General features: G+C 64.5%; 55 protein-coding genes and 1 pseudogene (1 of these 56 cut by a window edge). 30 read left to right on the forward strand and 26 right to left on the reverse strand.

Annotation, left to right across the window (positions count from 1 at the left end; translation table 11 throughout):
• A protein-coding gene (gene mgtA, locus HYH08_RS17685; RefSeq protein WP_220011077.1) for a magnesium-translocating P-type ATPase crosses the window boundary here: on the forward strand, positions 1-359 show its 3' portion. 2,131 nt of this gene lie to the left of the window's left edge; the window shows 359 of its 2,490 coding nt (coding positions 2,132-2,490); its start codon lies off the left edge, out of view; its stop codon occupies positions 357-359.
• Positions 360-517: 158 nt separating this feature from the next.
• Complete coding sequence (locus tag HYH08_RS17690) at positions 518-1,450, forward strand: DMT family transporter (RefSeq protein WP_220011078.1); 933 nt, start codon at positions 518-520, stop codon at positions 1,448-1,450.
• Positions 1,451-1,616: 166 nt separating this feature from the next.
• Here HYH08_RS17690 and HYH08_RS17695 read toward each other — a convergent pair whose 3' ends face one another.
• Entirely contained in the window at positions 1,617-2,006 is a 390-nt protein-coding gene (locus tag HYH08_RS17695) for a DUF1330 domain-containing protein (RefSeq protein ID WP_220011156.1), read from the reverse strand.
• A gap of 105 nt (positions 2,007-2,111) precedes the next feature.
• Here HYH08_RS17695 and HYH08_RS17700 point away from each other — a divergent pair, with 105 nt between their 5' ends.
• Complete coding sequence (locus HYH08_RS17700) at positions 2,112-3,047, forward strand: DMT family transporter (RefSeq protein WP_220011079.1); 936 nt, start codon at positions 2,112-2,114, stop codon at positions 3,045-3,047.
• Positions 3,048-3,277: 230 nt separating this feature from the next.
• A complete protein-coding gene (locus HYH08_RS17705) occupies positions 3,278-4,255 on the forward strand; it encodes a Bug family tripartite tricarboxylate transporter substrate binding protein (protein WP_220011080.1) in 978 nt (325 codons plus the stop codon).
• Between the two features lie 216 nt (positions 4,256-4,471).
• On the opposite strand, the gene HYH08_RS17710 is transcribed toward HYH08_RS17705, so the two are convergent.
• Positions 4,472-6,157 (reverse strand): methyl-accepting chemotaxis protein, encoded by a 1,686-nt coding sequence (locus HYH08_RS17710; RefSeq protein ID WP_220011081.1) that lies wholly within the window; start codon positions 6,155-6,157, stop codon positions 4,472-4,474.
• A gap of 260 nt (positions 6,158-6,417) precedes the next feature.
• On the opposite strand from HYH08_RS17710, the gene HYH08_RS17715 reads away from it, so the two are divergent.
• The 5 genes from HYH08_RS17715 (at position 6,418) to HYH08_RS17735 (ending at position 12,011) form a co-directional block, all read left to right on the forward strand.
• The gene (locus HYH08_RS17715; protein WP_220011082.1) at positions 6,418-7,461 is read left to right on the forward strand and encodes a C-terminal binding protein; all 1,044 of its coding nucleotides are present in this window, start codon (positions 6,418-6,420) and stop codon (positions 7,459-7,461) included.
• Positions 7,462-7,553: 92 nt separating this feature from the next.
• Positions 7,554-8,894 (forward strand): ABC transporter substrate-binding protein, encoded by a 1,341-nt coding sequence (locus tag HYH08_RS17720; RefSeq protein ID WP_220011083.1) that lies wholly within the window; start codon positions 7,554-7,556, stop codon positions 8,892-8,894.
• A 161-nt stretch (positions 8,895-9,055) separates the two neighbouring features.
• Positions 9,056-10,012, forward strand: coding sequence for a carbohydrate ABC transporter permease (locus HYH08_RS17725; RefSeq protein ID WP_220011084.1), 957 nt, complete (start codon positions 9,056-9,058; stop codon positions 10,010-10,012).
• Positions 10,005-10,907, forward strand: a complete 903-nt coding sequence (locus tag HYH08_RS17730) for a carbohydrate ABC transporter permease (RefSeq protein WP_220011085.1) — start codon at positions 10,005-10,007, stop codon at positions 10,905-10,907. The genes HYH08_RS17725 and HYH08_RS17730 overlap by 8 nt, the downstream gene beginning before the upstream one ends.
• A 132-nt stretch (positions 10,908-11,039) precedes the next feature.
• Positions 11,040-12,011 carry an MBL fold metallo-hydrolase gene (locus HYH08_RS17735; RefSeq protein WP_220011086.1) on the forward strand — a complete coding sequence of 324 codons (972 nt, stop codon included), beginning with the start codon at positions 11,040-11,042 and terminating at the stop codon, positions 12,009-12,011.
• Here HYH08_RS17735 and HYH08_RS17740 read toward each other — a convergent pair.
• Positions 11,983-12,171: a hypothetical protein gene (locus HYH08_RS17740; protein WP_220011087.1), complete on the reverse strand. Its 189-nt coding sequence runs from the start codon at positions 12,169-12,171 to the stop codon at positions 11,983-11,985. The genes HYH08_RS17735 and HYH08_RS17740 overlap by 29 nt on opposite strands.
• Here HYH08_RS17740 and HYH08_RS17745 point away from each other — a divergent pair.
• Together HYH08_RS17745 and HYH08_RS17750 are read left to right on the forward strand one after the other, a co-directional pair.
• Positions 12,152-12,357, forward strand: a pseudogene (locus HYH08_RS17745) (carbohydrate ABC transporter permease); the annotation flags it as partial. The gene HYH08_RS17740 and the pseudogene HYH08_RS17745 overlap by 20 nt on opposite strands.
• 130 nt (positions 12,358-12,487) lie before the next feature.
• Complete coding sequence (locus HYH08_RS17750) at positions 12,488-13,456, forward strand: MBL fold metallo-hydrolase (protein ID WP_220011088.1); 969 nt, start codon at positions 12,488-12,490, stop codon at positions 13,454-13,456.
• A gap of 71 nt (positions 13,457-13,527) precedes the next feature.
• Here the strand turns inward: HYH08_RS17750 and HYH08_RS17755 are convergent, their stop codons facing one another.
• Complete coding sequence (locus HYH08_RS17755) at positions 13,528-14,421, reverse strand: LysR family transcriptional regulator (RefSeq protein WP_220011089.1); 894 nt, start codon at positions 14,419-14,421, stop codon at positions 13,528-13,530.
• Positions 14,422-14,553: 132 nt separating this feature from the next.
• On the opposite strand from HYH08_RS17755, the gene HYH08_RS17760 reads away from it, so the two are divergent.
• Both HYH08_RS17760 and HYH08_RS17765 read left to right on the forward strand, forming a co-directional pair.
• Complete coding sequence (locus HYH08_RS17760) at positions 14,554-15,558, forward strand: alpha/beta fold hydrolase (protein ID WP_220011090.1); 1,005 nt, start codon at positions 14,554-14,556, stop codon at positions 15,556-15,558.
• A gap of 150 nt (positions 15,559-15,708) precedes the next feature.
• Positions 15,709-17,064: an esterase-like activity of phytase family protein gene (locus HYH08_RS17765; RefSeq protein ID WP_220011091.1), complete on the forward strand. Its 1,356-nt coding sequence runs from the start codon at positions 15,709-15,711 to the stop codon at positions 17,062-17,064.
• Positions 17,065-17,308: 244 nt separating this feature from the next.
• Here the strand turns inward: HYH08_RS17765 and HYH08_RS17770 are convergent, their stop codons facing one another.
• The 6 genes from HYH08_RS17770 to HYH08_RS17795 form a co-directional block, all read right to left on the reverse strand.
• The gene (locus HYH08_RS17770; protein WP_220011092.1) at positions 17,309-18,142 is read right to left on the reverse strand and encodes a TonB family protein; all 834 of its coding nucleotides are present in this window, start codon (positions 18,140-18,142) and stop codon (positions 17,309-17,311) included.
• Complete coding sequence (gene exbD, locus HYH08_RS17775; RefSeq protein ID WP_220011093.1) at positions 18,142-18,588, reverse strand: TonB system transport protein ExbD; 447 nt, start codon at positions 18,586-18,588, stop codon at positions 18,142-18,144. The genes HYH08_RS17770 and exbD overlap by 1 nt, the downstream gene beginning before the upstream one ends.
• A gap of 3 nt (positions 18,589-18,591) precedes the next feature.
• Positions 18,592-19,368: a tonB-system energizer ExbB gene (gene exbB / locus HYH08_RS17780; protein ID WP_220011094.1), complete on the reverse strand. Its 777-nt coding sequence runs from the start codon at positions 19,366-19,368 to the stop codon at positions 18,592-18,594.
• Between the two features lie 26 nt (positions 19,369-19,394).
• On the reverse strand, positions 19,395-19,910 hold the full coding sequence (gene hutX / locus HYH08_RS17785; protein ID WP_220011095.1) for a heme utilization cystosolic carrier protein HutX: 516 nt from the start codon (positions 19,908-19,910) through the stop codon (positions 19,395-19,397).
• Positions 19,911-19,935: 25 nt separating this feature from the next.
• Positions 19,936-20,271, reverse strand: a complete 336-nt coding sequence (hmuQ, locus tag HYH08_RS17790; RefSeq protein WP_220011096.1) for a heme-degrading protein HmuQ — start codon at positions 20,269-20,271, stop codon at positions 19,936-19,938.
• A 99-nt stretch (positions 20,272-20,370) separates the two neighbouring features.
• Entirely contained in the window at positions 20,371-22,719 is a 2,349-nt protein-coding gene (locus tag HYH08_RS17795; RefSeq protein WP_220011097.1) for a TonB-dependent hemoglobin/transferrin/lactoferrin family receptor, read from the reverse strand.
• Positions 22,720-22,968: 249 nt separating this feature from the next.
• On the opposite strand from HYH08_RS17795, the gene HYH08_RS37490 reads away from it, so the two are divergent.
• Genes HYH08_RS37490 through HYH08_RS17815 form a run of 4 tightly spaced genes read left to right on the forward strand, consistent with a single transcriptional unit; the run spans position 22,969 to position 26,020 of the window.
• Entirely contained in the window at positions 22,969-23,175 is a 207-nt protein-coding gene (locus HYH08_RS37490; protein WP_092034653.1) for a hemin uptake protein HemP, read from the forward strand.
• A 6-nt stretch (positions 23,176-23,181) separates the two neighbouring features.
• The gene (locus HYH08_RS17805) at positions 23,182-24,132 is read left to right on the forward strand and encodes a heme/hemin ABC transporter substrate-binding protein (RefSeq protein ID WP_220011098.1); all 951 of its coding nucleotides are present in this window, start codon (positions 23,182-23,184) and stop codon (positions 24,130-24,132) included.
• Positions 24,129-25,223 (forward strand): FecCD family ABC transporter permease, encoded by a 1,095-nt coding sequence (locus HYH08_RS17810; RefSeq protein WP_220011099.1) that lies wholly within the window; start codon positions 24,129-24,131, stop codon positions 25,221-25,223. Before HYH08_RS17805 ends, HYH08_RS17810 begins: the two co-directional genes overlap by 4 nt.
• A complete protein-coding gene (locus HYH08_RS17815; protein WP_220011100.1) occupies positions 25,220-26,020 on the forward strand; it encodes a heme ABC transporter ATP-binding protein in 801 nt (266 codons plus the stop codon). The genes HYH08_RS17810 and HYH08_RS17815 overlap by 4 nt, the downstream gene beginning before the upstream one ends.
• Positions 26,021-26,175: 155 nt before the next feature.
• On the opposite strand, the gene HYH08_RS17820 is transcribed toward HYH08_RS17815, so the two are convergent.
• A complete protein-coding gene (locus tag HYH08_RS17820) occupies positions 26,176-27,861 on the reverse strand; it encodes a mucoidy inhibitor MuiA family protein (protein ID WP_220011101.1) in 1,686 nt (561 codons plus the stop codon).
• 166 nt (positions 27,862-28,027) lie between these two features.
• Positions 28,028-28,648, reverse strand: coding sequence for a response regulator transcription factor (locus HYH08_RS17825; protein ID WP_220011102.1), 621 nt, complete (start codon positions 28,646-28,648; stop codon positions 28,028-28,030).
• Positions 28,649-28,848: 200 nt separating this feature from the next.
• Between HYH08_RS17825 and HYH08_RS17830 the strand changes: the two genes are divergently transcribed.
• Entirely contained in the window at positions 28,849-29,886 is a 1,038-nt protein-coding gene (locus tag HYH08_RS17830; RefSeq protein WP_220011103.1) for an AraC family transcriptional regulator, read from the forward strand.
• Between the two features lie 43 nt (positions 29,887-29,929).
• Here HYH08_RS17830 and hemN read toward each other — a convergent pair whose 3' ends face one another.
• Positions 29,930-31,282 (reverse strand): oxygen-independent coproporphyrinogen III oxidase, encoded by a 1,353-nt coding sequence (gene hemN / locus HYH08_RS17835; protein WP_220011104.1) that lies wholly within the window; start codon positions 31,280-31,282, stop codon positions 29,930-29,932.
• A gap of 159 nt (positions 31,283-31,441) precedes the next feature.
• On the opposite strand from hemN, the gene HYH08_RS17840 reads away from it, so the two are divergent.
• Entirely contained in the window at positions 31,442-31,648 is a 207-nt protein-coding gene (locus tag HYH08_RS17840) for a hypothetical protein (RefSeq protein ID WP_220011105.1), read from the forward strand.
• A gap of 128 nt (positions 31,649-31,776) precedes the next feature.
• Here HYH08_RS17840 and HYH08_RS17845 read toward each other — a convergent pair whose 3' ends face one another.
• The 5 genes from HYH08_RS17845 to HYH08_RS17865 all read right to left on the reverse strand — a co-directional run bounded on the left by HYH08_RS17845 (position 31,777) and on the right by HYH08_RS17865 (position 35,692).
• On the reverse strand, positions 31,777-32,328 hold the full coding sequence (locus HYH08_RS17845; protein WP_220011106.1) for a tautomerase family protein: 552 nt from the start codon (positions 32,326-32,328) through the stop codon (positions 31,777-31,779).
• Between the two features lie 121 nt (positions 32,329-32,449).
• Positions 32,450-33,556: a GlxA family transcriptional regulator gene (locus tag HYH08_RS17850; protein ID WP_228747895.1), complete on the reverse strand. Its 1,107-nt coding sequence runs from the start codon at positions 33,554-33,556 to the stop codon at positions 32,450-32,452.
• Positions 33,557-33,608: 52 nt separating this feature from the next.
• Complete coding sequence (locus HYH08_RS17855; protein ID WP_220011107.1) at positions 33,609-34,181, reverse strand: GNAT family N-acetyltransferase; 573 nt, start codon at positions 34,179-34,181, stop codon at positions 33,609-33,611.
• An 84-nt stretch (positions 34,182-34,265) separates the two neighbouring features.
• A complete protein-coding gene (locus HYH08_RS17860; RefSeq protein WP_100176475.1) occupies positions 34,266-34,916 on the reverse strand; it encodes a CoA transferase subunit B in 651 nt (216 codons plus the stop codon).
• Between the two features lie 68 nt (positions 34,917-34,984).
• On the reverse strand, positions 34,985-35,692 hold the full coding sequence (locus HYH08_RS17865; RefSeq protein ID WP_028178645.1) for a CoA transferase subunit A: 708 nt from the start codon (positions 35,690-35,692) through the stop codon (positions 34,985-34,987).
• 300 nt (positions 35,693-35,992) lie between these two features.
• On the opposite strand from HYH08_RS17865, the gene HYH08_RS17870 reads away from it, so the two are divergent.
• From HYH08_RS17870 to HYH08_RS17890, 5 genes are all read left to right on the forward strand, one after another.
• Positions 35,993-37,933, forward strand: a complete 1,941-nt coding sequence (locus HYH08_RS17870) for an AsmA family protein (RefSeq protein ID WP_220011158.1) — start codon at positions 35,993-35,995, stop codon at positions 37,931-37,933.
• 207 nt (positions 37,934-38,140) lie between these two features.
• On the forward strand, positions 38,141-39,526 hold the full coding sequence (locus HYH08_RS17875) for an ABC transporter substrate-binding protein (RefSeq protein WP_220011108.1): 1,386 nt from the start codon (positions 38,141-38,143) through the stop codon (positions 39,524-39,526).
• A 98-nt stretch (positions 39,527-39,624) separates the two neighbouring features.
• A complete protein-coding gene (locus HYH08_RS17880; RefSeq protein ID WP_220011109.1) occupies positions 39,625-40,497 on the forward strand; it encodes a carbohydrate ABC transporter permease in 873 nt (290 codons plus the stop codon).
• On the forward strand, positions 40,494-41,345 hold the full coding sequence (locus tag HYH08_RS17885; protein ID WP_220011110.1) for a carbohydrate ABC transporter permease: 852 nt from the start codon (positions 40,494-40,496) through the stop codon (positions 41,343-41,345). The genes HYH08_RS17880 and HYH08_RS17885 overlap by 4 nt, the downstream gene beginning before the upstream one ends.
• 111 nt (positions 41,346-41,456) lie before the next feature.
• Positions 41,457-42,449 carry a hypothetical protein gene (locus tag HYH08_RS17890; RefSeq protein WP_220011111.1) on the forward strand — a complete coding sequence of 331 codons (993 nt, stop codon included), beginning with the start codon at positions 41,457-41,459 and terminating at the stop codon, positions 42,447-42,449.
• Here the strand turns inward: HYH08_RS17890 and HYH08_RS17895 are convergent.
• The 5 genes from HYH08_RS17895 to HYH08_RS17915 all read right to left on the reverse strand — a co-directional run bounded on the left by HYH08_RS17895 (position 42,382) and on the right by HYH08_RS17915 (position 49,527).
• A complete protein-coding gene (locus HYH08_RS17895) occupies positions 42,382-43,194 on the reverse strand; it encodes an ABC transporter permease (protein ID WP_220011112.1) in 813 nt (270 codons plus the stop codon). The genes HYH08_RS17890 and HYH08_RS17895 overlap by 68 nt on opposite strands.
• A gap of 4 nt (positions 43,195-43,198) precedes the next feature.
• Complete coding sequence (locus HYH08_RS17900; protein ID WP_220011113.1) at positions 43,199-44,113, reverse strand: ABC transporter permease; 915 nt, start codon at positions 44,111-44,113, stop codon at positions 43,199-43,201.
• Positions 44,110-45,267, reverse strand: coding sequence for an ABC transporter ATP-binding protein (locus HYH08_RS17905; protein ID WP_220011114.1), 1,158 nt, complete (start codon positions 45,265-45,267; stop codon positions 44,110-44,112). The genes HYH08_RS17900 and HYH08_RS17905 overlap by 4 nt, the downstream gene beginning before the upstream one ends.
• 75 nt (positions 45,268-45,342) lie before the next feature.
• Positions 45,343-46,803, reverse strand: coding sequence for a glycerol-3-phosphate dehydrogenase (locus HYH08_RS17910; RefSeq protein ID WP_220011115.1), 1,461 nt, complete (start codon positions 46,801-46,803; stop codon positions 45,343-45,345).
• A 36-nt stretch (positions 46,804-46,839) separates the two neighbouring features.
• On the reverse strand, positions 46,840-49,527 hold the full coding sequence (locus tag HYH08_RS17915) for a sensor domain-containing protein (protein WP_220011116.1): 2,688 nt from the start codon (positions 49,525-49,527) through the stop codon (positions 46,840-46,842).
• Between the two features lie 202 nt (positions 49,528-49,729).
• Here HYH08_RS17915 and HYH08_RS17920 point away from each other — a divergent pair, with 202 nt between their 5' ends.
• A complete protein-coding gene (locus tag HYH08_RS17920; protein ID WP_220011117.1) occupies positions 49,730-50,833 on the forward strand; it encodes an NAD(P)/FAD-dependent oxidoreductase in 1,104 nt (367 codons plus the stop codon).
• 112 nt (positions 50,834-50,945) lie between these two features.
• Here the strand turns inward: HYH08_RS17920 and HYH08_RS17925 are convergent, their stop codons facing one another.
• Positions 50,946-51,125 (reverse strand): YdcH family protein, encoded by a 180-nt coding sequence (locus tag HYH08_RS17925; protein ID WP_220011118.1) that lies wholly within the window; start codon positions 51,123-51,125, stop codon positions 50,946-50,948.
• A 330-nt stretch (positions 51,126-51,455) separates the two neighbouring features.
• On the opposite strand from HYH08_RS17925, the gene HYH08_RS17930 reads away from it, so the two are divergent.
• The 3 genes from HYH08_RS17930 to HYH08_RS17940 all read left to right on the forward strand — a co-directional run bounded on the left by HYH08_RS17930 (position 51,456) and on the right by HYH08_RS17940 (position 52,284).
• Positions 51,456-51,662: a YdcH family protein gene (locus tag HYH08_RS17930; protein ID WP_008131174.1), complete on the forward strand. Its 207-nt coding sequence runs from the start codon at positions 51,456-51,458 to the stop codon at positions 51,660-51,662.
• A gap of 130 nt (positions 51,663-51,792) precedes the next feature.
• Entirely contained in the window at positions 51,793-52,011 is a 219-nt protein-coding gene (locus HYH08_RS17935) for a hypothetical protein (RefSeq protein ID WP_220011119.1), read from the forward strand.
• Positions 52,012-52,032: 21 nt separating this feature from the next.
• The gene (locus HYH08_RS17940) at positions 52,033-52,284 is read left to right on the forward strand and encodes a hypothetical protein (protein ID WP_220011120.1); all 252 of its coding nucleotides are present in this window, start codon (positions 52,033-52,035) and stop codon (positions 52,282-52,284) included.
• Between the two features lie 2 nt (positions 52,285-52,286).
• Here HYH08_RS17940 and HYH08_RS17945 read toward each other — a convergent pair whose 3' ends face one another.
• Complete coding sequence (locus HYH08_RS17945) at positions 52,287-53,036, reverse strand: GGDEF domain-containing protein (protein ID WP_220011121.1); 750 nt, start codon at positions 53,034-53,036, stop codon at positions 52,287-52,289.
• Positions 53,037-53,178: 142 nt separating this feature from the next.
• Here HYH08_RS17945 and purE point away from each other — a divergent pair, with 142 nt between their 5' ends.
• Complete coding sequence (gene purE / locus HYH08_RS17950; RefSeq protein WP_220011122.1) at positions 53,179-53,667, forward strand: 5-(carboxyamino)imidazole ribonucleotide mutase; 489 nt, start codon at positions 53,179-53,181, stop codon at positions 53,665-53,667.
• Positions 53,664-54,770 carry a 5-(carboxyamino)imidazole ribonucleotide synthase gene (locus HYH08_RS17955; protein WP_220011123.1) on the forward strand — a complete coding sequence of 369 codons (1,107 nt, stop codon included), beginning with the start codon at positions 53,664-53,666 and terminating at the stop codon, positions 54,768-54,770. Before purE ends, HYH08_RS17955 begins: the two co-directional genes overlap by 4 nt.
• A 36-nt stretch (positions 54,771-54,806) precedes the next feature.
• Here HYH08_RS17955 and aqpZ read toward each other — a convergent pair whose 3' ends face one another.
• Positions 54,807-55,529, reverse strand: a complete 723-nt coding sequence (gene aqpZ / locus HYH08_RS17960) for an aquaporin Z (RefSeq protein ID WP_220011124.1) — start codon at positions 55,527-55,529, stop codon at positions 54,807-54,809.
• Positions 55,530-55,763 lie beyond the last annotated feature (234 nt).

The raw sequence follows: 55,763 nt of genomic DNA on the forward strand, positions 1-55,763 counted from the left end.
TGGGGCCGCTGTCGTCGGTGTTCGACGCGCTGACCTTCCTGGCGCTGCTGTATCTGTTCAAGGCTTCGCCGGAGGAATTCCGCACCGCCTGGTTCGTCGAATCCATGGCGACGCAGATCCTCGTCATCTTCATCATCCGCACCAACGGGCGGCCCTGGCGCGACCGGCCCGATCCGGCGCTCGCAATGTCCTCGCTGACCGCGCTGCTGGTCGCGATGGTGCTGCCGTTCACGCCGATCGGAGCCTGGTTCGGCTTCGTCGCGCCGCCGCCGGTCGTGATGGCGGCCATCGCGCTGCTGGTCGTCGTCTATCTCGCCTGCGCCGAACTGTTGAAGCCGTTTGCGATCCGCAAGGACTGAAGGTTCCCGCCGTATCGCGCGCGCATGGAGGCGTTGCGCCCCGCCCCATTGATATCAGGCGGATTTCCGTGTCTTTGGAACGCGCCGGGCTATGAGCCGGCCCTGATATCGCGGGGCCGGGGTCTCGGCGCTATGCACGCGGGACCATAACAATCACAATGACCGCCACCGGCCAGACCACGAGCACCGAGACACCCGGTGACAACTGGGTTGCCAACCAGCCTTATCTGCTGCTCAGCATCACCGCGCTGTGCTGGGCCGGCAACGCCGTCGTCGGGCGGCTCGCCGCCGGCCATATCCCGCCGGTGACGCTGTCGTTCCTGCGCTGGCTGCTCGCCTTCCTCATCGTGCTGCCGTTCGCCTGGAAACATCTCGTGCAGGACTGGCCCGCGATCCGCAGCAAGCTCGGCCTGATGATCACGCTCTCGATCATCGGCATCGGCGCCTTCAACACGCTGCAATACTGGGCGCTGGAGCATACCCAGGCGCTCAACACCCTGCTGCTGCAATCGGCAGCGCCCCTGCTGGTGGCGCTGTGGTCGCTGGTCATCCTCGGCATCCGCCTCACCGCGGCGCAAGGCTTCGGCGTGCTGCTGTCGATGTGCGGCGTGCTCACCATCCTCCTGCATGGCGACTTCACGACGCTGTCGAACATCGAGTTCAACAAGGGCGATCTCATCTTCATGGTCGCGCTGCTGATCTTCGCGCTCTATTCGGTGCTGAGCCTGAAGCGGCCGGCAATGCACGGCCTGTCGTTCCTCGCCTTCACCTTCGGCGCCGGCGCCGCCTGTCTCATTCCGCTCGAGATCTGGGAGCTCTATGCGCGCCCGGTGATGAAGCTGGACGCGCCGAACCTGCTCACCCTGCTCTATGTCGCGGTGTTCCCGTCGACGCTGGCCTATCTCTGCTTCAACCGCGGCGTCCGCCTGATCGGCGCCAACCGCGCCGCGCCGTTCTTCCACGTGGTGCCGGTGTTCGGCTCGGTCATGGCGATGGTGTTTCTGGGCGAACGCCCGCAGGCGTTCCATTTCATCGGCTTTGCGCTGGTGCTGTCGGGCGTGTTCGCGGCGTCAAGGAAGCAGGCGGCGTAGTCTATCCACAAACGCTGGTGTCGTAGGGTGGGCAAAGCGAAGCGTGCCCACCACCTTCATCCTACGGAAGGGAATCGTGGGCACGGCGCAAATGCGCCTTTGCCCACCCTACGATTCTGGTTTCGTGGAAAGATCCCTCACCCAACGCGCCGCATGACGGACATCGTTACTTCATCTTAAACTTGCTGTAGGCCTCTCTGGTTGCGATGATGACGTGTTCGGCGCAGCCGGCGACGCGATGCGGGTCGGCTTCGCGCTCGTAGGACTCCGACGTCATCATGTCCAGAAAAGCCGCGACAGTGGGGTAATAGACCAGCGCGACGAAATCCCACTTGCTGCTATCGTGCGGGCCGAGTGCGACGGCTTCCGCCTCGCCCGTCCAGAGCAGCGTGCCGCCGCGCGCCTTGATCATCGGCACGGTGATGGCGCTGTAGCGGAGATAGGCATCCCAGCCCGAGCCGTTGCCGTCCTGCGAGCGATCATGGAAGCGCATCAGGTTCAGCATCACCACCGGCGCTTGCCGGTCGAGCCGCTCCAGGCCTTCGATGTTCAACATATTGACCGCCAATGGCACCTCCTCTGGTCATGCCTGCATTGTAGCATTGCGGACATATGACTTGTGTCATGGCAACGATCGGGCGCAAGCTTGCATCAAACACCAATGACGATCGCTTCGCCCGCGCCAAAGGCCGCCAATCCGGCCAGCTGGCTCAACAACCAGCCTTATCTGCTACTCAGCCTGAGCTCGCTGTTCTGGGCGGCCAATATCGTGCTCGCGCGCCATGTCGGCGCGCATGTGCCGCCGCTGACGGTGACCACGATCCGCTGGTTCGGCGTGTTCCTGATCCTGCTGCCGTTCGCCTGGCCACATCTGAAGCGCGACTGGCCGGCGCTGCGCAACAGCCTGCCCTTGATGCTGTTCCTGTCGCTGGTCGGCTTCGCTTTCAACAACGCGATCTCGTATTGGGCGCTGCAATATACCGAGGCGCTGAACGCGCTGCTGATCCAGTCCGCAGGTCCGCTGTTCGTGGCACTGTGGTCGCTGGTGCTGTTCGGCGTTCGGCTGACGCGCGGACAGCTCGCCGGCATCGCGATCTCGCTCGCCGGCGTGCTGATCATCATCCTGCGCGGCGATCTCGCCGCGCTCGCGCGCATCAGCTTCAACAAAGGCGACCTCATGTTCGCCTCCTCGCTGCTGGCATTCGGCATCTATTCCGCCTTCATCCCGCGCCGGCCGAAGATTCATCAGCTCTCCTTCCTGTCCTTCACTACCTGCTGCGGGGCGATCATGCTGCTGCCCACGGCGATCTGGGAAGGGCTCAGCGGCCGCGTCCTGCAATTCGACACGGTGACGCTGGCGACGCTGGCCTATATCCTGATCTTCCCCTCGACGCTGGCCTATCTCTTCTTCAACCGTGGCGTGGCACTGATCGGCCCGAACCGGGCCGCGCCGTTCTTCCATCTGGTGCCGGTGTTCGGATCAGTGATGGCGATCATCCTGCTCGGCGAAAAGCTGCAGCCGTTTCACCTGATCGGCTACGCGCTGGTGCTCGCCGGCGTCGTGATCGCGTCACGGCAGGGCTCGGCAGCGAAGTAATTCCGCGAGGCGGACGCGGCTCTGCTGTGTCCCGGGCGCGGCGCAGCACGCAGTGATGCGCCGCTGAACCGGGACCCGGTCTGCCGAGGCATGGGCCCCGGCTCTGCAGCGCACCGCGTAAGTGCGCGCTGCGCTGCGTCCGGGGCACGGGACCGCGTTAATTCGCACCTTTAGATTTTTGCTTGGACAAGCTAGGTTCCCCGGCAACGAAGAAGAGGGAACGACCACACATGCTTTCAGGGCTGCTTCGAAACCTGCGCACGATCGGCGCCGCCGCGTTGTGCCTCGCCGCCGCATCCACCGCGCGGGCTGACACCTGGCCAAGCCGCAACATCACGCTGGTGCTGCCGTTTGCGGCCGGCAGCGGCACCGACACCACGACGCGGCTGATTTCGCAGCATCTGTCGCAGGCGCTCGGCGTCGGCATCGTGATCGAGAACAAGGCCGGCGCCAACGGCATGATCGCGGCGACCTATGTCGCGCGCGCCGCCCCCGACGGCTACACGCTGCTGGTGACGACCAACACCACGCATTCGGCCAATCCTTATTTGCTCAAGAGCCTGACTTACGATCCGGTCAAGGATTTCACCCCGATCGCGCGGACCGGCGACCTGCCTTTCATGCTGGTCGTCAATCCCGAGGTGCCGGCCAAGACCGTCGCCGAGCTCGTGGCCTACGGCAAGGCCAATCCGGGTAAGCTGAGCTATGCCTCGGGCTCGTCCTCGGCGATCGTGTCGGGCGCGACCTTCGCCCACAATGCGGGCCTCGACCTCCTGCACGTGCCCTACAAGAGCTCGCCGCCGGCGCTCAACGACGTCATGGGCGGCCGCGTCTCGATGATGTTCACCGACATCCTGACCGGCCTGCCGCACGTCCAGGGCAACGCGCTGCGCGCGCTCGCCGTCACCACCAAGGACCGCTCGCCGCTGGTACCGAACCTGCCCTCGATGCAGGAGGCCGGCGTGCCCGATTTCGACATCACCTCATGGCAAGGTTATTTCGGCCCCGCCGGCATGCCCAAGGAGATCGTGACGCGGCTCAACGCCGAGATCCGCAAGATCGTCGAGAAGCCCGAGATCAAGGCCCAGCTTGCGACACTCGGCATGGATGCGTTCTCGGGGACTCCGGAGGATCTCGGCAAGTTCGTGAACGAGCAGCTGGTGCTGTGGGAGCGGCTGATCCGCGACGCCGGGATCGAGAAGCAGTAGGGGCAACCCTCACGAATGCTGTCATCGTCCGCGAAGGCGGACGATCCAGTACTCCGAGACGGTCGTGATTGACCGGATGGGCCGCGGCGTACTGGATGCCCCGCCTTCGCGGGGCATGACAGATCGCCAAAAAAAGGTGGGCACGACGCTTCGCGTCTTTGCCCACCCTACGAATTCAGCGCAAGATCTCACGCCTGCGCAACTCAGCTCAAGCCCTTACGCCGCGCGCACCTTGGCGAGGAAGCCGTCGACCGCGTTGCGCAGCGCGCCGGACTGGCTGTCCAGCTCGCGGGCGTTGGTCAGCACTTCGCCGGCCGCATGGCCGGTCGCTTCCGCGGCCGAGGTTACGCTGCCGATATTGGCGTTGATCTCGCTCGAGCCGGCGGCGACCGACTGGATGTTGCGCGCGATCTCGCGCGTCGCCTCGCCCTGCTGCTCGATCGAGGCGGAAATGCCCGCGGTGATCTCGCTCATCTCGGCAATCGTCTGCGTGATGCCGCCGATCGCCGCGACCGCATCGCTGGTCGACGTCTGCATCGCCGCGACCTGCGCGGAGATTTCCTCGGTGGCCTTGGCGGTCTGGTTCGCCAGCGCCTTGACCTCGGAGGCGACGACCGCGAAGCCGCGGCCGGATTCACCGGCGCGCGCCGCCTCGATGGTGGCGTTGAGCGCGAGCAGATTGGTCTGTGCCGCGATCGAATGAATGAGCTTGACCACCTCGCCGATCTTCTCGGCACCGGTCGAGAGCTCCTGCACCGTGGCGTTGGTACGCTCGGCGTCGCTGACGGCCTTGCTGGCGACCTCGGTCGAGCGGGTCACCTGGCGGGAGATTTCCGCAACCGAGCTCGACAGCTCTTCGGCGGCGGCGGCGACGGTGCCGACATTGCCGGAAGCCTTCGACGAGGCCGCACCGACGGTCGCCGCACGCGCCGAGGCGTCGCTGGCGGTCGCGGTCATCGACTGCGCCGTGGTCTGCATGCCGGCCGCGGCCGAGGAGACCGAGCGGACGATGCCGGTGACGCTGCGTTCGAAATCGTTGGCGATCTCTTCCATCGCACGGCGACGTTCCGCCGCGGCGCGCTCCTTGGCGTCCGCCTCGCTCTTCTCGATCTCGCGGATGCGGACCGCATTGTCCTTGAAGATCTGGACGGTCGCGGCCATCGCGCCGACCTCGTCACCGCGGCCGACGCCGGGGATGTCACCCTCGAGCTTGCCGTCGGCGAGATCCTTCATGCGGGCGCCGAGCAGCGCCAGCGGGCGGCTGATGCTGCGGCCTATCATCCAGGCGACGCTGCCGGCGACGATGACGATGCCGAGCATGGCGAAACCGAGCATCCAATAGACCGGACCCATCTTGGCGTCGATGTCATCGAGATAGGCGCCGGTGCCGAGATACATCTCGAACTCGGGGACGGCCACCGCGTAACCCATCTTCCGGATCAGCCCTTCCTGGCCCGGCTTTGCGTATTCATAAGTCAAAAGAATTGAACCATTGGCCTTCGCGCCGTTCATCAACTCCCAGGACAGTTTGCGACCGTTGGTCACGACCTCCATGCGATTGGTGCCGATCTGCTTCGGATCTGGCGCGAGCTGCGTGATACCGTCGTAGGACGTTCCGAACAGATAGCCGGCGCCTTTGTCGTAGGTCATCGCGTTGCCATAGCGCCGGAGGTCGGCCATCGCGGCGTCCTTGGTCATCTCGCCGGCGTCGACCCGCTTCTTCAGCGCAACCGCATAATTGCGCCCCATGTCGACGATGGCCTTTGCCTGATCGATGCGCGCGTTCACCATCTCCTGCTTCATCAGATAGCCGGCGAGAACTCCGGAGATGCAGAGGCCGAACAGAGTGACGCCGACAAGGATGCCAAGCTTGGGCGCGATCTTCAGGTTGCTCAACTTCACGGGATGACTCCGGCAAGAAAGGGATAGGGGCACGCGACGAACTGATCGAAATTGAATCAACTTTTAGTGTGATACCCCTTAGCAAGTTACTTACGGACCTCCGTAGAAGCCCGGACGATGCCGCCAAAACCGGCAATAAAGATCAGGCCGGACAACCGGGAATTGTACGCGGTCGCGTCGATTTCGCGTAAAAGACGCAAAGGCCCGCCAAGAACGCCGGGCTCGCAACAAGAACCGACAAACCAAATCGGGAGCAGGAAATGCCGAAATACAGGGTGGTGACGCCGAAGGGCGCGAGCTTCACGGTCGCGGGCAGCGATTACTCCTACGAGCGCGAGGCGCTCGATCCGATCGATGCCGAGATCGTCGAGGCGCCGGCCAACGAGGCCGAATTCATCGCCGCCGCGAAGAATGCCGACGCCATCTACGCCAAGGGCATCCCGATCACCAAGTCGATCATCGACGCGCTCGAGAACTGCAAGGTCATCACGCTCGGCTCGGTCGGCGTCGACAGCGTCGACGTGAAGGCCGCGACCGCGCGCGGCATTCCCGTGACCAACATTCCCGACACCTTCATCGAGGAGGTTGCCGACCACGCCATGATGCTGCTGCTCGCGGGCTTCCGCCGCCTGATCGAGCAGGACCGGATGGTGCGCGACGGACGCTGGTCCGAGGGCCGGCCGGCGCTTTTGAAGATCCCGCGGCTGATGGGCCAGACGCTCGGCTTCATCTCGTTCGGCCGCGTCGCGCGCGCCGTTGCCAAGCGCGCAGCGCCTTTCGGCCTGCGCATGATGGCCTATGATCCGTTCATCCAGGAAACGCTGATGTACGACCACGGCGTGATCCCGGCGACGCTGAACGAGGTGCTGTCGCAATCCGACTTCGTCTCGATGCACGCGCCCGCAAGGCCCGAGGTGCATCACATGCTGACCGAGAAGCATTTCCGGCAGATGAAGAAGGGCTCGGTGTTCATCAACACCGGCCGCGGCGCCACGGTGGACGAGGAGAGCCTGATCAAGGCACTGCAGGAGGGCTGGATCGCGCACGCCGCCCTCGACGTGCTGGAGAAGGAGCCGCCCTCGCACAACAATCCCATCCTCCGCATGGAGAACGTGACCCTGACCGCCCATGTCGCCTCGGCCTCGGCACGGTTCGACGAAGCGCGCAAGCGCCGCGTGGGCTACGAATTGTCACTGGTGCTTCAGGGCATGTGGCCGGTAAGCTGCGTCAATCCGTCGGTGCTGCAGAACACCGCGCTCCGCCGCTGGCAGCCCGTCAGCATGGACCGCGGCCCGAACAGCTGAGGCGGTGCGGCGCAAAGCGCGCCGACAAACGACCGGAACGGCCCTTCACCGGCGATCAACGCCGGGAAGGGAGACATCATAGGGAGGTACTGATGAGGAACGACATCACACGTCGTGATGCCTTGGCGCTGGGCCTGTCCGCTGCGACGTTTGCCGCCACCGGTGCTGCAGCGCAAACATCCAATATCAAAGCGGCCGATGTTCCGGCGCCCAAGCGCGAGATCGAGAAAGGCGCGACCCTGCGCATGCTGCGACCGGTGCGCTTCGTCCAGGCCGACGAGGACGTGTTCCGCGCCAATGCGGCCAAGTTCACCAAGGACACCGGGGTCGAGGTCAAGGTCGACTTCGTCGGCTGGGAGGACATCAACCAGCAGACCGCGGTCACCGCCAATTCCGGCGCCGGTCCCGACATCATCATCGGCTTCTCCGACGCGCCGCACATCTATATCGACAAGCTGATCGAGCTGACCGACGTCGCCGAATATGTCGGCAAGAAGTATGGCGGCTGGCTGCCGCTGGCGCAGCGCTACGGCAAGAGGAACAAGAGCGATGCCTGGATCGGCCTGCCGTTCGGCGCCACCGCAGGTCCCCTGATCTACCGCAAATCGATCCTGCAATCGGTCGGCTTCGACAAGGTGCCGGAAGACCATGCCGGCATCGTCGACCTCTGCCAGAAGCTGCACAAGGCCGGCAAGCCGGCCGGCTTCGCGCTCGGCAACGCCAAGGGCGACGGCAACGGCTTTGCGAACTGGGCGCTGTGGTCGCACAACGCCGCCCTGCTCGATGAAGAGGGCAACGTCGTCATCAACAGCAAGGAAACCATCGCCGCGCTGAACTGGGTGAAGCAGCTCTATCCCACCTTCATTCCCGGCACGACGTCGTGGAACGATGTCAGCAACAACCGCGCCTACGCCTCGCAGGAAATCTCCCTGAGCGCCAACGGCGTCTCGCTGTATTTCTCCCTGAAGAACGATCCGGCGACCAAGGCGATCGCAGAGGATACCGAGCATCAATTGCTGCCGAAGGGCCTCGCCAAGGTCTCGCCGATGGCGGGCCTGACGCTGAACGCCATGGTGTTCAAGCACAGCCAGTATCCCAATGCCGCAAAGGCCTTCCTGCAATACATGCTGGAGAAGGACCAGTACGAGCCCTGGCTCAACGCCAATTCCGGCTATTGGGCCCAGCCGCTGGCGGCTTACGCCGAGGCCGCGGTGTGGTCGCAGGATCCCAAGGTGACGCTGTTCAGGGACACCATGAAGAGCACCTATTACGACGGCTATGCCGGCCCGATCTCGACCGCGACCGGCGCCGTCAGCGCCGACTACGTGCTGATCCAGATGTGCGCATCCGTTGCCACCGGCGCCGCCACGCCGGAAGCCGCGGCCGCGGAAGCCGAGCAGCGCTGCAAGCGGTATTTTCGGCGGCAGAAGTGACGGCCGACAGGCCGTCATTGCGAGCGAAGCGAAGCAATCCAGAATCCCTCCGCGGATGCAGTCTGGATTGCTTCGTCGCCAGCGCAAAATTGCTTCGCAATTTTGTCGCGAGCTCCTCGCAATGACGGTGTGGTGACTTTCAACGACAGGACGCCGACACGATGTCCGTAACGACGCTTTCTTCTCCGACCCTGATCCACCGGCAGCCGAACTGGCTCGTCCGCCTGTTCGACTACAAGCCGTTCCTGGTCGTGATGTGCCTTGCGCCCGCGCTCGGGCTGCTTGCGGTGTTCCTGACCTATCCGCTGGGCCTCGGCATCTGGCTCGCCTTCACCGACACCACGATCGGCCGCAAGGGCGTCTATGTCGGTCTCGAGAATTTCCAATACCTGCTGACGGACTCGCTGTGGTGGAACGCGGTGTTCTACAGCGTCGTCTACACCGGCATCGCGACCTTCGGGAAATTTGCGCTCGGCTTCTGGCTGGCGCTGCTGCTCAATAACCATTTTCCATTCAAGAGCCTCTTGCGCGCCATCATCCTGCTGCCGTGGATCGTGCCGACGGTGCTGTCGGCGCTGGCGTTCTGGTGGATCTACGACCCGCAATTCTCGATCATCTCTTATCTGCTGGTCGACGTGCTGCATTGGCGGACGAGCAATATCGACTTCCTCGGCTCGCCCTGGCCGGCGCGGTTCTCGCTGATCGCCGCCAACATCTGGCGCGGCATTCCCTTCGTCGCGATCTCCCTGCTAGCGGGCTTGCAGACCATCTCGCCCTCGCTCTACGAGGCCGCGATGCTCGACGGCGCCAGCGCCTGGCAGCGCTTCCGCTACATCACCTTCCCGATGATGATGCCGATCCTCGCCATCGTCATGACCTTCTCGATCATCTTCACCTTCACCGACTTCCAGCTGGTCTACGCCATCACCCGCGGCGGCCCCGGCAACTCGACGCATCTGCTCGCCACGCTCGCTTTCCAGCGCGGCATCGCCGGCGGCGAGCTTGGCGAAGGCGCGGCGATCGCCGTGTCGATGATCCCGTTCCTGGTGTTCGCGACGCTGTTTTCCTATTTCGGCCTGGCGCGCCGCAAATGGCAGCAGGGAGAGAGCAATGACTGATACCGTCGCGCAAGCCTCCACCGTCGCCGACGCGAAGGCGCCGCCCGACACCATGGCCTGGGATTCCGGGCTGCGGCGGCTGATGATGATCTATCTGCCGCTCGGCTGCTTCGTGCTGATCCTGCTGTTTCCGTTCCACTGGATGGCGATCACCTCGTTCAAGCCGAACGCGGAGCTGATGAATTACAAGGAGCATAATCCGTTCTGGATCACCTCGCCGACGCTGGCGCACATCAAGCATCTCCTGTTCAACACGTCCTATCCACACTGGCTGTGGACGACGATGATGGTCGCGATCGGCTCGACCACGCTGTCGCTGATCGCGAGCACGCTGGCCGCCTATGCGATCGAGCGCCTGCGCTTCCGCGGCAGCCCCTATGTCGGCCTCGGCATCTATCTCGCCTATCTCGTGCCGCCGTCGATCCTGTTCATTCCGCTCGCGACCGTCGTAGTGCAGTTCGGCCTGTTCGATTCGCCGCTGGCGCTGATCCTGGTCTATCCGACCTTCCTGGTGCCGTTCTGCACCTGGCTCCTGATCGGCTATTTCAAGTCAATCCCCTATGAGCTCGAGGAATGCGCGCTGGTCGACGGCGCGACGCGGCTGCAGATCCTGCGCCGGATCACGCTGCCGCTGGCGGTGCCCGGCTTGATCTCGGCCGGCATCTTCTCCTTCACGCTGTCCTGGAACGAGTTCATCTACGCGCTCGCCTTCATCCAGAGCGGCGCCAACAAGACCGTGCCGGTCGCGATCCTGACCGAGCTCGTCACCGGCGACGTCTATCAGTGGGGTGCGCTGATGGCGGGCTCGCTGCTGGGATCGCTGCCGGTCGCGATCTTCTACTCGCTGTTCGTGGATTACTACGTGTCCTCGCTGACCGGCGCGGTGAAGGAGTAGCCGCGCTCAACCGCAAGCGCAATCCGTCGTGCTATCGTGATAGACCCCCTGCTGCATCGGCCCCACGCTGCATCCCGACAGCGGAGCCGACCATTGGCGCCGCCGATTGTCGTTGCAGAAAGCGAGCATTGCATGCGCCCGCCGGAACTCCCACCCTTGTCCCGACGCGGTTTCTGTCTGTGCTGCCTCAGTGCGGCCGCATCCGCCGCGGCGACGGGATGGCTTTCACCGAGGCAAGCCTATGCAGAGGCACGCGGGCTCGTCAGCCTGGCCAAGGACAGCGCGGCAGCGTCGCCCATCACGACCACCAAGCTGCGCGGCAATATCAGCGTGCTGGAAGGCTCCGGCGGCAACATTGCCGTCCTCACCGGACCCGACGGCAAGCTGCTGATCGATTCGGGCATCCGTGTCTCGCGTCCCCAGCTCACCAAGGCGCTGGCCGATCTGGGCGCCGATCCCGTCACCCACCTCGTCAACACCCATTGGCATTTCGATCACGCCGACGGCAACGAATGGCTGCATTCGGCCGGCGCCAAAATCATCGCGCATGAAAACACCCGAAAGCATCTCCTCCGGGTCGAGCGCATCGAGGATTATGACTACAATTTCCTTCCGCTCGGCGCGGGCGGAATCCCCAGCGAGGTCTTTGCCGACAGCCACGTGCTCAAGCTCAACGGAACCTCGATCGGCCTGAAGCATTACGGGCCCGCGCACAGCGACAGCGACATCTCCGTCACCTTCGCGGACGCCAATGTCGTTCACGCGGCCGATACGTTCTGGAACGGCTTCTACCCGTTCATCGACTATTCGACCGGCGGCAGCATCGACGGGATGATCGCGGCGTCCGAAGCCAATCTCGCGGCGGCCGACAAGGACACGATCATCATCTCCGGTCACGGCAAGCCGGCCGGCAACAAGGCCGAGCTCCAGGCGTTTCGCGACATGCTCGTCGCGATCCGCGACAATGTCGCCCGGCTGAAAGCGCAGGGACGAACGCGCGACGAAGCCGTCGCGGCGAAGCCGACCGCGGCATTCGATGCGATATGGGGGCAGTTCGTGATCGATCCCGGCTTCTTCACCCGACTGGTCTACGAAGGCGTTTGAGAAACCCTGCCATCATCGGCAATCCCCATTTTTCCTGCTCGAGGACAGGTTCGACGAGGTCGCGCCCCTGATCCGCGATTTCCTCGCGCGCAAGATCGCCTGACCTTGTCGGATGCCGCGAGGTCGCCGCGCCGGCGGCGCTGTCCTGGAACGCGTTCATTTACGCGCTCGCCTTCATCCAGAGCGGCACTAACGAGACCGTACCGGTCGCGATCCTGACCGAACTCGTCACCGGGGACATCTATCAGTGGACGCGCTGATGGCGGGCTCGCTGCCGGTTGCGGTCTTCTACTCGCTGTTCGTGGATTATTACGTGTCCTCGCTGACCGGCGCGGTGAATGAATAGCGGCTTCCGTGCGATCGCGGTGGATCGTGCTATCGTGGTAGAACGCGCGCCTTCGTGATGCTACCTGCCGCACCTGCGGCGGGTGCAGGCATTGGTGCCATCGGTACTCGCTCCAGGAAGCGAGCATAGCATGGGATCGCCCAAACTCCCCTCTTTGTCCCGACGCGGCTTTTGCCTGTGCTGCGTCGGTGGCGCGTTCGCTGCGACAGCGGGTTGGCTTAGCCCGAGGCAGGCCTATGCGGAGGCACGTGGCCTCGTCAGCCTGATCAAGGACAGCGCCGCGACGTCGCCCATCAAGACCTACAAGCTGCGCGGCAATATCACCGTGCTGGAAGGCTCCGGCGGCACCATTGCCGTTCTGACCGGCCCCGACGGCAAGCTGATGATCGATGCGGGCATCCGTGTCTCGCGTCCCCAGCTCACCAAGGCGCTGGCCGATCTGGGCGCCGACCCCGTCACCCACCTCGTCAACACTCATTGGCATTTCGATCACGCCGACGGCAACGAATGGCTGCATTCAGCCGGCGCCAAGATCATCGCGCAGGAAAACACCCGAAAGCACCTTTCCGAAATCCAGCGGGTCGAAGACTGGGACTACAATTTTCTTCCGCTCGGCGCGGGCGGGATTCCCAGCGAGGTCTTTGCCCGCAGCCACGCGCTCAAACTCAACGGGACCTCGATCGACCTCAAATATTTCGGGCCTGCGCACACCGACAGCGACATCTCCGTCACCTTCGCGGACGCAAACATCGTTCACGTCGCCGATCTGTTCTGGAACGGCATCTATCCGTTCATCGACTATTCGACCGGCGGCAGCATCGACGGGATGATCGCGGCCTGCGATGCCAACCTCCCGGCCATGGACAAGGACACGATCGTCATCGCCGGGCATGGCAAGCCGGTCGGCAACAAGACCGAATTCCAGGCCTTTCGCGACATGCTCGTCGGAATCCGCGACAACGTCGCCCGGCTGAAAGCGCAGGGACGAACGCGGGACGAGACCGTTGCGGCCAAGCCGACCGCGGCGTTCGATGCGATATGGGGGCAGTTCGTGATCGATCCCGGCTTCTTCACCCGACTTGTCTACGAAGGCGTTTGAGAAGAGACCGCATAAATCCCCTGGACTATTGCGTGTCGGAGCTGACGGGCGCAGTCAAGGAGTAACAAGAGCTAGGCGAGCTGCGCCTTGAGGCGCGGGACGACCCAGTCGATAAAGGCACGGAGCTTGAGCGGCATGGGCTTGCGCTCCTGATAGACGACGTGCACCGGCCACGGCGCCTGTTCGAATTGCTCGAGCATGAGGACGAGCTTTCCGGCCCGCCGCGCGGCCTCCATCTTGTAGGACATCACACGGGTGATGCCGGCACCCGCAATCGCCGCTTCGATCGCCGCCTCGGAGTCGCTGACGGTCAATCGCGACCGTATCGGGACCGCGACCTCACGGCCATCGATCACGAACTTCCAGGCGCGCTGAGCTGAAAGGCTATCTATGCCGATACAGTCATGAGCCGCCAGATCTCCGGGCATCTTCGGCTCTCCGCGTCTGGCAATATAGCCGGGGCTTGCACAGAGCACGAACCGGACCGAGCCGACCCGCGCCGCGATCATGTTGCTGTCCGGGAGATTGCCGATCCGAACCGAGACATCGATGTTCTCCTCGCCCGTGTCGACGATGCGGTCGGTCATCACGAGCCGCAGCGCGATCTCGGGAAAGGCGTCCATGAACCCGAGCGCGATCGGCAACAGGTGCATGTGCCCCAGCCCCCATGGCGAGGTGACTGCGAGATCGCCCTTCGGGATCCTGTACTCGCCGGAAACCTCCCGCTCAGCTTCTTCCACCTGCTCGACGATGCGCTTGCAAGCGTCGATATAGGAACGCCCGGCATCAGTCAGCGCCGTCCGGCGCGACGATCTCTGAAACAATTGGGCTGACAGCCGCGCCTCAAGTTCGGCCACAGTGCGGCTGACGGTGGCAACCGGAATATTGAGGCGCCGGGACGCGGCTGAAAAGCTACCGGTCTCGGTGACCGCGATGATCACCGACATGGCCTCCAACCGGTCCATACGTCCTGGCTTTCCACATCCTGAGAAGTTGCTTTCCGATCTTATCGGCTGCTCGGCACTGCAGCAATCGGCTAGTGCCGAGCTGCGCCGCCTCTCTGCGCGAACATGAGTATTTTGACTGGGGATAACGACATGACGACAGCAAAGGCCACGCCGACTGCCAACCTCGATCGCCGGCACCTCCTTCTTGGATTGTCAGGAATGGCGGTTGCTGCGGCGAGTTCGGAGGCATCGGCAAAGCCGCAACAGAGCAGCCAACGCGCCAGCACCGGATATCCCGTCACCTACCATCGAACCAAGACCGTCGACGGCATCAAGATCTTCTATCGTGAGGCCGGGCCGAAGGACGCTCCCGTGGTGCTGCTGTTGCACGGCTTCCCGACCTCCTCGCACATGTTTCGCAACCTGATCCCGGCTCTGGCCGATCGGTATCATGTGATCGCTCCCGATTATCCCGGCTACGGCCAGAGCGACATGCCGCCCCGGGCTTCATTCAAGTACACCTTCGATCGCTTTGGTGAGCTCGTCGGCGGCCTGCTGGACCAGCTCGGCGTCAAGCGCTACGCGATGTACGTGATGGATTACGGTGCTCCCGTAGGTTGGCGGCTGGCGCTCAAGAATCCCGAGCGCATCAGCGGCCTCATCGTTCAGAACGGCAACGCTTATGATGAGGGACTGAAGGAGTTCTGGAATCCGATCAAGCAATACTGGGCTGACGGCTCCGACGCGAGCCGTCAGGCGCTGATGAAGCTGCTGACGCTGGAGACGACCAAATTCCAATACACCGACGGCATGTCGGATGTGAGCCGGATCTCGCCTGACAACTGGGTCCACGACCAGGCACTGCTGGACCGGCCGGGTAACAACGACATCCAGCTCGACATGTTCTACGACTACCGAACCAATCTGCCGCTGTATCCGGCGGTGCAGGCCTACTTCCGCAAGCACAAGCCGCCGACAATCATCGTCTGGGGCAAGAATGACTACATCTTTCCTGCCGATGGCGCCCATCCCTACAAGCGCGACCTTCCGGAGGTCGAGTTTCATCTCATCAACTCCGGGCATTTCCTGCTCGAGGACAGGTTCGACGAGGTCACGCCGCTGATCCGCGACTTCCTTGCCCGCAAGATTGCCTGACCTTTGACCGCGCGAGGTTGCCGCAGGCGCGGCGACCTCGCCGGATTCGACCGAAGCACGGGAATAGCCGCAGTGCGGCCTTTCGCCCAATTTCACAAAACTGCAACATGCTGACAGCATAAGGCGTGCGTCCGCCAACAGGAGACGCACATGCGCGCGACTTTTCTCATCACCGTCGCAACGACCATTCTCACCGCGAGCACGGCGCTCGCGCAGAGCGAAGGCGAATTTCCGGCCAAGCTCGCCGGCCACGTGGCGATGCCGGCCGCGACCTTCATCGACGCGCCGGCCGACGCGCCCGCCGATCTCAAGACATCAGGCAAATACACTACCGGCAAGCGCGTCGATGCGCTCGGCACCGTGATGGGCAAGTCGTACGAGCGTCCGACCGGCGTCTCGCTGCCGTTCAAGGGGCAGCCGCTGCAGGGCCATTCCGGCATCAAGCACATGGCGGACGGCAGCTACTGGGTGATCACCGACAACGGCATGGGCGCGCGCGCCAACTCGCCGGATTCGATGCTGTACCTCAACCGCTACAAGATGGATTGGGCCAGCGGCAAGATCGAGCGCCAGGAGACCATCTTCCTGCACGATCCCGACAGACGCGTCCCGTTCCGCATCGTCCATGAGGATACCCAGAAGCGCTACCTCACCGGCTCCGATTTCGACACCGAGGGCTTCCAGATCATCGGCGACACCTTCTGGATTGGCGACGAGTTCGGCCCCTATATCCTGAAGGCCGACAAATCAGGAAAAATTCTCGGCGTGTTCGAGACCGTTGCCGACGGCAAGCCGGTGCGCTCGCCGGACCATTGGGCGGCGGCGACGCCGGGTGCGCCGGGCGCGACCTATACCAACGTCAACCTCCGCCGCTCCAAGGGTTTTGAGGGCTTTGCGTCCTCGAGGGACGGCAAGTTCATCTACGGTCTGCTCGAGGGGCCGCTGTGGGATGCCGACAAGAAGGACTGGGAGAAGGTCGACGGCAAGGAAGCCTCCCGCATCCTCGAATTCGACGTCGCAGCCGAAAAATTCACCGGCCGCTACTGGCAATATGTGTTCGAGCAGAACGGCAACGCCATCGGCGACTTCAACATGATCGATCAGGCCTCCGGCCTCATCATCGAGCGCGACAATGGCGAAGGCACGGCCGACAAGGCCTGCCCGGCGGGGACCCGCGGCGAGAACTGCTTTCCTGACGTGGCCAAGTTCAAGCGCATCTACAAGATCGAGCTCTCCGACGCCAATGTCGGCAAGCCCGTGCGCAAGATCGGCTATATCGATCTGATGAAGATCCAGGACCCCGACAAGAAGGCGCGCAAAGCGCTCAACGACGGCGTCTACACCTTCCCGTTCTTCACTATCGAGAACGTCGACCGTGTCGACGACACCCACATCATCGTCGGCAACGATAACAATCTGCCGTTCTCGTCCAGCCGCGATCCCAACAAGGCCGACGACGACGAGTTCATGCTGCTGGAAGTCGCGGATTTCCTGAAGGCGAAGTAGGACGAGGCTCCCCCCTTGACCTCTCCCCGCTCTTTGCGGGGAGAGGTCGGATCGCCCCCGGCGATGCGAAGCATCGTCCGGTGCGATCCGGGTGAGGGGCGAAGCGGGATACCAACCCAAGAAAAAGGTCGATCCGACTCGTATTGCGCGCGTGTTTGACCTGCAATTCATGCCGAATTCGCGGAGACACCCCTCACCCCACCCTCTCCCCGTAAGAACGGGGCGAGGGAGTGAGAGAGCGTGGTCACCGCACCGTAAACTCCACCGGGATCGAAAAACTCATCGCGCCGCCTCTGATTTCGTCAGGGATCGGCGGAAACGGCGAGGCCTGGCGGATCATCGATAGGGCCTGGGCGTCGAAGGCGGCAACGCCGGACGAGCCGCCGAGACGGCTCGCTGTCACCTGCCCGCTACGGCCAAGGGTGAAGCTGAGCCTTGCGACGCCGCGCGCGCCGCCGCCGGCCGATGGATAGGAGTGGAAGCGCATCAGGTGCGCGCGAACCCGTTGATTGTAGGATGCGATGGCGGAGGCCATAGCGCCGGCGCTGACGGCGGATGCCATCGGCGCCTCGCGCTCGGCACGCGGCGGCGCGCTGGTGCGCGGCGCGGGGGTTGCGTCCGACGGCTTCCTGGCTTCGCGACGAACCACCTTTGGCTTCTCTGGCGCGGGCTTTGCGGCTGGCACGATCCTGGCCGGCTCGGGCCTGGCGGGTGTCGGTTCAAGCTTCTGCTCCGGCGGCGCGACCACATCAGGCTTTTCCTGCGGCGGTGTCGGCGCGATGGTCTCCTCGACCATCTGCCGCTGCGCGGGCTCCGGCGGCGAGGCATCGGCCTCCTGCATCACCGGCCCGGGCGCAACGTCCTCAGGCATCGACTGCGGCGCCGAGGTCACCGGCGACATGTCGATCATGATCGCCGGCAGGCTGACGCCCTGCTCCGGCTCCGATCTCAGCCAATGCATCGCCAGCCCAGCGGCAACAATATGCAACGCCACGATCACCGCACCTGAAACGCCCCAGCGCGCCGTCTCGCGCTCGCCAAGCGGCTCGTGCAGGGCAAAGGCGTTCGCAACGGCCATCAGCTGCGTCCGTCGAGGCCGACCAGGGCGACCTTGAGATAGCCGGCGTTACGCAAGGTGTTCATCACCTCCATCAGGTCGCCGTAGCTCACCGCCTTGTCGGCGCGCAGATAAATGCGCTCGTCCTTGCGGCCCTTGGTGACGACGTCGAGCGCGGCGGCGAGGCCGTCGCGCGTCATCGTGTCTTCGCCGACGGCAATTGTGAGATCCGGCTTCACCGTGACGAAAGTCGGCTTGTCCGGCCGCGGCGCCGGTTCGGCGGCCGTGGCCGGCAGCTCGACGCCGATGTCGACGGTGGCGAGCGGGGCGGCCACCATGAAGATGATCAGCAGCACCAGCATCACGTCGATGAAGGGCGTGACGTTGATCTCGTTGACGACGTCGAGATCGTCGGGAGCGCCGCGCGCTCCCCGCCGCAATGCCGAGCCTGCTAGCTTTGCACCCATGGCCTACTCCGCCGCCCGCGCCAGGCGGAAATCCCTGCTGTCACGCTGGCGGCTGATCAGCAGCATCAGCTGCGCCGAGGCATCGCCAAGCAGCGCGCGATAATTGGCGATGCCGCGGACGAGGTGGTTGTAGATCACCACCGCCGGGATCGCCGCGACGAGGCCGAGTGCGGTGGCGAGCAGCGCCTCGGCGATGCCGGGCGCAACCACGGCAAGGCTCGTGGTGTGACTCTCGGAGATGCCGATGAAGGAATTCATGATGCCCCAGACCGTGCCGAACAGACCGACGAAGGGCGCGGTGGCGCCGATCGTGGCAAGCACGCCGGTGCCGCGCGCGATCTCTCGGGACATCGCCGCCTCGACCCGCTCCAGCCGCAGCGCCACGCGCTCCTGAAGGCCGTCATCGACGATGCCGCGGGAGAGCTCGGCTTCCCTGGCGCAGGACTGGATGAGCTGGGCGACAGCATCATGCGCCTCGCCCGTCCGCTCCGCCGCCTCCGCCAGCTTCATCCGGCCCTCGAGCGCACGCGTCCGCTCGATGGCGAGCGCGCTCTTGCGGCGCAGCTCCATTGTCTTGGCGAGCCAGACCGTCCACGTCACCAGCGAAGCGGCGGCGAGCCCGACCATCACGGTCTTCACGATGATGTCGGCCCCGAGGAACATGCCCCAGGGCGACAGATTGCGCGGCAACAGCGCCTCGTCGATCGCGAAGGCCGGCCCCGGTGCGAAGACCAGCGCGATGGTTAGGATCATGTGCCGAAGCTTGGAAGCGTCCTGCATCCTGATCTCCCGAGAGAGTAAAGAACCTACGCCGCGGGCAAGGCCGCGATCCGCAGCGCCAGCTGCTGGAATCGCGCCAGCTGATCGCTGCGCAGCGCCCGGGTCTCGTCACGGCCGACGAACACCTTGAACATGATGCCGCCGCCGGCATTGACGAAGGCAACGAAGGCGGACGCCTTGCCCATGAAGGGACGCTCGACGAAGGCGACGGCCGCACAACGCTCGTGGCGGAGATGGCCGTGCAGGCCCTTCGGCTGCATCAGGTTGAAATAGCCGCGCCCGATCTCGCCCGCGGGAATGGCGCCCGTGAACTCGAATATCGCATCGTCGGTGTGGACGATCAGCGTGACCTCGCCCCATTGCGCGATGTCCTGCATGGCGGCGGCGAAATGCTCGCCGCCCGCCATCCGCACCATTGACGACGGCAGTGCCTCGATCACCGCGCGCGGCGTGACGTTGCGCTCGCGCGCGACGTCCTCGATCACAGCGCCGGGATTGTCGGCCATGTACGCCCTAAGATCGGCGAGATCCTTGCTTAGCATGTCATCTCCCTCCGCAGGCTGCGACTTAAGCTGCCGCGTTCGTCTTGCGCTCGGTCAGGATGACCTCGAACCCTTCGAACCTGGGATGGCCGAGATAGAGGCTCTCGCCGGTCTTGTTGTCGGCGCGGGCGTGGGCGCGGCGGAATTCCTCCGAGCGCGTCCAGGCCTCGAAGGCGGCCTTGTCGGCCCAGACCGTGTGCGAGGAATACAGCGTGTGATCCTCGGCGACCGGCCCCTTGAGCAGGTGGAATTCGACGAAGCCGGCCATGCTGCCGAGATAGGATTCGCGGGTGCGCCAGACGGTCTCGAACGCGGCTTCCGAGCCGAGCTTCACCTGGAAACGATTCATGGCGATGAACATCAAAGTCTCTCCTTGTGATCAAGACGACAACGCGCCGAAGCCGCGCTGGCGTGTCAGCGCAGCCCGGCTGAGATTGCTGGTGTGGCGATGCCTCCCGGCCTACGCACCTCCAAAGTGAATCTTCAGGCCGGCCTTGTAGACCCTGCCCGCTCCTGCGCTCGTCCACAGCACGTCGTTCTGCGTGGTGCCGTCGGTCGAACTGCCGGGAATGGCGTAAGGCCGATAGTACTGGTTCAGGAGGTTATCGATCGAGGCCGAGAACACGATGTCCTTGGTCGCGGCGTAGGTCATGTAGAGGTTGACCAGCTCGTAGCCGGTCGATGGGACATAGCCGGTAGGCACGTCGTTGTTCGCGCCATACGAGGCCCACTGCGCTGACAGGACGAGGCTGCGATCGAGCAGGCGGACGCCGCCGGTCGTGACGACCTTGCGCGGGGTGATGGTGGCGAGGCCAACATTGGTCTGGGTGTTCTTGCCCTTGATGTAGTGCCCGGCGACACCGATGAACCAGTTGCCGGCATCGTACATCGTCTCCGCCTCGAAGCCGTCGATGCGGGCATTGGCGATGTTCTGGTACTGATAGAACTGGCTGAACGAGCCGAACCCGGTGGGGACCGGCGTCGACGCCACGAGGTCGATGTAGTCGGAGACGTCGTTGCGGAACAAATTGATCTTGCCGCGGAACGAGTCCTGCGCGGTGAAGATGCTATCGTATTTCAGGTTGATGCCGACTTCCTTGTTCCGGCCGACTTCGGGACGAAGGTTCGCGTTGGGCAGGAAGCAGAACAGGCCGGACGTGCCGTCGGGGCAGACGAAGAAGGCCGGGCCGCCGCCGGTCGCATGCGCGCCTGAGATCACCGTCTCGGTGATCGAAGGTGCGCGGTAGCCTTCGGCATAGCTGACATAGGGCTGGAAGCCCGCCACCGGCGTCACGCCGAGGGTGATCTTCGGCGAGAAGCGGTCGCCGCCCGTATTGGTCGTGCCCGACTGCAGATTGTAGCGGTCATAACGGATCGCGCTGATGGCCTCGAACCAGGTGCCGTAGTTCTGCTTCAGCTGCAGGAAGCCGCCAGACACCGTGCGTATGCCGCTCGGCGTCGTGATGTTGGAATTGCCGCGGCTATCGGTCGTGATCACGTCGTCCTGGAACGCATCGACACCGTAGGTCACGGCATTGCGCCAGTCGCCGACGTTGAAACGCGTGGTGTTGTTGGCGTCGAAGCCGACAGTGTTGAGCGTATAACCGCGCTTGTCGCCGACGCAGCCGGAGATGTTGTTGCCGAAATTGCCGGCGCCGCAATAGGCCGCGCCGGAGGTCGAATAGTGATAGGTCTTGGTCTGGTCGTTGTCGGTGCGGTTGCCGTAGACCGAGACGTGCGAGTCGAACAGATTGTCGCTCGGCAGCGAATAGTTCCAGGTCAGCGTGCCCGTGTAGTTCTTGGCGTCGGAAGCATAGACCGACGAGCCCTGATAGAGCGCGCGCCGGGCCGCGGTCGTCACCGGGCCGGTGTTCATCTGGCCGATGCTGTACTGATAATCCTGGAAGGTGGCGCCGAACTTGACCTCGTGGCCGATGGCGGGGCGCACCGTCAGCTTCAGCAAGCCGGCCTCGACTTCGTTGTTGGTGTTGCCGATCTCGGTGCCGTTGCCGTCCTTGTAATTGCCCTGGGTGCGGTAGACTGCGCCGCCGAACACATCGACGTCGGGCGTCGCGCGCACGCCGCCGAACACCGAGCCGAGCCCGCGATTGTTGTTGGAACCGTAGGAGCCCGAGAGATCGACGCCCCAGCGCTCGCCGGGACGCAGCACGTCGTTGATGTCCTTGGTGCGGAACGAGACCAGGCCACCGATAGCGCCGGAGCCGTAGATGTTGGCGGTCGGACCCCGCACGACATCGACGCCGCCGATCAGTTCCGGATCGAGGAAGAACGAGCCGTTGGCGTTGTGGCCGGTGCGCTGATAGTTCTGCCGCGCGCCGTCGACGACGACCGCGACGCGGCCGAAATCCTGCAAGCCGCGGACGTTGATGACGGTCGCGGGATCATCGCCGCGCTCCTGGAACGACACGCCGGGCACCGCATAGAAAATGCCAGACAGCCGATTCGGCTGAATCCCCTGGATCTGGTCGAGCGAAATCGAGGAGACCGGCGCGAGCGCATCGATCGCACGCTCCTTGGTCTTGCTTGCGGCGACCGTGATGGTGTCGAGCACTTGAACGGATCCCGTGCCGGCGGCCTGCGCATTGGCGTTCAAGGCCGCGGGCGTCGCCTGCTGCGCGACTTGCGGCTTGGCCGGCTTACGCTTGGCCTGCTTCGGCCGATCCGAGGACGCATTTTCGGCCTGCGGCGATGCGCTCTGCGCAAAGCCGTTCTCCGTCATCACCGCCGCAATTGAAACAACCGACGCGCCCAAAATCAGGGCGCGCGAATACCTAGCCCCGTCAGCCATAAGCCCAACCCGATCATCATTGTCTTAGCTTGGCTGGCGTGCGCTGCTCGATGCGAGCGACTGGCTGGCTATGTGTGGTGCGGACTCCCCGGCCCGCATTGCCTTGATTGGTTACGTGGCAACACTCAGGCGGTCAATGTCGCAAGGTTGCAGTTTATATCAATTGTAAATCGCCGCCGTTGGAATGCGCCCGATGCCGCCTGTACATACAGGCAGCATCTGAATTTTCGAAAGCGCATCACACTCACTATGTCAGCAGCGTCCGGAGACAACCACGGCGACGCAGCAGGGCCGACGCAAAGCCCTTCTGCAACAACGCGAACTCTCACCATGCGCGGGAGCCGGATCGACAGCCGCGAGCTGTTTGCGGCCGAGCGCGAGATCATCATCGCGCATGGCGAGGACAGCTATCGCCTTCGCCTCACGTCGCAGAACAAGCTGATCCTGACGAAGTAGCTTGCAATGACATTTTGCCGCACCCTCGCAAAGCTGCTGCTATCAGGCACCATTGCGTTCTCATCCGCCGCGCACGCCGCCGCTATCACCGTGCATGACGCGCGCAATCGCGACGTCACCGTTGCCGATTTTGCCCGGACGGTTTCGATCGGCGGCGCCATCACCGAGATCCTCTATGCGCTCGGCCTCGAGAGCCGGCTGGTCGGCGTCGACACCACGAGCCTTTATCCGGCGGCGGCGCTGCACGACAAACCCAATGTCGGCTACATGCGGCAGATCTCGGCCGAAGGCGTGCTCGGCCTCAATCCGACGCTGATCCTGGCGATCCAGGGATCGGGCCCGCGCGAGACCATGGACCTCCTGGAGACCGCGAAGGTGCCCCTGGTGCTGGTGCCCGAGACTTTCTCGGAGGACGGCCTGATCGAGAAGATCAAGCTGGTCGGCCACGTCATGGGCGTCGATGCGCGCGCCGAATGCCTCAGCGCTGCCGTCGGCGCCGATCTCGCCCAGCTCCGCGCTCTGCGCGCCAAGGTGACGAAACCGGTGCGCGTGATGTTCGTGATGTCGCTCCAGAACGGACGGGCGATGGTCGCCGGCCGCAAGACCGCGGCCGATGAGATCATCCAGCTCGCCGGCGCCGCCAATGCGGTCGAGGACTACGACGGCTACAAGATCATCGGCGACGAGGCCATCGTGGCCGCAAAGCCCGACGTCGTGCTGTCGATCGAGCGCGGCAAGGACTCGCTCCAGCCCGACGCGGTTTACGCTCATCCCGGCTTTGCGCTGACGCCGGTCGCCGCCAACAAGAGTTTCATTACGATGGACGGGCTCTATCTGCTCGGCTTCGGGCCGCGCACGGCGTCAGCCGCGCGCGATCTCTCGGTCAAGCTCTATCCGGCATTGGCTGATAGCGGCGCGTTCACATCGGCGCTGTCGGCGGCGAATTGCCGGCAATGACCGTGGCAATCGGGACCGGGGCGCAGAGCGCGCGGCGCGTCGGCGCGGGACGGCGGTTCACGTCGATTGCGATCCCCGTTCTGCTCGTGGTGCTCGTCACCACCGCCATCGTCGCACTGACGGTCGGCGCGGCCGGCATTCCTTTTTCTCGTTTACCTGCCGCGCTCGGCTTCACGAGCCCTCCGCCTGCCGATGCGATGACGGCGCGCGACCAGCTCGTGCTGTGGTCGATCCGCATTCCCCGGATCGCGGCGACTGCGATGATTGGCGGCCTCCTGGCCGCCGCCGGCGCGATCATGCAGGGCCTGTTTCGCAATCCGCTCGCTGATCCTGCGTTGGTCGGCGTCTCCAGCGGCGGCGCGCTGGCGGCCGCAAGCGCGATCGTCTTCACCGATTCGCGCTTCGGCGAGACGCTGCGCGTCCTTCAGACCGAGCTGCTGCCGCTCGCGGCCTTCGCGGGCTCGCTGGCCACGACCGCGATCCTCTACGGCATCTCCAGCCGCGCCGGGCGCACCTCGATCGCGATCTTCCTGCTCGCCGGCGTCGCCATCACCGCCATCACCAATGCCGGCATCGGCTTGCTGGTGTTCATCGCCGACGACCGCCAGCTGCGCGACATCACCTTCTGGATGCTGGGCTCGATGAGCGGGGCGACCTGGACCAAGGCGGCCGTGCTCGCACCGGTCCTCGTGATCGGGGTTGGCGCCTGTGCCTATATAGCGCGCGGCCTCGACCTGCTGGTGCTCGGCGAGGCCGATGCCTTCCATGGTGGCGTCGACGTCGAGCGCCTCAAGCGGATCTCGATCGTGATGGTTTCCGCCATGACCGGCGTCGCGGTGTCGATCAGCGGCGTCATCGGCTTTGTCGGCATCGTCGTGCCGCATCTCTTGCGGCTCGTCATCGGACCTGCGCACCGCCTGCTGCTGCCGGCCTCGGTGCTGTCAGGCGCCATCCTGATGGTCGGCGCCGACACGCTGGCGCGCACCATCGTGGCGCCCGCAGAAATGCCGATCGGCATTTTGACCGCCGCCGTAGGCGCGCCGGTCTTTCTGGGCATCCTGCTGCGACAGCGCGGGCTTGCCTCGCTATGAACGCGGTGATCGAAGCGCACGGTTTGACCAAGCGCGCCGGCCGCGCGACGCTGCTCGATGGCGTCGGCCTTTCGGTTGCAGCCGGCGAGATGGTCGCCGTCATCGGCCCCAACGGCGCCGGCAAGTCGACGCTGCTGCGGCTGCTCTCCGGCGATCTTCGCCCGAGCGCAGGCGAGGTGCGGCTGAAGCAGCGCGACATCATGGGCTATACGCCGCGCGAGCTCGCGGCGCGCCGGGCGATGCTGTCCCAGCACGCCAACGTCACCTTCCCCTTCACCGTCGAGGAGATCGTGCTGATGGGCGCAGGCGAGCGCAGTGCCCGCGAGGCCGGTGCGCTGGTCGATGCCGCACTCGATGAGGTCGGGCTTTTGCAATTCCGCGAACGGCAATTTCCGACATTATCAGGCGGCGAGCAGCAACGCGCCCATTTCGCCCGCGTGCTGGTGCAACTCGCCTGCGGCGAGGCCGAGCACGGACCGGGCCTGCTGCTGCTGGACGAGCCGACTTCGAGCCTCGACCTGCGCCACCAGATCGACCTCGTCGAAGCCGCGCGCCGCCGCGCAGCGGGCGGCACGGCCGTGGTCGCGATCCTGCACGACCTCAACCTCGCGATCCGCTTTGCCGACCGGCTGATCGTGCTGAACGGCGGCAAGCTTGCCGCCGACGGTCCCCGCGCCGACATCGTCACGCGCGAGATCATCCGGGAGATTTTCGAGATCGACGCCGTGGTGCAACAGGCGGACGGCGTGCCCTATGTGCTGCCGCAGTCGATGCGGGCCGTGGTGCCGCCGCGGTGAAGGTAGACTCCCTCGCCCCGTTCTTACGGGGAGAGGGCTGGGGTGAGGGGCCTCCCTCCACACGCGAGGCTATCGAGAGACCTGTACCCCCTCACCCGGAATCCGCGCTATGCGCGCATTCCGACCTCTCCCCGCAAGCGGGGAGAGGTGAAGGACTACCCCGCCGGCACGATCACCATGCTCTTGTCCTTCGGCCAGCGGATGCGCCAGGCGAAGTTGATATCCTTGACCTCGCCGGGCTTGGCATCGAACGACCATTCCAGCACGCCGCGCTTGTCGCGGATGTTGCTGGCGGTCGGCTGGGTGCTCGACGGCAGCATCTCGACGACGATGTCTTCGCTCTCGCTGACCGGCAGCTGATCCTCGATCGCGACCTTGATCGGGAAGTCGTGTCCGTTTCGGACGGTCGTCTTGAACGACCGCTCGTCGGTCTTCGATGTCGTCACGATCAGGCCGGCCGAACCTTCGTTGCGCTTGAGCACCGCGCGCTCGATTCTGATCTTGTCGTCGGCACCGAAGCCGAGCCGGACGATGTCATCCTTGGCCGAGGCCGAGAGCCTGCCGCGGCCGACGAAGACGCCGTCGCGATAGATCGCGACCTTGCCCGGCAGCAACGTCGTGTCGTCGGTCTGCTTGAAGCTGGCTTCGAGGAAGGCGGTGGGGTCCTGCACTGGAGCCGCGCGTACGGCAAGATCAGCGGGCACGCTCATCGAGGCGATGCGCATGCTCTTGGCGCCCTCGGCAGCGCCGAGGCTGACGCGACCGGGGATCTTGAAGGTGGCCTGGAAGTCGCTGATTTCTGCGGTAGCTTCTTGCTCTTCACCAAAGCTCGTTCCGCTGCCGAATTTAAACCGCTGGGCTTGCGCTGACTCCGCGGAGGGTGCCGGCGCCAACGCAGAACGCAAGCGCGCGCTATCCGACATCTGGCCCGCCGCCAATGGCTTCGGCACCTGCGGGTATTGCGCGACCAGCGAGCCCAGCTCCGGCGCGCTGCCGCCACGACCGATGCGGACGGTCGAGACGCCAAGCGTCACGTTCGACCAATCTTCGCCGGTCGATTGCGTGACTTCCGCGCGGCGAACCAGCTCCAATTGCGGCTTGCGGTCCTTGGCGCCTGTGTCGAGCCGAGCGTCATACAGCGGTAACCAGCGCGCATTGCGCACCGTATAGCTCACGCGCAGCGTCGCTTTCGTCGCTGCTGCCGAAGCGACATCGATACGGACCTCCAGCTTGCGAGCCGGCTTGTCGGAGCGATCCGCTTCAAGCTGCACGATCTGGCGATCGATCTCGCGCTGCTGTCGCGCCGTGTCGCGGATGGTGGTATCGGCGGCGGCGATTTCCTCGGCGACGGCGGCAAAGGCTGCGCGCCATTCGGTGATCGGACGCGCTTCACCCTTGTCGCCGAGGCCGGCGGGAGAGGCTTCGGCGAAGCGCTGGGCGAAGTTGCGCCGGGCGGTCGCCGCATCGATGACACCTTGCAGGTCGGAGCGCTGATCCTTCAGCGCCTCGATGCGCTTGTCGAGCTCGGGCAGGTTGACCGGCGGCGCCGCGCGCGGCGGCTTGGCATCGATCGTACCGATGGTGAGTTTCGCGCCCGCCTCGCCTTCGACGCGGAGGGAGGACGGATCAAGCGAGAGCGGAAAGTCCTTCGCGATCAGCGTCGAGTCACCGGAGGCGAGGTCGATCGCGATCACACGCGTGACGGTCGCGCCATCGGGATAAACCGTGACGGTGTCGATGGCCGATGTGGCGTCGACGTCGGCGGCCCATGACGGCGAGGCGAATGCCGCGGTCATCAGGACCAGGCCCGTCGTTGCCAAACATCTCGCGGTGATGCGCATAAAGTCCCTCCTGCCGTATCGCCGCGCCGCCAGCCGGACGCGCGATCAAAATGCCTCGCCAACATGGTTGGACGCGGCAGGGAAGGAACTGGTTCGATTGGGGTTTCCGTGGGGCGCCGCTGCGGCGGCAGCAAGGCTGCAGAACGTATCGTCGTCCCGCGGCGCCTCAGACGTGGGTGGGCGCGCCCTGACCGAAGATGCGGCGAAGCAGGTCGGTCAGGTTCCTGGCGCCGGCCTTCCTCAAAATGCTGGCCCGGTAACCTTCGACCGTGCGCGCACTGAGATGCATGCGGCGGGCGATCTCCTTATTGGTGAGGCCGGCGGCGAGATGCTCGAGCACGTCGCCTTCGCGCCCCGTCAGCGGTTCGCGGCCGGGCAGCCAGCGCTGCCCGCTCACGCAGGGCTGGCCGACTTCGTCGATCGCGGCATCGATCCGATCGACGATGTCATGGGTACGGAACGGCTTTTCGATGAAGTCGGTGGCGCCGCTCTTGATGGCGTCGACCGCCATGGCGATGCTGCCGTTCGCCGACGTCACCAGCACCGGCGCCATGCAATTCTCCTCACGCAACCGCTTGAGCACCTCGAGAGCGGAGCGATCCGGCGGCATCTCCAGCAGCACGCAGGCCGGCATCCGCGCCTTGGCTTCCGACAGCAGCGAGGCGCCATCGGCGAAGCAAATCACGTCGTAGGCGCTCTGTTGGAGCGCCGCCAAAAGTTGTTCGCGGGAGGCGGTGTCGGTGTCAATGACGAATACCTCACCCTTGGAAAGCATGTTTCCCGGCATAATCCAGATCCAGCAATGTAAAGGTCAAATGATGAGAGACGGCCGGGGGCCCACCGCGCCCCGCCGTCTTGAGCACGGCATTCACGCCTGTGCTTCGCTTTCCCTTATGTATGTTCCACCCGGTTCCCGGATTTGACCGATCGGGACAGAAACTTTACATTTCGGGACATCTGCGGGAATGGTCGACAGGAACAGGTCGCATGACCGACCTCATTCGCAGCGCAGGGTTGAGCTGTTACCCGGAGGTCGCCCGCTCGGTCGGGCTCGACCCCAGGCAGATGATGCGCAAGGTCAGATTGCCGCTGAACGTCCTCGACAGGCCCGATACGCCCATTGCTGTCACAGCCTTGCGTCGCCTGCTCGAATTGTCGGCAGCGGAGTCCGGGGCCGAAGATTTCGGCCTGCAGCTCGCCGAGCGCGGCGGGCTGACCAATTTCGGCGCGGTCGGCCTGATCGTGCGCGAGCAGGCAACCGTGGGCGAAGCCATCGAAGCGTTCTCGCGCTTCATCCCTATCCATCACGACGGCATGAAGCTCGACATCATCAGGGACAAGCAGACTGTGACCATCAGGCTGCATCTGCGCGGCCGGCGGCCGACTGCACCGCGGCAGTCGATCGATATGGCGCTCGGCAGCATCCATCGCATCATCCAGTCGCTGTTCGGCAACGACTGGCGGCCGCAGGAGGTGCATCTGCATTATCCGCCGCCGCACGACCGCAAGCGCTATCGCGATTTCTACGGCTGCCGCATCACCTTCAATGCCGGGGACGATGCGATCCTGCTGTCGCCGCACGACATGGAGCGCCGGATCCCGAGTGCGCATCCGCTGATCGCGAGCTACTTACGCAAGCGCATCGAGGCCATCGAGACGCGCCCGGCGAGCTGGGAGAGCAAGGTCGACGAGGTCGTGCGCAGCCTGCTCGCCACCGGCGACTGCACCGTCGAGCGCGTGGCCGAGCACCTCGCCTGCACCCGCCGCACCATCCACCGGCATCTGGCCGGAGCGGGCACCAGCTTCTCGGCGATCCTCGACGCCCAACGCGCCGATCTCGTGATCCAGCTGATCGACGATCCCGGCCGGCCGCTGGCGGATATCGCCGCGCAGCTCGGCTTCTCCGCGCAGAGCGCGATGGCGCGCTGGTTCCGCGGCCGCTTCGGCTGCACCATCACGCAATGGCGCAAGGGCGTGCGGCCGCCGGCAAAGCCGGGCGGCGTGCCGTCGGCGAGCGCGGCGTGAAAGCGCGACGCGATCTGGTCCCGGAATGACGGGCGGAGCGAGCCTACACCGCCCGGCTATGCAGCTGCTTGCCGGGATCCAGATGCGCATCGAACGCGGCGGCGACGCTGCGGACCAGGAAGCGCGAGTCGCTTGCGACCGCAAGGCGGTCGCCCTCCAGCCTCACCACGCCGTCCGAGATCAGCGGCTTTAGACGCGTCGCCGAACTCAGCATCGCCTCGGGCCGTGCGCCATGGCGCGCGCAGATGTCGCCGAGATCGGCGCTGAACTCGCACATGATGCGCTCGATGATGTCGGCGCGCAGCCGGTCGTCATCGGTGAGGCCATAGCCCTTGGCGGTCGCGAGGCGGCCGTCCGCGATGCTCTGCGCATAGGGCCCGATTTGCACCTCGTTCTGGACATAGCCCTGCGGCAAATGCCCGATCGCGCTGGCGCCGAAGCCGAGCAGGACCTCGCCCTTGTCGGTGGTGTAGCCCTGGAAATTGCGCCGCAGCGTGCGATCCTCGAAGGCGATGGCCATGGCATCGTCCGGGCGCGCGAAATGATCGAGCCCGATCTGGACGTAGCCGGCCTCCTTGAGCGCATTCGCGATTCCGCAGGCCTGGTCGTGCCGCGCAAGGCCGTCGGGCAGGCTCCCCTCGTTGATCATGCGCTGGTGCTTCTTGAAATCAGGCACGTGAGCGTAGCCGAACACCGAGAAGCGATCGGGTGCGAGTTCGAGCGAACGTCGCACCGTCTCCAGGCACGAGGCGACGGTCTGGTGCGGCAGCCCGTAGATCAGATCGAAATTGATTCCCTTGATGCCGGCGCGCCTCAGCCTATCGACGACGGCGGCCGTCTGCTCGAAACTCTGCACGCGGTTGATCGCGCGCTGCACGGCCGGGTCGAAACTCTGCACGCCGAGGCTGGCGCGGTTGACGCCGGCGAGCCGCATCGCCTCGACCATGTCCGATGTCAGTGTCCGCGGATCGATCTCGACCGCGATCTCGGCCGAGGGCAGCACGAAGAACGAATGGCGCATGGCCGCCATCAATCCGGCAAAGGCCTCCGGCGCCATGATGGTCGGTGTGCCGCCGCCGAAATGGATGTGCTCGACCTTGATGCGGCGGCCGATGGTCTCGGCAACATGCGCGATCTCGCGGCACAGGGTCCGCTGATAGGACGCGACGAGCTCGTCGCGGCGGACGATCTGGGTGTGGCAGCCGCAGTACCAGCACATCTCCCGGCAGAACGGCACATGCAGATAAAGGGACGCGCTGGCGCCCGCGGGCAATTCGGACAACCACCTCGCGTAGGTATCCGCGTCGACTGCCTTCGAGAAGTGCGGCGCGGTCGGATAGCTCGTGTAGCGCGGCAGACGCTCTTCGCCGTAGCTCGCCGCGAGATCAGTCCTCATCTCTTGCCCATTCGTCAATCGATGCCGCGAAGCGGCGCGGCAAATCCCGGATGGCATTAGATTACCCGTTTCCGGACCAACGACCTTGCGCTCGCTCAAAGTCCGAGCGCCCGATTTGGCCGATAATCATGCTTAATCGTTGCTTCCTGGAGATAAGCCATGGCGTCGTTCGCCTTCGCTCTCGTTCTTTGGCTCACCGGTATTCGCGGCCATATCCCGCGATTCGACGATTTCCGTCCCGTCCCTGCCGCGCCCTCCGTTGGCGCCCATCATCTCGTGCGCGTGTTGGCCGTCACGGCCGCCGTCTTTGCCGCGCTGTCGCTCGCGGTGTGGGGCACGGTCTGGATTGCGATCCAGTTGCTGTAGTCCCGATCCGCCCATTCAAGGTGAACACCGCACAAGGCGGGCCACCGGCCAATCCCGGCTCCGCCCGGTGCGGGAGGAGACGTCTTGGCCCGCGGCCGTTTCAGGACGTCCCGGCGAGGCGAGGTCCGTCAGGTCGTAGCGACAGCTCGGTCGGTCGTCTGCGCGTTTCGCGTCGCAGCCAGCATACCTTCCAGCAGCGCCATAGTCTTGCCGTGACGGCGCCGGGCAAGACGTTCCTCGCCGATCTTGCGTGCGTGGTCACCGGCGATGAAGGCGTGGATATCCGCGGTCCGGTGAACGCCGCCGCGACTGCCCCAGGTGCCGTCTTCGACTTCCGTTGGAAAGACCCAGACGCGTGGTGCCACGTCCTCGAAGCTGTTGCCTTCCGCACGAACGACGGCGTCCGTGACATCCTTCACGAGCGCCTTGCGCGACGCATCCGTATATTGTCCCTCGGGAACGGAAGGCACGATCCGATAGCGCGGCTTCTGTGATCGGGCGCCGGCGACGAAAACGGCGGCGGGCCGATGCAGAAAGACGACGGTGACGCCTTGCGCCACCGGATTTGCGGGATCAAAGCCCTCGTGCCCGATCAGGATATCGCCGAGCTCCTTAACCAGTCGCGCCTCTGCCTCCGGCTTCAAGGCTCCTTCGGGAATTGTCAGATCGATCATTGGCATGGTTGAGCCCTTTGTCCTTTCGCAGCGCCGGGGGTCCGGCGCCTGCGATCAGTTCTAGGTCTCGACGGCTTGCGGGCGGCAGAGGCAATATCGCCATTATCGAAGGCATTTCGGACAAGCCTCAGGCTGCCAAGGCCGCTCCCCGCCGGCGGCGTGAAAAGCGCCGCTGGTATTCGCCGGGCGAGAGGCCGGTTTCGCGCCTGAACAGACGCCGAAACGTCGAAAGATCGCCATAACCGACGCGCTGGCTCACGGCGTCCATCGTCAGCTCCCTGTTTTCCAGAAGCCGTTTGGCGACGTCGATCCGCAGGGTCTGCAGGTAATGCAGCGGCGCCTTGCCCGTGGCCCGCTTGAAGCGCCGGTTCAGGGTCCGCTCGCTGACGGCCAGCTGACGCGCGAGTTCGCCAAGGCTGAAGCCGCGCTGGAGCGACTTTTCCATCCAGCGCTGGGCGCGCGCCACGAGCGGATCGGAGTGCGGCTCCTCCTGCCTGCTCGCATAGGAGGACTGGGCGACACGATTGCTGTCGATCAGCATCAGCTTGCCGGTTTCCGCAGCGATCTCCGCGCCAACGAGCTTCTGGACGATGCGCAGCGCCAGATTGAGCGCGCTCGTCACGGCTCCGCTACAGATGATGCCGTCCTGCTCCGTGATGATGTCGTTGATCCGAAGCTCGATACCGGGATAACGGCGCTCGAACGTCTTGCCCTTCGCCCAATGCGTCGTGGCCACCGAGCCGTCGAGGAGGCCCGCCTCGGCCAGGAGGAAACTGCCCGTGCAATAGGACGCCAGCAGTACGCCGCGCCGGTGTTGCCGCCGCAGGGCGGCAAGCAGCGGCGTGACTACCTCCTTCCTTTGCAGGAAGCGTTCGACGTCCGGAACAAAGGGACCCGGCACGATCAGGGCATCTGCCGGCGAGCGAGTGCTGATCGCCCCATCAACATCGATGAGCTGGCCCGACGCCGTCCGAACGGCCTTGCCGTCCAGGGATTCGATGCGCCATTGCAGGGGTGAGATCTTGCCCGGTGCGCGATGGCTCGCGGCAATCCAGTTTGCGGCGGTAAAAACGTCGACCACGCCAGCGACGCTGGAGGCGAGAATCCCTTCATAGACCCAGATCCTGACCACCGGCATTGTGATGTCCGATTTCACCCTCGACGAGGCAATACTGCCACCCGGGCTCCGCAGCGGCAAGCCGGCGACCTGCCGGCAGATCAGGCCGGTCCGCATGGAGTGCGCGGGCGTGATATACCGAGAGAACGCAAGAGCGCGCCGCAGCGGGTTAGATCGTCCGCGCAAACATGCGGAAGCCCGGCGCGCCGATGATCGCCTCGAAGGCGGGATCGTGCTTCTCGTCCACGAAGGCAAAACCGGCCCTGGTGTAGGCGCGCTCGGCGGGCTCATTGCCGATCAGGAATGATATCGTTGCCCGTTTGAAGCCGGCCGCTCGTCCCTTCTCCAGCGCGTGCGCGATCAGGGCCTGCACCAGGCCACGGCCGCGATAGGCGGGATCGGTTGCGACATGCTCGATCATCCAGTCGCCTTCGCCGCCCTGAACCCAGCAGGCGCGCGTGTAAGCGCCACGCCTGCGGATCGCTTCCAGTTCCGACGTTGCGAGCCCCGTCTCGGCACCGACTTCCTGGATCGCGCGCCAGGCCGCAGGCCCTGTGCCGGCTGCCGGCACCGCACATAATGCGGCGGCGGGCTTGCCGTCGACCTCTGCAATCAAGAATTGCGAGACATGCCACATCGACACTGCGCGTGCTGTCGCGACGCGTGCGATGAAATCGAGGCACTGCGCCTCGGGCCAGCCGAGCGCGACGTCGAACCAGCCGCGCGGCCGGTAGCCGCGCATCGATCGCAGGATGGTGAGTGCGATGAAACCGGCGTCTTCGGGACGCGCAGACCGTATCGTCCTGCGCGCCCCATTCGAGATGCCTTACGTGTTCTTCAGCGCGACGCGGAATTCCGCCTCGGTCTTGGCCTTGACCTCGTCGAGCGTGACGCCATCGGCGAGCTCGATCAGGGCCATGCCGCCGTCGCCGTGCTTGTCGATGGTGAAGACGGCAAGATCGGTGACGACCATGTCGACCACGCGCTCGCCGGTCAGCGGCAGATTGCACTTCTTCAGGAGCTTCGAGCCGTCCTTGGCCGAATGCTCCATCACCACGACGACGCGCTTGACGCCGGCGACGAGGTCCATCGCGCCGCCCATGCCCTTGACCATCTTGCCCGGGATCATCCAGTTGGCGAGATCGCCGTTCTGGGCCACCTGCATGGCGCCGAGGATCGACAGGTCCATGTGGCCGCCGCGGATCATGCCGAAGGAATCCGCGCTCGAGAAATACGAGGTCGAGGGCAGCTCGCTCACGGTCTGCTTGCCGGCGTTGATGAGATCGGCGTCCTCTTCGCCCTCATAGGGAAACGGGCCCATGCCGAGCATGCCGTTCTCGCTCTGCAAGGAGACGTCGACGCCGTCGGGGATGTAGTTCGAGACCAGCGTCGGAATGCCGATGCCGAGATTGACGTAATAGCCGTCACGCAATTCCTTCGCGGCGCGCGCAGCCATCTGTTCACGGGTCCAGGCCATCATTGTGCTCCTGTCGATTCTTTAGTGGCGCATGATCTGATCGGAAAACCGGCTTCCACTTTTCCGGATCATGCGCTCGGGCGCGGGCGGGTGTTGCGGAATTCGATGCGCTTCTTGGCCGTGCCGACCTCGACGATGCGCTTCACGAAAATACCCGGCGTGTGGATGTGATCAGGGTTGAGTTCACCTGCGGGAACAAGATGCTCGACCTCGGCCACCGTGATCTTGGCGGCGGTCGCCATCATCGGGTTAAAGTTGCGCGCGGTCTTGCGGTAGATCAGGTTGCCGGCGGTGTCGCCCTTCCAGGCATGGACGATGGCGAGGTCGGCGAACAGGCCGCGCTCCATCAGATACTTCTCTCCGTCGAATTCCTTCACTTCCTTGCCCTCGGCGATCAGCGTGCCGACGCCGGTCTTGGTGTAGAAGGCCGGGATTCCAGCGCCGCCGGCGCGGATGCGCTCGGCCAGCGTGCCCTGCGGATTGAATTCGAGTTCCAGCTCGCCGGCGAGGAATTGCTGCGCGAACAGCTTGTTCTCACCGACATAGGACGAGATCATCTTCTTGATCTGGCGCGTTTCGAGCAGGCGGCTGAGGCCGATGCCGTCGACGCCGGCATTGTTGGAGACCACCGTCAGGCCCTTGACGCCGGATTCGCGGATCGCGTCCGACAGCTCCTCGGCGATGCCGCAGAGGCCGAAGCCGCCCGACATGATCATCATGTTGTCTTTGAGAATGCCGTCGAGCGCCGACTTGGCGTCGGGATAGACCTTGTTCATACAGGAAACCTTCGAATGAGGCTTGGGCTTGCGGGCGTCGCGCCTTATTGGCGCCGATTATTAGGCGAAATGGTCCGAAGCCGTCAATGATACGGGGTTCTCCGCTGCGCGGGGCGGTGCTAGAAGCTGCCCATGCGGTGGGCAGGACCGTCCGCGGCCTTGAAAGCGTCAAGAAAACCCATCAAGTTGCGGCACTTAACATAACAGGGCTAGGACAGGATCTTGGGCGCGGGGCGCGCAGGTTTCCCGGCCCGCCCTTTTGGCTCCAACGACCAACCCGATCAGGACATGCCATTGACCATGGCCCAAGGAATGAAGCGCCTCGGGACGCCGATCGCGGCGCTGCTCGGCGTCGTGCTGATCGCCCTGATCGCCGCCTCATGGCTCATCAACCGCGATGCGCTGCGTGCGGCGGTCGAGGCCCAGATCCGCGACGTCACCGGGCTGGAGCTCAATGTCGCGGGCAGCATCGACATCTCGGTGCTGCCGGCAAGCTACATCTCCTTCCATGACGTCGGCCTGAAGGGCGGCGGCACCAGCGATCCCGCACTTCATGTCGACGTGCTCACCGCCAATCTGCGCCTGCTGCCGCTGCTGCTGCAGCGCTTCGAGATCGCCGATCTGACGCTGCTGCGGCCGCGCATCCATGTCAGCCTGAAGCCGGACGGCGAGAGCAACTGGACGCCCTTCATCCAGACCATCGCGCGCACCATGAAGCCCGGAGCCGACAGCCAGGTGTCGTTCTCCGAGATCAGGATCCAGGACGGCGTACTCAATTATGAGGACGCCGCCACCCACGCTACCGAAAAGTTCGAGGACATCGACCTGTCGCTGGCCTGGCCCTCGATCTCGCGCTCCTTCGCCGCGACCGGGCAGTTCGACTGGCGCGGCGAGCGCGTCGATGGCTCGATCAGCTTTGCCGATTTCGTCGCCGCCCTCTCCGGCGACCGTTCCGGCCTGAAGGCGCGGATCGCCAGCGCCCCGCTCAAGCTCGCCTTCGACGGCACCGTCGCCAACCGCACCAGCCCGATGATGGAAGGCACGCTCACAATCGACAGCCCGTCCTTGCGCAACGCGCTGCGCTGGACCGGCCAGCCGCAGCCCGGCAGCGGCGGCTTCGGCCGCTTCGCGCTAAAGGCGCGTGCCAACGTGGTGGGCGCCTCGATTGCGCTCACCAACGTCAATGTCGAGCTCGACGGCAATGCCGCCGAAGGCGTCATGACCTACGCCAATAATGGACGGCAGACGCTGCAGGCGACACTGGCCGCCGACGCGCTCGACTTCACCCCCTATATCTCGACCTTCCGCCTGCTCGCCAGCGGCGCCCGCGACTGGAACAGGCAGCTGTTCGATCTCAACGGGCTCTCGACCACCGACCTCGACATGCGCCTGTCGGCAGCCAGGCTGACGGTCGGACCGACCAAGCTCGGCCGCACCGCGATCGGCGCCAATTTGCGCAACGGCACACTGGCGCTCTCGGTCGGCGAAGCCCAGGTCTACGGCGGCATCGCCAAGGGCTCGTTCGGGATCGCGCGCGCCGACACCGTTGCCGACATCAAGGCGCAATTCCAGTTCATCGATGTCGATCTCCAGGCCTGCGCCTCCGAGCTGTTCGGCCTCAACAAGCTGTCCGGCCGCGGCAACATCAACGTCTCCCTGCTGGCCTCCGGCTCGAGCCCGTTCGGTCTCGTGCAGTCGCTCGACGGCAGCGCCGTCGTGACGGGACATGACGGCGCGATCTCGGGGTTCAACGCCGAGCAATTGCTGAAGCGGCTGGAGCGGCGGCCGCTGTCGGGCGGCGGCAATTTCCGCAACGGCTCGACTCCTTACGATAACCTCACCATCGCGGTGAAATTCTCCGACGGCGTTGCGACCGCCGAGGACATCCGCGTCGAAGGGCCCGCGGCCAAGATCACGATGACCGGCACCGCCTCGGTGCCGACGCGCGAATACGATATGAAGGGCGTCGCGAGCCTGAACTCTGCATCGGGGTTCGAATTGCCCTTCGTGGTGCAGGGCCCCTGGGATGATCCGCTGATCTTCCCCGATCCGGAAAGCCTGATCCGCCGCTCGCCGGCCTCCGCGCCCCTGCTCGACATGCTCAAGGACCGCAAGGCCGGCGATGCCGTGCGTTCGGCGATCGAGCGCATCACCGGCACCGGCAAGCGTCCCGCGCCGACAGACCAGCCGACGGCGGAAAACGCCAAGGAGAACGGCAAGGACAATTCGAAGTCGAACTGACGACGTCGATGGTCCGGCCCCGCGCGATCGGGCGCGAATTGATACACCAGAATTGATGCGGCGAGCGCATTGATGCGCGCCTTAAGCATCTCCTCGGACCCGACACCCGCGACACCTAGCCCGACAAGATGCGTTGATTGCGCTACCATCCTGCGCTAGTGTTTTATGCGACCGGTTAAAAACACCGGCCGTTTGAGGGAGAATAACGTGAAATCCAAGGTTATTGGCGCAGTATCACTGGCGGTCGCTGCGGCCGGGCTGTTTGCAGCCGCTGCACCCGCATTTGCGCAGCAGAAGACGATTACGGTCTGGTGGGGCAAGGGCTTCTACCGCTCCGAAGACGACGCGCTGCTCGAAACGATCAAGAAGTTCGAAGCCAAGACCGGCATCAAGGTCGAATTGTCGCAGTACGCGATCCAGGACATGATTCCGAAGACGGTCGCAGCGCTCGACGCCGGCACCGTGCCCGATGTGGCTTATTCCGATTCCTATGACGTGCAGGCGCAGGGCAAGTGGGCCTATGAGGGCAAGCTCGAGGACCTCACGGACGTCATGGAGCCGATCAAGGACCGTTTCGTGCAGAACACGCTGGACGCTTCGATCCTCTATAACGACGTCACCAAGAAGAAGGCCTATTACGGCTTCCCGCTGAAGCAGCAGAGCATGCATGTCGAGATCTGGAACGACATGCTGGAGAAGGCCGGCTTCAAGCTCGCGGACATCCCGACCGACTGGGCCGGCTACTGGACATTCTGGTGCGACAAGGTGCAGCCGGCGATCCGTAAGGCCACCGGCCAGCGCATCTACGGTGTCGGCCAGCCGATGGGCGTGGAATCCACCGACGCGTTCCAGTCGTTCTACACCTTCATGGACGCCTATCACGTCAAGCTGGTCGACGACGACGGCAAGCTGCTGGTCGACGATCCCAAGGTGCGCGAGAACCTGATCGGCGCGCTGAAGGATTACACCGACACCTATATCAAGGGTTGCACGCCGCCCTCCTCCACGACCTGGAAGGATCCAGACAACAACGTCGCCTTCCACAACAAGACCATCGTGATGACCCACAACTTCACGATCTCGATCGCGGCGAAGTGGTTCGAGGATTCGCAGAACCAGGCGCTCACCCAGGAGCAGCGCGACGCCGGCAAGAAGGCCTATGAGCAGGACATCATCACGGCGTCCTTCCCGAAGGCGCCGGACGGCTCGACCATCAAATATCGCTCCGACGTCAAGACCGGGCTGATCTTCACCGCGGCCAAGAACAAGGCCGAGGCCAAGCAGTTCATCAGCTTCCTGCTGCAGGAAGACAATGTGCGTCCCTACATCGAAGGTGCGCTCGGCCGCTGGTTCCCCGTGACCAAGGAAAGCCAGGAAAGCCCGTTCTGGCAGGCGGACAAGCACCGCAAGGCCGTGTACGCCCAGTTCAAGGGTGGCACCGCCGCGTTCGACTTCACCAAGAACTGGAAGTTCACGATCCTCAACAACGAGAACATCTGGGCCAAGGCGATGAACCGGGTCGTCAGCGAGAAGGTCCCGGTCGACAAGGCCGTCGACGAGCTGATCGCCCGCATCAAGCAGGTTGCAGGCTAAGTCGTCTTTCTTCCTCTCCTCGCTGGTGCGGGGAGAGGTGAAACGCTAACACCGGCCGCCACGTGCGGCCGGAAGTCCTTTCAAAGAGTCCGAAAAGAATGGCGATTACGCTCTCAGGCGATCAGGCAATATCCGCTCCGCCGCTGTCATCGCGGCTGACCCCGGCGCAGGTCTGGGGCATTATCCTGCTCGCGCCCTATCTGCTGGTTTTCCTGGCCTTCGTGGTCTATCCCGTCTGCTACGGGCTCTGGCTGGCGCGGGCTCCGTCGAATTACGTCGCGCTGTATCATGATCCGATCTTCGCGCGCGCCGCGGTCAACACGCTGATCTTCCTGGTCATCGGCATCAACATCAAGATGCTGATCGCGCTGTTCCTGTCGGGCTTCTTCGCCCAGCAGCGCACCTGGATCAAATGGCTCTCGGTGATCTTCATCCTGCCCTGGGCGGTGCCGTCGATCCCGACCATCCTGTCGGTGCGCTTCATGTTCAACCCCGAATGGGGCGTGATCAACCACCTCATCTTCTCCTTCACCGGCGAAGACGGCCCGAACTGGCTGAACGACCCGACGGTGGCGCTGACTATGGCGATCGGCGTGCACATCTGGAAGTCGCTGCCGTTCTGGACGCTGATCCTGATCACCGGACGCCTCGCCATCGCGCAGGATCTGTTCGAGGCAGCCGAGGTCGACGGCGCGAGCTGGTGGCAGAAATTCCGCTTCATCACCTGGCCGTCGATGCAGACGCTCTACATCACCTGCACGCTGCTCTCGATGATCTGGACGCTCGGCGACTTCAACAGCGTCTACCTCCTCACCGGCGGTGGCCCGGCCGACCTCACGCATGTGCTGTCGACGCTCGGCATCCGCTATCTCCGGCTCGACCAGCTCTCGCTCGCGATGGCCTCGATCGTCTGCGCGATGCCGTTCGTCCTGCCGCTCGTTTACTTCATGATGAAACGGTTGTCGCGATGAAGCTTCCCTCCCTCCGTGACGTCGCGACGGAAGCGCGGCTGCTGCTGATCGGCATTCCCGTCTTCCTGTGGACGATGATTCCGATCTACCACATGTTCCTGTTCGCGATTTCTCCGAAGGAGGACGCGTTCTCCGGAAAACTGTGGCCGGAGCATCCGACGCTGCACAATTTCGAGATCGTGTTCAAGCAGCAGCATTATTTCCTGCGCGACTTCTACGCGCAGTTCTGGAATTCGACGCTGATCGCAGTCGCGGTCGGCGTGCTGACGCTGTTCATCGCCACCGCCGCGGCGTTCTCGATCTCGCGGCTGAGGGTACCGGGCGGGCGCATGGTGCTGAACCTCGCGCTCTTCACCTATTTCATCCCTGCCGCGTTCCTCGCCGTGCCGATGTACCGCACCATGGGCAATTACGGGCTGCTCAACAATCACTGGTCGCTGATCCTGGCGATGGTGACGATCGCCTCGCCTTACGCGATCTGGGTGCTGAAACAGGCCTCCGACAAGCTGCCGGTGGAGCTGGATGAAGCCGCGGTGATGGACGGCGCCACGACGCTGCAGATCTTCCGCCTGGTCTATCTGCCGCTGATGATGCCCTCGCTGGTCGCGATCGGCACCTATGCGGTGCTGCTGGCCTGGAACGAATATCTCTACGCATTCCTGCTGCTCTCGAACGACCGCGAGATCACGCTCCCCGTCGCGCTCGGCAACTTCCTCGCCGCCGACGATTCGCCCTGGGAGCTACTGATGACCACCGGCTTCATCTATGCGCTGCCGCCGGCCGCGGTCTATTACGCCTTCCGCCGCTACATGGTGGGCGGGCTGACGGCGGGTGCGGTGAAGTCCTGACGCGACAGGACGCATAAGGTCGCCGCAAGCCGGGCGTTCGAGCTATGGCGTGGACAATTGAAGATTGTCCACGCCTGCTCTACCCTCTGCCCCAATACGGGGCTCTTCATCATGCGCAGCAACGACGCGATCCACCTCGGCCTGATGCTGCTGGCGCTCGCCGCAGCCTATCTGGTGCCGTTCGAACTATTGCTACTGGCCTATGTCGTGCTTGGCCCGGCGCACTACTTCACCGAGATCTCGTGGCTGCACGATCGCAGCTACTACCTGCCCCACCGCGGGATCGCGGCGGCCCTCGCGATCATCGCCGTGATCGCGGCACTGACCGACAACGCTTCGTGGTTCGGCTTTGCGATGTGGAGCGCACTGGTGGCCTGCGCCATGCTGGCGGCGACAAATTCGGCGGTCGAAAGCATGCTGCTGTTCATGGTGGCGATCGCGCTGTCGGCGATGATGTATTCGAGCGGCTCCTCGCTTGCCGTCATCGGAGTCCTGATCCCGACCCTCATACACGTCTCGCTGTTTACGCTGGTCTTCATGGTGCTGGGTGCCCACCGGTCCGGCAGCCGCGCTCAGGCCGCACTGGTGGTGGTCTACCTTGCCGCGATCGCGACGATCCTGCTGCTGCCGCCGACGGCAGACATCCGCATCGCAAGCTTCGCCCGCGCCGCGCAAGACTACTTGGGCAATGTCGGACCGGCGCTGGGCCGGTTGTTCGGCGTGCCAAGTCTCGTGCTCGACACCAGGCTGACGAGCCTGCTCGCCTTCGTCTACACCTACCACTATCTCAACTGGTTCATCAAAGCCGACGTGATCCGCTGGGCCGCGGTGCCGAAGCCGCGGCTGGCTGCAATGGCCGCCGCCAGCGCAGCCTCCACCGCACTGTACTTTTACGATTACGCGCTCGGCTTCACCTTGCTGCTGGCGGTGAGCCTGATACACATCCTCCTGGAGTTTCCGCTCGATGCCTTGGCGCTGCGGCAACTCGGCGCTGCGGTGCACGATGCGATCCGTGCGCGGTTCGCCTCACCAACGCCTATAGCGGCGCCGCGCTCTCGGCCTGCGAGCTCGACAGTTTCGAAGCGAGCGAAGCAATCACGATGACGCCAGCGATCAGGCCGATCACCAGCGTGCAGATCGCATTGATCTCGGGCTTCACGCCCAGCCGCACCTCGGAATAGATCCGGATCGGCAGCGTCGCCGAGCCCGGGCCGGTGGTGAAGCTCGCGATCACGAGATCGTCGAGCGACAGCGTGAAAGCCAGCATCCAGCCGGCGACGATCGCGGGCGCAATCAGCGGCAGCGTCACGGCAACGAACGCCCGCACCGGGTTGCAGCCGAGGTCCATTGCCGCCTCCTCCAGCGAGCGGTCGAGCGAGCCGAGGCGGGACTGCACCACGACAGCGACGAAGCACATGGTCAGCGTGGTGTGGGCGATCGTCACCGTCCAGAAGCCGCGCTCGGCGTTCAGCGCCACGAACAGCAGCAGCAGCGACAGGCCGGTGATCACTTCCGGCATCACCAGCGGCGCATAGAGCATGCCGGAGAACAGGGTGCGGCCACGAAAGCCCTCGCCGCGCGACAGCGCGACGGCGGCGAGCGTGCCGAGCAGCGTGGCGATGCTCGCGGAGGAGACCGCGACGCGAAAACTCATCCAGGCCGCCTCGATCATGGCGCGGTCGCCAAAGAACTCGTGATACCAGCGCAGCGACCAGCCGCCCCACACCGTCACCAGCCGCGAGGCGTTGAAGGAATAGATGACGAGGATGAGGATCGGCAAATAGAGGAACGCCAGCCCCAACGCGAGCGAGGCGATGTTGAAGCGGGACAGGCGGGAGAGCTTGCGCATGCCGTCAGCGCCCCTGTTCCAGCTGCCGCTTCTGCAGCCGTTCGTACAGCAAGAGCGGCACCAGCAGCACGACCAGCAGGACGATGGCCGCGGCGGAGGCGACCGGCCAGTCCTTGTTGGTGAAGAATTCCAGCCACAGGGTCTGGCCGATCATCAGCGAATTGGAGCCGGCCAGAAGATCAGGGATGACGAACTCGCCGACGATCGGGATGAAACACAGCAGCACGCCGGCGCCCACACCGGGCAGCGACAGCGGAAAGGTGACCAGCCAGAACACCTGCAAGGGCGGCGCGCCGAGATCGCTGGCCGCCTCCTCCAGCACCGGCTCCATCTTGGCGAGCGTGGCGTAGAGCGGCAGGATCATGAACGGCAGATACGAATAGACGATGCCGATATACATCGCGGTGTCGGTCGAGAGCCACACCACGGGCTGGCTGACCAGATGCAGCGCCAGCAAGATCTGGTTGAGCAGGCCGTCATGCTGGAGGATGTTGATCCAGGCATAGATGCGGATCAGGAACGAGGTCCAGAACGGCACGATCACCAGCACCATCGCCACCGCCTGCCAGCGTTTCGGCAATCGCGCCATGCCGTAGGCGATGGGATAGCCGATCACGAGCAGCAACGCCGTCGCGGTGAGGGCGACGGTGAGGCTGCGGACATAGGCGAACACATAGATGTCGTCGGACGCAAGCAGCTTGAAATTGTCGATCGACAGGGCAGCGAACGCCGTCTTCAGCGCCTCCCACCCCGCCGTGAGATCGAACACGGGCTCGTAAGGCGGCTGCGCGATTGCGGTCTGGGACAGGCCGATCTTGAGCACGAAGCCGAACGGTACCAGGAAGAACAGCACCATCCAAAGATAGGGCGCGATGGCGGCAAAGCGCGCCGGCCGCGCAAAAATGCGGCGGGAGCTCATGACGGCAGCACCACGCAATCGTCGGGCGTGAACCAGGCGACGACGTGCTGGTTCAGGCTGTAGGCGTCGACGTCGAGGCGCGCGCTGTTGGCGACGGAGGCCTGCACCATGCCGCCGGTCTCGAGCTTCACCTTATAGGTGGTGGAACCGCCGAGATAGCAGATGTCGGCGATCACGCCGTCCAGCCGGTTGAGCGTCGTTTCGTGACCGGCCTCGCTGACGGGTCCGCGGCGCGACAGCTTGATCTTCTCGGGACGGATCGCGACCGCAAATCGCCCCGCGCCGACCGGCTCGCGCGGCTCGGCCACCACCAGCGTCCCCGCGTCGCGCGTGCCGATCACCAGGCGATGACCGTCGCGCAATTTGGACTCGCCGTCGAACAGATTGATGTCGCCGACGAACTCCGCGATCCACCGCGAGCGTGGCGCCTCGTAGAGCTCGCGCGGCGGCGCGACCTGGGCGAGCTTGCCTGACTTCATTACGCCGATTCTATCAGCCATCGTCATGGCTTCCTCCTGATCGTGGGTGACGATGATGAAGGTCATGCCGAGCCGGCGTTGCAGCTCCATCAGTTCGCCTTGGGTATTTTCGCGCAGCTTCTTGTCGAGGGCTGCGAGCGGCTCGTCGAGCAGCAGAAGCTTCGGGCGGCGCGCCAATGCACGCGCCAGGGCGACACGCTGGCGCTGACCGCCGGAGAGCTGGTCCGGCTTGCGCTTCTCGAGTCCCTCGAGCTTGACCAGCGCGACCATCTCCGCGACGCGGGTTGCGATCTCGGTGCGCGCTAGGCCGGCGCGCTTCAGCCCAAACGCAATGTTGTCGCGCACCGACAGATGCGGAAACAATGCATAGTTCTGGAACATCATGTTGATCGGACGCTCATGCGGCAGCGCCTGCGCGATGTCCTTGCCATCGAGCAAGATACGCCCTTCGTCGGGCGCCTCGAAGCCGGCGAGCATGCGCAGCAGCGTGGTCTTGCCGCAGCCGGAAGGGCCAAGCAAAGCGAAGAACTCGCCGGCCTTGATGTCGAGCGATACGCCGTCCACGGCGCGGAACGTCCCAAAGGTCTTGGCCACGCCCTCGATGCGCAGCAGCGGCTGCCCGGCAGCCGGATGCGCATCCGCTGCAAGGTCTGTCTTGGGCAACTCGTCAGTCATGGTCCCTGCCAACCCCGATTCCGCCGCACGCTAGCGGCCGATCGTCGTTTGCTCAACCAGTTCGGGGCGGATCATTCACATCACATTCGCCATGAACGCCGCCAGCGCGTCACGGTCCGCCGCGGGCATGGTTAGACCAAGCTTGGAGCGTCGCCACAGGACATCCTCCGGAAACCGCGCCCATTCGTGGGCCATGAGATAGCGCACCTCGGCGGCGGTCAGCTCGGGGCCGAAGGCGGGACCGAGTTCATCGCGGCTCTTCGCCTCGCCGAGCACGGCCGGCAACCGCGAACCATAAGCCCCGACCAGACGGTGGGCCTCCGGCTCGGAGAGAAAACGCCAGCGGTCGCGCGCGAGGTCGACCTGGTGATCGAAGCGATCCCAGGCGAAGTCTCCGCCGGGCAGCGCCGCACCGGCGGTCCAGGGACGCGACATCGGATAGAAGGGCGTGAGCTTTGTTACTGCCCGCTCGGCGCGCAGGCGCGAGGTGGTGACGTCGCCGCCGACCATCGTGATCAACGGCGCCTTGCGGCGGCGTGCGTGGAACAGCGTCGTGCCGTCGCGCCCGCGCGCGGACGCCAGCGTCAGATTGACGCCGGAGACCGTCCGAACCACATCGGCGGGCGCGACGCGCTCGCGGAAATAGCGGCTGGCGGCATCGCAGAGATAGCTGACGTCGGCACTCGGCATCGCCACGATCGCGGGATCGCCGGTGAAGGCGCGCGTGACCATGCCGATCAGCGTGAAATCGCGCTCGAACGGCCGGGCGAAGATCAGCCGTCCGTCATTGTTCTGGAACACGTAGACAGTGTCGGGCTCGAACAATTTCGGCACGACGATCTGGCTCATCTGCATCGCCGCCATCGGGGCTTGCTGCTGCCGCAGCACGGTGTCGGCGACCATCGCGGTCCAGCCGCCGGCGGCGTTGGCGAGCGCACGAGACGTGATCGTGCGGCGAATGCCGCGATCGACCACCGCAAGGCGCCACGTGTCGGTGCGATCGGCGCGGATGCAGCGCGCCCCGGTGCGGATCGCGGCGCCGCGTTCGGCGGCATCCAGCGCCGTCAGCACCACCAGGCGGGAATCATCGACGACGCAGTCCGAATATTCGAAGGCCATGCCGAACGGGCGCTTCAGGGCGTCGCCGACCGGATGATGCGTGATATCGAGCGTGGACGACGGCGGCAAGCCGCCCCGGTTCGTGAGGCAATCATAGACATACAGGCCGGCGCGCAGCAGCCATGGCGGGCGTTCCTCGGAATGGGCGGGAATCGCGAAGCGCATCGGCCGGACCAGATGCGGCGCAATTCGAAGCCAGATCCGGCGCTCAGCGAGCGCCCGCCGTACCCGCCAGAAGCCGCGGCGCTCCAGCACCGACAGATCGCCGTGGATCAGCCGCGGCGTCGCCGACGAGGCCGCGCTGCCAAGATCGCCCTGCTCGAACAGGATGACGCGCAGGCCGCGGCCGGCCGCATCGCGGGCGAGGCTGACACCGTTCAAGCCACCGCCGATGATCGCAAGATCGTAATCCGCCATGAAACCGTCGAGAGGAGCGAGGCAAGCCCCTCCTCACTAACCGGTCTTGAGCGCAAGCTCCATGGTTTCGGCGCGGCCGATGAGGTCGGCATATTTCCCGATCGGCAGCGGCTTGCCGAGCAGATAGCCCTGCACGCCGTCGCAGCCTTCCTTGGCGAGGAAGGCGAGCTGCTCGACCGTCTCGACGCCCTCGGCGATGATCGACATGTCGAGGCCGTGGCCGAGATCGATCACGGCGCGCACGATCGCTGCCGATTGCGGATTGCGGCCGAGATTGATGATGAAGGCGCGGTCGATCTTGATCTTGTCGAACGGGAACGCCTGGAGATAGCTCAGCGAGGAATAGCCGCTGCCGAAATCGTCCATGGAGATGCGTACGCCCAAAGCCTTCAACCGGCGCAGCAGCGCAAGGCCGCGATCGAAATCCTCGATCAGCACGCCCTCGGTGATTTCGAGCTCGAGCCGGCCGGGCGCGAGCCCCGTCTCGATTAGGATCGAATGGACGAGGCCGACGACGTCGCCGTGCATGAACTGCGCCGGCGACAGATTGACCGCGACCTGGAGCGGCTTCGGCCAGGACGCCGCCTCGCGGCAGGCCTCGCGCAGGATCCATTCGCCCATCTCGACGATCAGGCCGCTCTCCTCGGCGATCGGGATGAATTCGGCCGGCGAGACCTGGCCGCGCACCGGATGCTGCCAGCGCGCCAGCGCCTCGAATCCGATGATGTCGCTTTCGGCGACGCTGTGGCGCGCGATGCCTTGCGGCTGGAAGGCCAGCGAGAGCTCGCCGTTCTTGATCGCCATCGACAGGTCCTGATGCAGCACGCGGCGATCGCGGATCTGCTGGTCCATCTCCGGCTGGTACAGGCTGATCGTGCCACGCGACTTCTGCTTGGCGCGGAACAGCGCCGCGCCGGCATTGGCGAGCAGCGAGGCAGCGTCGGCGCCGTTGTGCGGGAAGATCGACATGCCGGTGGTGATGCCGGCACGAACCGGCCGGCCATCGATCTGGAATTCCTCGGCGATGGCCTCGCCAATCTGCTGCGCCAGTGAAAGACCGGCCTCCGGCTGCTTGCCGTCGATGATCAGGCCGAACTCGTCGCCGGACAGGCGCGCCACCACGCCGCCACGCGCGGAATCCTGAAGCCGCTGGGCCACCTCGATCAGAAGCTTGTCGCCGAGCGCATGGCCGAAGACGTCGTTGACCTCCTTGAGGCCGTCGAGATCGACGCAGAGAACGGCGAATTCCTCACCGGTGCCTTCGCAGGCCTCGATCATCTGGGTCAGCGCCTGGAGGAAGGCGGCGCGGTTCGGCAGGTCGGTCAGGCCGTCATGATAGGCCATGTGCGCCATGCGCGACTCGGTCTGCCGGCGGTCGGTGACGTCCTCGTGGGTCTTGATCAGATATTGCGGCTCGCCGGCATCGCTCAGCACGGTGGCGCGGCGGGTCAGGAACAGCCGCAGGCCGTCCTTCGTGGAGATCGGATGCTCCTCGGTGATCATCCCGCGTTTCTTGATCGCGGCCTCGTCGCGCGCGATGATCAGCTTGGCTTCCTTGGCATTGAAGATGTCGGACGCGGTCAGGCCCGTGGCTTCCTCGCGCCGGCGGTTGAGGATGGTCTCGGCGCTGCGGTTGGCGAGGAGGTAGCGGCCGTCCTTGACCTGCTCCACGATCAGCGCGACCGGGATGTTGTCGACCACGAGCTCCAGGAACTTCTTGGTGCTCTCCAGCTCCTGCGACAGCGAGCGGCGGTCGGTGATGTCCTCGAATACGATCAGCAAGAATTCAGGCTTGTTGCTCTCGTTGCGGACCACGATCCGGATCGAGGCCACCATGCGCCGGGTCGCGCCGCGCTCGACCTCGAACTCGTTGCGGTACTGGCCGGCGGGCGCGATCAGCGCCGCGCGATCGGTCGCCTCGATGGCGGCGGCCGAATTCGGCGCGAACAGCTCGCGGGCGTTCTTGCCGACGACCTGGTCGCGCGAGAATCCCCAGAACCGTTCATAGGCGCTGTTGGCGAAGATGTAGCGGCCGTCCTCGATGCTCTTGGCGGCCACGCAGGCCGGCACGTTGTCGAGCACGGTTTCCAGGAACTGCTTGGTGGAGGCGAGTTGCCGCGACAGCCTGCGCTGTTCGCTGACGTCCAGATGGGTGGCGACCGAGCCGCCATTCGGCAGCACGAAATATTTCACCAGGATGGCCCGGCCATCGGGCAGCTCGGTGATCAGGCCGTTGGGGCTCGCCGCCTTCTCGTAGAACTCGTCGTCGGAGACGCCGCCGAGGACGTTGCGCTTGCGCCGGAGCTCGAGGATGTCGTAGCCGGTCATGCCGGCCCACAGCTCCGAGCGCATCAGGCCGTAGATATCGAGATAGCGGTCGTTGCAGAAGATGATGCGCCGTTGCGCATCGGTCATCACCACGCCCTGATTGAGGTTGTTCATGGCGGAGGAGATGAAGGCGTTGCGCCGCAATTGCGTGCGCTGGGACCGGCGCAGCGCGGAATGGACCCACAGCACCACGGCCGCCAGGAACGCGCAAACGACAACGCCCCCGATCAGGGTTTCCCAGATCAGGTTCGGATCGAGCTTGCCCAGATAGCTCGGCGCCTCCAGGCTGTCCGACAGCGCGAAGGCACGCGCAGGCGCGACCGCGCCGGCCAGGCACACGGCGGCCTGCACAGCAATCGGAAGCATGCTGCCCGCGTGCCAGTTGTTTTCAGCCATCAGCCACCCGCGATTTCAACGTCGGATTGTCTGGCCTCGCCGGTTTGGATCGGGTAAACGCCTGTACGCGCAACAGAAAAATGTGACGTCAAATACGGCAATTGCCCTGACATGATAAATTCTTCCTTAACGGAAACCGGCCCCGCGCCGTCGCTCCCGGGCCCAATGCCACCGGCGCTTCCAGCGGACAGCCCTCACAACCATGGATAGGGTCGATTGCATCGTCGTCGGAGCCGGCGTGGTCGGGCTCGCGGTGGCCCGAAAGCTGGCCCAGGCCGGGCGCGAGGTGATCGTGCTCGAAGAAGCCGAGGCGATCGGCACCATCACCTCCTCGCGCAACAGCGAGGTGATCCATGCCGGCATCTACTACCGCGCCGGGAGCTGGATGGCGCGCATGTGCGTCGATGGCAAGCATGCGCTGTACCGCTATTGCGGCGAGCGCGGTATCCCGCACAAGAATTGCGGCAAGCTGATCGTCGCGACCTCTCCGAAAGAAACCGAGAAGCTGCAATCGATCAAGGCGCATGCCGAAGCCAATGGCGTGCTCGACATGCAGCTGCTCACGGGCGAGACCGCACGCGCGCTGGAGCCGGCGCTGGCCTGCGACGCCGCGCTGCTTTCGCCCTCGACCGGCATCATCGACAGCCACGCCTACATGCTCTCGCTGCGCGGCGAGGCCGAGGAAGCGGGCGCAGCGTTCGCGTTTCACACCCCGCTGATCCGCGCCAAGGCATCGGCCGGAATGATCGAGGTCGAGGCCGGCGGCGAGGCACCGATGACGCTGCAATGCAGCCTGCTCGTCAACGCCGCGGGCCTTTCCGCAACGACGGTCGCGCGCAACATCGATGGCATGCCGCTCGACCGGATTCCGCCGGCCTATCTCGCCAAGGGAAATTACTTCAGCTGCAACGCCAAGGCGCCGTTCTCGCGCCTGATCTATCCGGTGCCCGAGCCTGGCGGCCTCGGCGTGCATCTGACGCTGGACATGGCGGGGCAGGCGCGTTTCGGCCCCGACGTCGAGTGGATCGAGACGATCAACTACGAGGTCGATCCGTCACGCGCCGAGCGCTTCTATCCGGCGATCCGCAAATACTGGCCGACGCTGCCTGACGGCGCGTTGATGCCCAGCTATTCGGGCATTCGTCCGAAGATCGTGCCGCCGGCCGTGGCCACCCAGGATTTCCTGATGCAGGGCCCGCGGGATCATGGCGTCGAGGGATTGATCAATCTGTTCGGCATCGAATCGCCGGGACTGACGTCCTCGCTCGCAATCGCCGATCACGTCGCCGAGCTCGCAGACGTCTAATTGCCGCGCAAGAATCTTGCACGGCGACGCACCTTTCAGCAGGGATGAGCGTGGTAGCTCTCACCCCTGCGTAAAGGATTTGGGTCAAACTCTACGCTGTTACGGGGGGTTACTAGTGGAGCGTGTCGCCGTGCTTCAGACGCTCGATCTGGTCCTTGACCATCAACTTGCGGCGCTTCAACTCAACAATTTGCAGGTCGTCTGTTGAAAGGTGCACGAGAGCTTCGTGCAATTCGTTTTCGAGAGTTTTGTGCTTCCGTTCCAATTCAACAAGATGTGCCTGAATTGTCATTCGAAACCTCCTCGGTAGGGTTGAACCTCAGGATTCGATCCGGACGAGGAAGTGTACATCACCGATTCGTTCTGTCGATGGGTATCCGTCGTCGCAGCGTCATTTTTGAAAATTCATATGTAACGAAGCGTGAGCAAGGGAACCACGCGAGAAAAATTTGTGATATCAATGGGCTTGCGCAACGCTGCCGCGAATCGTCGGAAATATCTTGCGAGAGATCGGTGAGCAGCGACCCGAGATCGCTTGCGATCACGGCGCGCAAGGACGATAATTTCCACAGGGCATCCACAGCCCAGATCTCACGCCTATCGGTTTTCGGCCACCGCAGACATGACCAATGAAGACGAGCGTGAACTCGAATCCGAGCTCACCCGGTTGCAGCAGGAACACCGAGATCTCGATGCGGCGATCGATGCACTGCATCAATCGCCCGCCCCCGACCTGTTGCGGTTACAGCGGCTGAAGAAGCGCAAGCTGTTGTTGCGCGACCGTATCGCGTTCATCGAAGACCAGATCACGCCCGATATCATCGCCTGATCCGCGCGCCGCCTTTTGCAGCAGTTCGCAGCGCCTGAATCCGCTTGACTCGAAAAGAACAAAATAGGAACATTTGGGCATTCCAACGCCCCCCAAGGAAACGCCCAAGGACAACGCAAGGACACCGCAAATGTCAGTCCCCGCCCTTCTCGACAACAGCCATTATGAACAGGCCTGCGACCAGGCGATCGCGATGTGCGACGGCAATCTGCGCAGCACCATCAAGGCGCTGATCATGGCCAATGAATATCTGGAAGCAGAGCTGGAAGAATTGCAGGCGGCGATTTCGGCCGGCTGCATTCCCGAGACCTCACGCAGTAAGATGCGGAGCAAGAGCAGCGCCGCCTGAGTTCATTATTGGAGCAACGCCATGTCGGACGTGACCTACTACGTTGCAATGCCCTTCCTGATCGATGCCGACGGATCGCCCATCGCAGGCACCGCCGAGGAATGCCAGAGCTCGACCGCCGCGCTACGGCGCACCGAAGCCTTGTCGCGCGGTGCCGGCCATATCGGCGCGGTGGCGTTCAGCCGCAGCGGCGATCCCATGACCGGCGAATTCGGCGATGCCACGCTGCTGCGCAAGTTCGGCAGCGTGCCGGAAGACCTTGCAACGCTGTAAATTCAGTTGCTGACCAGCCTGATCTTCGGCTCGTGCCGCCGGCTGGCCTTGCGCACATACATGGCGGCATCGGCCTCTTCCAGGGCGCGGCCCGCATCGGATTGCGTGCCGAGCAGCGCAACGCCGGCGGAGGCGCCTGCGGTCACATGCTGGCCGCGAAAGCTGAACGACAATTCGTCGATCGCCTGCTCGAAGATCGCTGCCTTCGCCTTGGCATCGGTCTCGCTGAGATTCCACAGCAGCAACGCGAATTCGTCGCCGCCGAGCCGTCCCACCACATCCGAGGCGCGAATCTGCCGCGTCAGGGTCGCCGCGATCGCCTTGAGCACCTCGTCGCCGGCGGCATGACCGAAGGAATCGTTGATCGGCTTGAGGCGATCGACATCGAGCACGATCAGCGCGCCGCTGGCGCGGTAGCGCTTCATGTAGGCGATGGCGCGCGCGAGCTCACGCTCAAAGCCGCGCCGGTTCGGAATCTCCAGCAGGAAATCGGTGTCGGCGGCCGCTTCCAGTTCCGCGATCCGCCGCTCCGCGGCCTTGAGCTTGTTCCGCAGGCCGCGGATGGTAGCGGTGATATCGTCGATGGTCGACGCGGCGCGCGGTGCCGGGTTGGATGGATTCTTGGCCAAGTTCTTGGCCGAGTTCTTCGCAGACGTCCTGGCCGGGCGCTTCGGGGCGGCTTTGGACCGGCTCGCACTGGCTTTCCGGCCTTTTTTAGCCTTCGCAGCACGTGCCCTTTTTGGTTTCTTCATGGGCTTCCTGCTCAATGAAGGCTTGCGGGGATTCACCAAGACAGGATAGTGCATTCCCTTCTCCTTGCCACCGCCTTGCGAGCCGCCGGCCGGAACCGTTAATCTGGCCTATGTTTCTGTTTTCCCGAGCACAATTGACGATATGACCGCGCCGATCGCCATCATCATGGGAAGCCAGTCGGACTGGGAAACGATGCGACATACCGCCGAGACGCTTGAAGCGCTCGGCGTGGCCGCCGATACCCGCATCGTCTCGGCCCACCGCACCCCCGACCGGCTGTTTAGCTTTGCCAAGGGCGCCAAGGCTGCGGGCTACAAGGTTATCGTGGCCGGCGCCGGCGGCGCTGCGCATCTGCCGGGCATGGCGGCGGCGCTGACGGAACTGCCGGTGTTCGGTGTTCCCGTCGAATCCAGAACGCTCAAGGGCATCGATTCGCTCTATTCGATCGTTCAGATGCCCGCGGGCATCCCGGTCGGCACCCTCGCCATCGGCAAGGCCGGCGCCATCAACGCCGCGCTGCTCGCAGCTGCGGTGCTGGCCCTGTCCGATCCGGCCCTGTCCGATCGCCTTGCCGCCTGGCGCAAGGCGCAGACCGATGCGGTCGCCGAGCGACCGGAGGAGAAGGCGTGACTGACGCAAAGCAGGTGAAGCTGAAGCCCGGCGACACCATCGGCATTCTCGGCGGCGGACAACTCGGGCGGATGCTGGCCATGGCTGCGGCGCGGCTCGGCCTGCGCTGCCAGGTGTTCTCGCCCGATCCGGACTCGCCGGCGTTCGACGTCGTGCTGAACGCGACCTGCGCCGAATATGCCGACGTCGAGGCGCTCGAGCTGTTCGCCCACGATGTCGACGTCATCACCTACGAATTCGAGAACGTGCCGTCGGCAGCTGCCATGGTGCTGGACGCGCGCCGCCCCGTGCTGCCCAACCGCAAGATCCTCGAGACCACGCAGGACCGCCTCGCCGAGAAGGACTTTGTGACGAAGCTCGGCATCGGCACCGCCGCCTATGCCGACGTCACCTCGGTCGCATCGCTGCGCGAGGCGATCGACAGGATCGGCCTTCCGGCCGTGCTGAAGACCCGCCGCTTCGGCTATGACGGCAAGGGCCAGGCCATCATCCGCGAGGGCGACGACATCGCGAAAGTGTGGACCAGCCTCGCCACCAAATCGGCGATCCTGGAAGCCTTTATCCCCTATGAGCGCGAGATCTCCGTGATCGCCGCGCGCTCGGCCACGGGCCAGGTCGAGTGCTTCGACGTCACCGAGAACGAGCACCGCGACCACATTTTGAAGATCTCACGCGCGCCCGCGCCGATTCCCGACGCGCTCGCCGAGGAAGCCCGCAGCATCGCCGGCAAGATCGCAAGCGCGCTCGATTATGTCGGCGTGCTGGCGGTGGAGATGTTCGTGCTCGCCAACGGCACCGGACCAAAGGTGCTGGTCAACGAAATCGCCCCGCGCGTGCACAATTCAGGGCATTGGACGCTCGACGGCGCCTCGGTCTCGCAGTTCGAGCAGCACATCCGCGCCATCGCCGGCTGGCCCCTGGGCAAGCCCGTCCGTCATGGCGAGATCGTCACCATGACCAATCTGATCGGCGACGAGATCAACGATTACGAGAAATGGCTGACCGTCCCGGGCGCGACCATCCACATCTACGGCAAGGGCGCACCGCGCCCCGGCCGCAAGATGGGTCATGTCACCGAAGTCAGGCCACCCAGCAACAAGTGAGGGGACTGCAGCAAACGCTGCGATCCCGCTTTGCGATCAGGCCGTCTTCGCGCCTGCGACGACGCCTGTCGGCTCCTCGCTGAGCCAGCGATAGATCACCCCACCCAGCGCGCCGCCGATCAACGGGGCAACCCAGAACAGCCAGAGCTGCGCCGTTGCCCAGCCGCCGACGAACAGCGCCGGGCCCGTGCTACGCGCCGGGTTCACCGAGGTGTTGGTGACGGGAATGCTGACGAGATGGATCATCACCAGCGCGAGCCCGATCGCGAGCGGCGCGAAGCCCGCCGGCGCGCGGCCGTGGGTCGCGCCCATGATGACGAACAGGAACATCATGGTCATCACCACCTCGGTGAGGAAGCAGACCATCATGCCGTACTGACCCGGCGAATGCGCGTCATATCCATTCGAAGCAAAGCCCTTGGTGACGTCGAAGCCGGGGGCACCGCTGGCGATGATGTACAGCAGTTCGGCAGCGACGATCGCCCCGCAGACCTGCGCGATCACGTAGGGCAGGATCTGACCGGCCGGGAAGCGCCCGCCGGCGGCAAGCCCGACCGTGACGGCCGGATTGAGATGACAGCCCGAAATGTGACCGATCGCATAGGCCATGGTGACGACGCTCAACCCGAAGGCCAGGGACACGCCGACGAGGCCGATCCCGACCTGCGGGAAACCCGCCGCGATCACCGCGCTGCCACAGCCTGCGAATGTCAGCCAGAACGTGCCGATCGCCTCGGCGGCATATTTCTTCATATCCATGTGGCATTCCCCTCATTTCAAGATATCCGGACCAACTTCCGGAAAACGGCCCGCCGTTTAGCGTCAAACCGCCCTAAATAGGACCGCACAGAGGTACTTTTGCCGCATTTAATGGCTGAACTTGGCCCGAAAACCCGCTTGGCAGGTGGACATCCCAGGTTTTGTCTGATACATCCGCGCCCTCAAGGTTAAGGGCTTGCGCGTTTTGCCATCCCCTTTGACTTACCAGAATTC

Origin of the sequence: Bradyrhizobium sp. BR 10289 (assembly GCF_019455385.1) — a bacterium.
Classification (GTDB): domain Bacteria; phylum Pseudomonadota; class Alphaproteobacteria; order Rhizobiales; family Xanthobacteraceae; genus Bradyrhizobium.

Coding starts and splice junctions, on each gene's coding strand:
- HYH08_RS17690 (WP_220011078.1), top strand. CDS start 518: ATGACCGCCACCGGCCAGACCACGAGCACCGAGACACCCGGTGACAAC.
- HYH08_RS17695 (WP_220011156.1), bottom strand. CDS start 2,006: ATGTTGAACATCGAAGGCCTGGAGCGGCTCGACCGGCAAGCGCCGGTG.
- HYH08_RS17700 (WP_220011079.1), top strand. CDS start 2,112: ATGACGATCGCTTCGCCCGCGCCAAAGGCCGCCAATCCGGCCAGCTGG.
- HYH08_RS17705 (WP_220011080.1), top strand. CDS start 3,278: ATGCTTTCAGGGCTGCTTCGAAACCTGCGCACGATCGGCGCCGCCGCG.
- HYH08_RS17715 (WP_220011082.1), top strand. CDS start 6,418: ATGCCGAAATACAGGGTGGTGACGCCGAAGGGCGCGAGCTTCACGGTC.
- HYH08_RS17720 (WP_220011083.1), top strand. CDS start 7,554: ATGAGGAACGACATCACACGTCGTGATGCCTTGGCGCTGGGCCTGTCC.
- HYH08_RS17725 (WP_220011084.1), top strand. CDS start 9,056: ATGTCCGTAACGACGCTTTCTTCTCCGACCCTGATCCACCGGCAGCCG.
- HYH08_RS17730 (WP_220011085.1), top strand. CDS start 10,005: ATGACTGATACCGTCGCGCAAGCCTCCACCGTCGCCGACGCGAAGGCG.
- HYH08_RS17735 (WP_220011086.1), top strand. CDS start 11,040: ATGCGCCCGCCGGAACTCCCACCCTTGTCCCGACGCGGTTTCTGTCTG.
- HYH08_RS17740 (WP_220011087.1), bottom strand. CDS start 12,171: ATGAACGCGTTCCAGGACAGCGCCGCCGGCGCGGCGACCTCGCGGCAT.
- HYH08_RS17750 (WP_220011088.1), top strand. CDS start 12,488: ATGGGATCGCCCAAACTCCCCTCTTTGTCCCGACGCGGCTTTTGCCTG.
- HYH08_RS17755 (WP_220011089.1), bottom strand. CDS start 14,421: ATGGACCGGTTGGAGGCCATGTCGGTGATCATCGCGGTCACCGAGACC.
- HYH08_RS17760 (WP_220011090.1), top strand. CDS start 14,554: ATGACGACAGCAAAGGCCACGCCGACTGCCAACCTCGATCGCCGGCAC.
- HYH08_RS17765 (WP_220011091.1), top strand. CDS start 15,709: ATGCGCGCGACTTTTCTCATCACCGTCGCAACGACCATTCTCACCGCG.
- HYH08_RS17770 (WP_220011092.1), bottom strand. CDS start 18,142: ATGGCCGTTGCGAACGCCTTTGCCCTGCACGAGCCGCTTGGCGAGCGC.
- exbD (WP_220011093.1), bottom strand. CDS start 18,588: ATGGGTGCAAAGCTAGCAGGCTCGGCATTGCGGCGGGGAGCGCGCGGC.
- exbB (WP_220011094.1), bottom strand. CDS start 19,368: ATGCAGGACGCTTCCAAGCTTCGGCACATGATCCTAACCATCGCGCTG.
- hutX (WP_220011095.1), bottom strand. CDS start 19,910: ATGCTAAGCAAGGATCTCGCCGATCTTAGGGCGTACATGGCCGACAAT.
- hmuQ (WP_220011096.1), bottom strand. CDS start 20,271: ATGTTCATCGCCATGAATCGTTTCCAGGTGAAGCTCGGCTCGGAAGCC.
- HYH08_RS17795 (WP_220011097.1), bottom strand. CDS start 22,719: ATGGCTGACGGGGCTAGGTATTCGCGCGCCCTGATTTTGGGCGCGTCG.
- HYH08_RS37490 (WP_092034653.1), top strand. CDS start 22,969: ATGTCAGCAGCGTCCGGAGACAACCACGGCGACGCAGCAGGGCCGACG.
- HYH08_RS17805 (WP_220011098.1), top strand. CDS start 23,182: ATGACATTTTGCCGCACCCTCGCAAAGCTGCTGCTATCAGGCACCATT.
- HYH08_RS17810 (WP_220011099.1), top strand. CDS start 24,129: ATGACCGTGGCAATCGGGACCGGGGCGCAGAGCGCGCGGCGCGTCGGC.
- HYH08_RS17815 (WP_220011100.1), top strand. CDS start 25,220: ATGAACGCGGTGATCGAAGCGCACGGTTTGACCAAGCGCGCCGGCCGC.
- HYH08_RS17820 (WP_220011101.1), bottom strand. CDS start 27,861: ATGCGCATCACCGCGAGATGTTTGGCAACGACGGGCCTGGTCCTGATG.
- HYH08_RS17825 (WP_220011102.1), bottom strand. CDS start 28,648: ATGCCGGGAAACATGCTTTCCAAGGGTGAGGTATTCGTCATTGACACC.
- HYH08_RS17830 (WP_220011103.1), top strand. CDS start 28,849: ATGACCGACCTCATTCGCAGCGCAGGGTTGAGCTGTTACCCGGAGGTC.
- hemN (WP_220011104.1), bottom strand. CDS start 31,282: ATGAGGACTGATCTCGCGGCGAGCTACGGCGAAGAGCGTCTGCCGCGC.
- HYH08_RS17840 (WP_220011105.1), top strand. CDS start 31,442: ATGGCGTCGTTCGCCTTCGCTCTCGTTCTTTGGCTCACCGGTATTCGC.
- HYH08_RS17845 (WP_220011106.1), bottom strand. CDS start 32,328: ATGCCAATGATCGATCTGACAATTCCCGAAGGAGCCTTGAAGCCGGAG.
- HYH08_RS17850 (WP_228747895.1), bottom strand. CDS start 33,556: ATGCGGACCGGCCTGATCTGCCGGCAGGTCGCCGGCTTGCCGCTGCGG.
- HYH08_RS17855 (WP_220011107.1), bottom strand. CDS start 34,181: ATGCGCGGCTACCGGCCGCGCGGCTGGTTCGACGTCGCGCTCGGCTGG.
- HYH08_RS17860 (WP_100176475.1), bottom strand. CDS start 34,916: ATGGCCTGGACCCGTGAACAGATGGCTGCGCGCGCCGCGAAGGAATTG.
- HYH08_RS17865 (WP_028178645.1), bottom strand. CDS start 35,692: ATGAACAAGGTCTATCCCGACGCCAAGTCGGCGCTCGACGGCATTCTC.
- HYH08_RS17870 (WP_220011158.1), top strand. CDS start 35,993: ATGGCCCAAGGAATGAAGCGCCTCGGGACGCCGATCGCGGCGCTGCTC.
- HYH08_RS17880 (WP_220011109.1), top strand. CDS start 39,625: ATGGCGATTACGCTCTCAGGCGATCAGGCAATATCCGCTCCGCCGCTG.
- HYH08_RS17885 (WP_220011110.1), top strand. CDS start 40,494: ATGAAGCTTCCCTCCCTCCGTGACGTCGCGACGGAAGCGCGGCTGCTG.
- HYH08_RS17890 (WP_220011111.1), top strand. CDS start 41,457: ATGCGCAGCAACGACGCGATCCACCTCGGCCTGATGCTGCTGGCGCTC.
- HYH08_RS17895 (WP_220011112.1), bottom strand. CDS start 43,194: ATGCGCAAGCTCTCCCGCCTGTCCCGCTTCAACATCGCCTCGCTCGCG.
- HYH08_RS17900 (WP_220011113.1), bottom strand. CDS start 44,113: ATGAGCTCCCGCCGCATTTTTGCGCGGCCGGCGCGCTTTGCCGCCATC.
- HYH08_RS17905 (WP_220011114.1), bottom strand. CDS start 45,267: ATGACTGACGAGTTGCCCAAGACAGACCTTGCAGCGGATGCGCATCCG.
- HYH08_RS17910 (WP_220011115.1), bottom strand. CDS start 46,803: ATGGCGGATTACGATCTTGCGATCATCGGCGGTGGCTTGAACGGTGTC.
- HYH08_RS17915 (WP_220011116.1), bottom strand. CDS start 49,527: ATGGCTGAAAACAACTGGCACGCGGGCAGCATGCTTCCGATTGCTGTG.
- HYH08_RS17920 (WP_220011117.1), top strand. CDS start 49,730: ATGGATAGGGTCGATTGCATCGTCGTCGGAGCCGGCGTGGTCGGGCTC.
- HYH08_RS17925 (WP_220011118.1), bottom strand. CDS start 51,125: ATGACAATTCAGGCACATCTTGTTGAATTGGAACGGAAGCACAAAACT.
- HYH08_RS17930 (WP_008131174.1), top strand. CDS start 51,456: ATGACCAATGAAGACGAGCGTGAACTCGAATCCGAGCTCACCCGGTTG.
- HYH08_RS17935 (WP_220011119.1), top strand. CDS start 51,793: ATGTCAGTCCCCGCCCTTCTCGACAACAGCCATTATGAACAGGCCTGC.
- HYH08_RS17940 (WP_220011120.1), top strand. CDS start 52,033: ATGTCGGACGTGACCTACTACGTTGCAATGCCCTTCCTGATCGATGCC.
- HYH08_RS17945 (WP_220011121.1), bottom strand. CDS start 53,036: ATGAAGAAACCAAAAAGGGCACGTGCTGCGAAGGCTAAAAAAGGCCGG.
- purE (WP_220011122.1), top strand. CDS start 53,179: ATGACCGCGCCGATCGCCATCATCATGGGAAGCCAGTCGGACTGGGAA.
- aqpZ (WP_220011124.1), bottom strand. CDS start 55,529: ATGGATATGAAGAAATATGCCGCCGAGGCGATCGGCACGTTCTGGCTG.